The sequence below is a fragment of the Corynebacterium faecium genome, from assembly GCF_027257105.1.
GTDB lineage: Bacteria > Actinomycetota > Actinomycetes > Mycobacteriales > Mycobacteriaceae > Corynebacterium > Corynebacterium lehmanniae.
Genome location: NZ_JAPYJX010000010.1, coordinates 1 through 55,507 on the forward strand (window position 1 = coordinate 1; position 55,507 = coordinate 55,507).

The 55,507-nt window shown below is 66.9% G+C and carries 56 protein-coding genes, 2 tRNA genes and 1 pseudogene (1 of these 59 cut by a window edge); 33 read left to right on the plus strand and 26 right to left on the minus strand.

What is annotated here, in order from left to right:
* Positions 1–283: 283 nt before the first annotated feature.
* A tRNA-Pro gene (locus tag O5O53_RS11140) sits at positions 284–360 on the minus strand.
* Positions 361–444: 84 nt separating this feature from the next.
* Positions 445–1,386: a metallophosphoesterase gene (locus O5O53_RS11145; protein WP_437177861.1), complete on the minus strand. Its 942-nt coding sequence runs from the start codon at positions 1,384–1,386 to the stop codon at positions 445–447.
* On the opposite strand from O5O53_RS11145, the gene O5O53_RS11150 reads away from it, so the two are divergent.
* Positions 1,366–1,815 (plus strand): GatB/YqeY domain-containing protein, encoded by a 450-nt coding sequence (locus O5O53_RS11150; protein ID WP_269512035.1) that lies wholly within the window; start codon positions 1,366–1,368, stop codon positions 1,813–1,815. The genes O5O53_RS11145 and O5O53_RS11150 overlap by 21 nt on opposite strands.
* Here the strand turns inward: O5O53_RS11150 and O5O53_RS11155 are convergent.
* Positions 1,812–4,238, minus strand: coding sequence for a penicillin-binding protein (locus O5O53_RS11155; protein ID WP_269512038.1), 2,427 nt, complete (start codon positions 4,236–4,238; stop codon positions 1,812–1,814). The two genes, O5O53_RS11150 and O5O53_RS11155, sit on opposite strands and share 4 nt — an antisense overlap.
* 180 nt (positions 4,239–4,418) lie before the next feature.
* On the opposite strand from O5O53_RS11155, the gene O5O53_RS11160 reads away from it, so the two are divergent.
* From O5O53_RS11160 to O5O53_RS11175, 4 genes are read left to right on the plus strand one after another with little or no spacing between them, the layout of a single operon-like run.
* The gene (locus tag O5O53_RS11160; protein ID WP_239307013.1) at positions 4,419–4,778 is read left to right on the plus strand and encodes a WhiB family transcriptional regulator; all 360 of its coding nucleotides are present in this window, start codon (positions 4,419–4,421) and stop codon (positions 4,776–4,778) included.
* A gap of 15 nt (positions 4,779–4,793) precedes the next feature.
* On the plus strand, positions 4,794–4,949 hold the full coding sequence (gene sp36, locus O5O53_RS11165) for a Sp36 family protein (RefSeq protein WP_076590059.1): 156 nt from the start codon (positions 4,794–4,796) through the stop codon (positions 4,947–4,949).
* Positions 4,950–5,405, plus strand: a complete 456-nt coding sequence (locus tag O5O53_RS11170) for a RidA family protein (RefSeq protein ID WP_269512041.1) — start codon at positions 4,950–4,952, stop codon at positions 5,403–5,405.
* 40 nt (positions 5,406–5,445) lie between these two features.
* A complete protein-coding gene (locus tag O5O53_RS11175) occupies positions 5,446–6,258 on the plus strand; it encodes an MBL fold metallo-hydrolase (RefSeq protein WP_269512043.1) in 813 nt (270 codons plus the stop codon).
* Between the two features lie 93 nt (positions 6,259–6,351).
* On the opposite strand, the gene glxR is transcribed toward O5O53_RS11175, so the two are convergent.
* Entirely contained in the window at positions 6,352–7,035 is a 684-nt protein-coding gene (glxR, locus tag O5O53_RS11180) for a CRP-like cAMP-activated global transcriptional regulator GlxR (protein WP_034996942.1), read from the minus strand.
* Between the two features lie 264 nt (positions 7,036–7,299).
* Here glxR and nth point away from each other — a divergent pair, with 264 nt between their 5' ends.
* From nth to O5O53_RS11200, 4 genes are read left to right on the plus strand one after another with little or no spacing between them, the layout of a single operon-like run.
* Positions 7,300–8,073, plus strand: coding sequence for an endonuclease III (gene nth / locus O5O53_RS11185; RefSeq protein WP_181890111.1), 774 nt, complete (start codon positions 7,300–7,302; stop codon positions 8,071–8,073).
* The gene (locus O5O53_RS11190) at positions 8,070–8,603 is read left to right on the plus strand and encodes a TlpA family protein disulfide reductase (protein ID WP_269512044.1); all 534 of its coding nucleotides are present in this window, start codon (positions 8,070–8,072) and stop codon (positions 8,601–8,603) included. Before nth ends, O5O53_RS11190 begins: the two co-directional genes overlap by 4 nt.
* A complete protein-coding gene (locus O5O53_RS11195; RefSeq protein ID WP_181890109.1) occupies positions 8,604–9,302 on the plus strand; it encodes an NUDIX hydrolase in 699 nt (232 codons plus the stop codon). It abuts the gene before it with no gap.
* Between the two features lie 10 nt (positions 9,303–9,312).
* Positions 9,313–10,500, plus strand: a complete 1,188-nt coding sequence (locus tag O5O53_RS11200) for a MarP family serine protease (protein ID WP_239356003.1) — start codon at positions 9,313–9,315, stop codon at positions 10,498–10,500.
* On the opposite strand, the gene O5O53_RS11205 is transcribed toward O5O53_RS11200, so the two are convergent.
* Together O5O53_RS11205 and O5O53_RS11210 are read right to left on the minus strand one after the other, a co-directional pair.
* Positions 10,490–11,047 carry a phage holin family protein gene (locus tag O5O53_RS11205; RefSeq protein ID WP_269512046.1) on the minus strand — a complete coding sequence of 186 codons (558 nt, stop codon included), beginning with the start codon at positions 11,045–11,047 and terminating at the stop codon, positions 10,490–10,492. The genes O5O53_RS11200 and O5O53_RS11205 overlap by 11 nt on opposite strands.
* A gap of 122 nt (positions 11,048–11,169) precedes the next feature.
* Positions 11,170–11,985: an HAD family hydrolase gene (locus tag O5O53_RS11210; RefSeq protein ID WP_269512049.1), complete on the minus strand. Its 816-nt coding sequence runs from the start codon at positions 11,983–11,985 to the stop codon at positions 11,170–11,172.
* 179 nt (positions 11,986–12,164) lie between these two features.
* Between O5O53_RS11210 and ssd the strand changes: the two genes are divergently transcribed.
* The 7 genes from ssd to O5O53_RS11245 all read left to right on the plus strand — a co-directional run bounded on the left by ssd (position 12,165) and on the right by O5O53_RS11245 (position 16,408).
* Entirely contained in the window at positions 12,165–13,181 is a 1,017-nt protein-coding gene (gene ssd, locus O5O53_RS11215) for a septum site-determining protein Ssd (protein ID WP_269512052.1), read from the plus strand.
* A complete protein-coding gene (locus O5O53_RS11220) occupies positions 13,182–14,303 on the plus strand; it encodes a TadA family conjugal transfer-associated ATPase (protein ID WP_269512054.1) in 1,122 nt (373 codons plus the stop codon).
* Positions 14,300–15,043: a type II secretion system F family protein gene (locus O5O53_RS11225; protein ID WP_269512057.1), complete on the plus strand. Its 744-nt coding sequence runs from the start codon at positions 14,300–14,302 to the stop codon at positions 15,041–15,043. Before O5O53_RS11220 ends, O5O53_RS11225 begins: the two co-directional genes overlap by 4 nt.
* Complete coding sequence (locus tag O5O53_RS11230) at positions 15,040–15,588, plus strand: type II secretion system F family protein (protein WP_269512061.1); 549 nt, start codon at positions 15,040–15,042, stop codon at positions 15,586–15,588. The genes O5O53_RS11225 and O5O53_RS11230 overlap by 4 nt, the downstream gene beginning before the upstream one ends.
* Positions 15,589–15,666: 78 nt before the next feature.
* Entirely contained in the window at positions 15,667–15,825 is a 159-nt protein-coding gene (locus O5O53_RS11235; protein WP_228496346.1) for a DUF4244 domain-containing protein, read from the plus strand.
* Positions 15,825–16,094, plus strand: a complete 270-nt coding sequence (locus tag O5O53_RS11240; RefSeq protein ID WP_239307004.1) for a hypothetical protein — start codon at positions 15,825–15,827, stop codon at positions 16,092–16,094. The genes O5O53_RS11235 and O5O53_RS11240 overlap by 1 nt, the downstream gene beginning before the upstream one ends.
* Positions 16,094–16,408, plus strand: a complete 315-nt coding sequence (locus O5O53_RS11245; RefSeq protein ID WP_269512063.1) for an Rv3654c family TadE-like protein — start codon at positions 16,094–16,096, stop codon at positions 16,406–16,408. The genes O5O53_RS11240 and O5O53_RS11245 overlap by 1 nt, the downstream gene beginning before the upstream one ends.
* Here the strand turns inward: O5O53_RS11245 and O5O53_RS11250 are convergent.
* Entirely contained in the window at positions 16,405–18,738 is a 2,334-nt protein-coding gene (locus O5O53_RS11250; protein ID WP_269512065.1) for a DEAD/DEAH box helicase, read from the minus strand. The genes O5O53_RS11245 and O5O53_RS11250 overlap by 4 nt on opposite strands.
* A 180-nt stretch (positions 18,739–18,918) precedes the next feature.
* Between O5O53_RS11250 and O5O53_RS11255 the strand changes: the two genes are divergently transcribed.
* On the plus strand, positions 18,919–19,122 hold the full coding sequence (locus O5O53_RS11255; RefSeq protein WP_034996968.1) for a cold-shock protein: 204 nt from the start codon (positions 18,919–18,921) through the stop codon (positions 19,120–19,122).
* 44 nt (positions 19,123–19,166) lie between these two features.
* Here the strand turns inward: O5O53_RS11255 and O5O53_RS11260 are convergent, their stop codons facing one another.
* Entirely contained in the window at positions 19,167–19,793 is a 627-nt protein-coding gene (locus O5O53_RS11260) for a DedA family protein (protein WP_269512068.1), read from the minus strand.
* Positions 19,794–19,929: 136 nt separating this feature from the next.
* Between O5O53_RS11260 and topA the strand changes: the two genes are divergently transcribed.
* The 3 genes from topA to O5O53_RS11275 all read left to right on the plus strand — a co-directional run bounded on the left by topA (position 19,930) and on the right by O5O53_RS11275 (position 23,995).
* The gene (topA, locus tag O5O53_RS11265; RefSeq protein WP_269512071.1) at positions 19,930–22,803 is read left to right on the plus strand and encodes a type I DNA topoisomerase; all 2,874 of its coding nucleotides are present in this window, start codon (positions 19,930–19,932) and stop codon (positions 22,801–22,803) included.
* Positions 22,804–22,958: 155 nt separating this feature from the next.
* Positions 22,959–23,819 carry a hypothetical protein gene (locus O5O53_RS11270; protein WP_269512074.1) on the plus strand — a complete coding sequence of 287 codons (861 nt, stop codon included), beginning with the start codon at positions 22,959–22,961 and terminating at the stop codon, positions 23,817–23,819.
* Positions 23,816–23,995, plus strand: coding sequence for a hypothetical protein (locus O5O53_RS11275; RefSeq protein WP_269512077.1), 180 nt, complete (start codon positions 23,816–23,818; stop codon positions 23,993–23,995). Before O5O53_RS11270 ends, O5O53_RS11275 begins: the two co-directional genes overlap by 4 nt.
* Before the next feature lie 51 nt (positions 23,996–24,046).
* Here the strand turns inward: O5O53_RS11275 and O5O53_RS11280 are convergent.
* A pseudogene (locus tag O5O53_RS11280) lies at positions 24,047–25,123 on the minus strand (adenylate/guanylate cyclase domain-containing protein); the annotation flags it as partial.
* A gap of 484 nt (positions 25,124–25,607) precedes the next feature.
* On the opposite strand from O5O53_RS11280, the gene O5O53_RS11285 reads away from it, so the two are divergent.
* Together O5O53_RS11285 and O5O53_RS11290 are read left to right on the plus strand one after the other, a co-directional pair.
* Positions 25,608–26,807, plus strand: a complete 1,200-nt coding sequence (locus tag O5O53_RS11285) for a DNA polymerase III subunit delta' (RefSeq protein ID WP_269512081.1) — start codon at positions 25,608–25,610, stop codon at positions 26,805–26,807.
* A 66-nt stretch (positions 26,808–26,873) separates the two neighbouring features.
* A tRNA-Thr gene (locus O5O53_RS11290) sits at positions 26,874–26,946 on the plus strand.
* Here the strand turns inward: O5O53_RS11290 and O5O53_RS11295 are convergent.
* A complete protein-coding gene (locus tag O5O53_RS11295; protein ID WP_269512083.1) occupies positions 26,946–28,571 on the minus strand; it encodes an AMP-binding protein in 1,626 nt (541 codons plus the stop codon). The genes O5O53_RS11290 and O5O53_RS11295 overlap by 1 nt on opposite strands.
* Positions 28,572–28,624: 53 nt before the next feature.
* On the opposite strand from O5O53_RS11295, the gene O5O53_RS11300 reads away from it, so the two are divergent.
* From O5O53_RS11300 to O5O53_RS11310, 3 genes are read left to right on the plus strand one after another with little or no spacing between them, the layout of a single operon-like run.
* A complete protein-coding gene (locus tag O5O53_RS11300; RefSeq protein ID WP_269512087.1) occupies positions 28,625–29,449 on the plus strand; it encodes a GDSL-type esterase/lipase family protein in 825 nt (274 codons plus the stop codon).
* Positions 29,450–29,459: 10 nt separating this feature from the next.
* Positions 29,460–30,557, plus strand: coding sequence for an S-(hydroxymethyl)mycothiol dehydrogenase (locus O5O53_RS11305; RefSeq protein WP_269512090.1), 1,098 nt, complete (start codon positions 29,460–29,462; stop codon positions 30,555–30,557).
* Positions 30,557–31,177 (plus strand): MBL fold metallo-hydrolase, encoded by a 621-nt coding sequence (locus tag O5O53_RS11310; RefSeq protein ID WP_269512093.1) that lies wholly within the window; start codon positions 30,557–30,559, stop codon positions 31,175–31,177. Before O5O53_RS11305 ends, O5O53_RS11310 begins: the two co-directional genes overlap by 1 nt.
* Here the strand turns inward: O5O53_RS11310 and O5O53_RS11315 are convergent.
* The 12 genes from O5O53_RS11315 to O5O53_RS11370 all read right to left on the minus strand — a co-directional run bounded on the left by O5O53_RS11315 (position 31,174) and on the right by O5O53_RS11370 (position 44,605).
* Positions 31,174–31,527, minus strand: coding sequence for a DUF2304 domain-containing protein (locus O5O53_RS11315; RefSeq protein ID WP_269512096.1), 354 nt, complete (start codon positions 31,525–31,527; stop codon positions 31,174–31,176). The genes O5O53_RS11310 and O5O53_RS11315 overlap by 4 nt on opposite strands.
* Positions 31,524–32,213 (minus strand): polyprenyl-phospho-N-acetylgalactosaminyl synthase PpgS, encoded by a 690-nt coding sequence (gene ppgS / locus O5O53_RS11320; protein WP_269512099.1) that lies wholly within the window; start codon positions 32,211–32,213, stop codon positions 31,524–31,526. The genes O5O53_RS11315 and ppgS overlap by 4 nt, the downstream gene beginning before the upstream one ends.
* Positions 32,214–32,226: 13 nt before the next feature.
* Positions 32,227–33,024, minus strand: coding sequence for a glycosyltransferase (locus O5O53_RS11325; RefSeq protein ID WP_269512101.1), 798 nt, complete (start codon positions 33,022–33,024; stop codon positions 32,227–32,229).
* 4 nt (positions 33,025–33,028) lie between these two features.
* Positions 33,029–33,892, minus strand: a complete 864-nt coding sequence (gene rfbA, locus O5O53_RS11330) for a glucose-1-phosphate thymidylyltransferase RfbA (RefSeq protein ID WP_269512104.1) — start codon at positions 33,890–33,892, stop codon at positions 33,029–33,031.
* Between the two features lie 91 nt (positions 33,893–33,983).
* The gene (locus tag O5O53_RS11335; protein ID WP_269512107.1) at positions 33,984–34,928 is read right to left on the minus strand and encodes a hypothetical protein; all 945 of its coding nucleotides are present in this window, start codon (positions 34,926–34,928) and stop codon (positions 33,984–33,986) included.
* 86 nt (positions 34,929–35,014) lie between these two features.
* Complete coding sequence (locus tag O5O53_RS11340; RefSeq protein WP_269512110.1) at positions 35,015–36,325, minus strand: sugar nucleotide-binding protein; 1,311 nt, start codon at positions 36,323–36,325, stop codon at positions 35,015–35,017.
* 1 nt (position 36,326) lies between these two features.
* Positions 36,327–37,310 (minus strand): dTDP-glucose 4,6-dehydratase, encoded by a 984-nt coding sequence (rfbB, locus tag O5O53_RS11345; protein WP_269512112.1) that lies wholly within the window; start codon positions 37,308–37,310, stop codon positions 36,327–36,329.
* A gap of 6 nt (positions 37,311–37,316) precedes the next feature.
* On the minus strand, positions 37,317–38,495 hold the full coding sequence (locus O5O53_RS11350) for a hypothetical protein (RefSeq protein WP_269512115.1): 1,179 nt from the start codon (positions 38,493–38,495) through the stop codon (positions 37,317–37,319).
* The gene (locus tag O5O53_RS11355) at positions 38,492–39,739 is read right to left on the minus strand and encodes a M1 family metallopeptidase (protein ID WP_269512118.1); all 1,248 of its coding nucleotides are present in this window, start codon (positions 39,737–39,739) and stop codon (positions 38,492–38,494) included. The genes O5O53_RS11350 and O5O53_RS11355 overlap by 4 nt, the downstream gene beginning before the upstream one ends.
* A gap of 13 nt (positions 39,740–39,752) precedes the next feature.
* Positions 39,753–41,720 carry a prolyl oligopeptidase family serine peptidase gene (locus tag O5O53_RS11360; RefSeq protein WP_269512121.1) on the minus strand — a complete coding sequence of 656 codons (1,968 nt, stop codon included), beginning with the start codon at positions 41,718–41,720 and terminating at the stop codon, positions 39,753–39,755.
* Position 41,721: 1 nt separating this feature from the next.
* The gene (locus O5O53_RS11365) at positions 41,722–42,840 is read right to left on the minus strand and encodes an alpha/beta hydrolase (protein WP_269512123.1); all 1,119 of its coding nucleotides are present in this window, start codon (positions 42,838–42,840) and stop codon (positions 41,722–41,724) included.
* Between the two features lie 334 nt (positions 42,841–43,174).
* Positions 43,175–44,605, minus strand: coding sequence for an alpha/beta hydrolase (locus tag O5O53_RS11370; protein ID WP_269512125.1), 1,431 nt, complete (start codon positions 44,603–44,605; stop codon positions 43,175–43,177).
* Between the two features lie 80 nt (positions 44,606–44,685).
* Between O5O53_RS11370 and lpdA the strand changes: the two genes are divergently transcribed.
* On the plus strand, positions 44,686–46,098 hold the full coding sequence (gene lpdA / locus O5O53_RS11375) for a dihydrolipoyl dehydrogenase (RefSeq protein ID WP_269512128.1): 1,413 nt from the start codon (positions 44,686–44,688) through the stop codon (positions 46,096–46,098).
* A 577-nt stretch (positions 46,099–46,675) separates the two neighbouring features.
* On the opposite strand, the gene O5O53_RS11380 is transcribed toward lpdA, so the two are convergent.
* Positions 46,676–47,140: an SRPBCC family protein gene (locus O5O53_RS11380; RefSeq protein ID WP_269512131.1), complete on the minus strand. Its 465-nt coding sequence runs from the start codon at positions 47,138–47,140 to the stop codon at positions 46,676–46,678.
* A 266-nt stretch (positions 47,141–47,406) separates the two neighbouring features.
* On the opposite strand from O5O53_RS11380, the gene O5O53_RS11385 reads away from it, so the two are divergent.
* From O5O53_RS11385 to O5O53_RS11415, 7 genes are all read left to right on the plus strand, one after another.
* Positions 47,407–48,180, plus strand: coding sequence for a succinate dehydrogenase cytochrome b subunit (locus tag O5O53_RS11385; protein WP_269512134.1), 774 nt, complete (start codon positions 47,407–47,409; stop codon positions 48,178–48,180).
* 21 nt (positions 48,181–48,201) lie between these two features.
* Complete coding sequence (locus O5O53_RS11390) at positions 48,202–50,280, plus strand: fumarate reductase/succinate dehydrogenase flavoprotein subunit (protein ID WP_239307426.1); 2,079 nt, start codon at positions 48,202–48,204, stop codon at positions 50,278–50,280.
* Positions 50,280–51,029 (plus strand): succinate dehydrogenase/fumarate reductase iron-sulfur subunit, encoded by a 750-nt coding sequence (locus tag O5O53_RS11395; protein ID WP_181889685.1) that lies wholly within the window; start codon positions 50,280–50,282, stop codon positions 51,027–51,029. Before O5O53_RS11390 ends, O5O53_RS11395 begins: the two co-directional genes overlap by 1 nt.
* Positions 51,030–51,116: 87 nt before the next feature.
* Positions 51,117–51,485: a hypothetical protein gene (locus O5O53_RS11400; protein ID WP_181889686.1), complete on the plus strand. Its 369-nt coding sequence runs from the start codon at positions 51,117–51,119 to the stop codon at positions 51,483–51,485.
* Between the two features lie 88 nt (positions 51,486–51,573).
* Entirely contained in the window at positions 51,574–52,857 is a 1,284-nt protein-coding gene (locus O5O53_RS11405) for a DUF445 domain-containing protein (RefSeq protein ID WP_269512137.1), read from the plus strand.
* Positions 52,858–52,871: 14 nt separating this feature from the next.
* Positions 52,872–53,417: a CGLAU_01105 family protein gene (locus O5O53_RS11410; RefSeq protein WP_239355964.1), complete on the plus strand. Its 546-nt coding sequence runs from the start codon at positions 52,872–52,874 to the stop codon at positions 53,415–53,417.
* 44 nt (positions 53,418–53,461) lie between these two features.
* A complete protein-coding gene (locus O5O53_RS11415; protein WP_239356010.1) occupies positions 53,462–53,737 on the plus strand; it encodes a DUF2516 family protein in 276 nt (91 codons plus the stop codon).
* Between the two features lie 18 nt (positions 53,738–53,755).
* Here the strand turns inward: O5O53_RS11415 and O5O53_RS11420 are convergent, their stop codons facing one another.
* The 3 genes in view from O5O53_RS11420 to O5O53_RS11430 are tightly spaced (at most 10 nt apart) and all read right to left on the minus strand, a layout consistent with a single transcriptional unit that may run on beyond the window.
* Complete coding sequence (locus O5O53_RS11420; RefSeq protein ID WP_269512140.1) at positions 53,756–54,547, minus strand: LmeA family phospholipid-binding protein; 792 nt, start codon at positions 54,545–54,547, stop codon at positions 53,756–53,758.
* A gap of 10 nt (positions 54,548–54,557) precedes the next feature.
* Positions 54,558–55,367: a class I SAM-dependent methyltransferase gene (locus O5O53_RS11425; protein WP_269512146.1), complete on the minus strand. Its 810-nt coding sequence runs from the start codon at positions 55,365–55,367 to the stop codon at positions 54,558–54,560.
* Positions 55,367–55,507 carry the end of a DUF2505 domain-containing protein gene (locus O5O53_RS11430; RefSeq protein ID WP_034997073.1) on the minus strand. The gene runs 351 nt beyond the window's last position, so only the last 141 of its 492 coding nucleotides appear in the window; its start codon lies off the right edge, out of view; it ends in the stop codon at positions 55,367–55,369. Before O5O53_RS11430 ends, O5O53_RS11425 begins: the two co-directional genes overlap by 1 nt.

Here is a 55,507-nt window from a genome sequence, read left to right on the forward strand (position 1 = left end):
GGACGACCAGCCCTCTACGACAACGCTATCGACACCGACTACACCCACTCAATCGGCATCCAAAAAGGCCAAATCTAACCCCCACGACACGCCGAGCCAGACACACTTTTTGTCGTTTAACCCAAGAATTCCGTGAGCCCGATTCATCGAGAAAAATCGACGACACCGGAACTCGGCCGGGGAGGGAGAAGGTTTTCTTCTTCTTTTGCACAAAGGCAACTCTACTGACCGTGCCGACATGCATAAGAAAAGTGCCTCTCGGAGAAACTCCAAGAGGCACGGCTGGTCGGGATAACAGGATTTGAACCTGCGACCTCTTCGTCCCGAACGAAGCGCGCTACCAAGCTGCGCCATATCCCGGTTGTATCGTTGGGCTCTCGCCCGCGGTACTGGCAACACATTACCCCCGGGCGGCGAATCAGCCAAAACGGCAGGTCACAATACCTATCGTCCGCGCTCCACCACCCGGATCAGGCTCGCGGACGGCGGGCAGAACAGGCGCACCGGCGCGTACTTGGACTGGCCTAAGCCGTTGGAGACTTCCATCCACATCTTGCCGTACTTGTGCAGCCCGGACGCGCGCTCGCGGTCGATGTCCGCGTTGGTCACAATCGCGCGCTCGCCGGGCAGGCAGATCTGCCCGCCGTGGGTGTGGCCGGCCAGCGCGAGCTGGTAGCCGTCGGCCTCGAACGCGTCCAGCACCCGGCGGTACGGCGCGTGCAGCAGGCCGATAGACAGATCGGCGTCCTCATTCGGCGCCCCGGCGATTTCGGCATACCGGTCCAGCTCGTGGTGCGGGTCGTCCACGCCCGCGAGCGCCAGGCGCACGCCGGATGCCTTGAACTCCAGGCGGGCGTGGGTGGCGTCTTGCCAGCCGCGCTCCACAAACGCGGCGCGCATCCCCTCCCACGGCAGGTCCTCGTAGGACGGCTCGCGCTTCGCCCCGGTCAGGTACTTCAGCGGATTGACGGGCCGCGGCGCCCAGTAGTCGTTGGTGCCGAACACGAACGCACCCGGGCGGTTCAACAGCGGGCCCAGCGCGTCCAGCACCCACGGCACCCCGCCGACATCCGACAAGTTGTCGCCGGTGTTGACCACTAGGTCGGGGTCGAGCGCGTCCAGGCTGGAGACGAATTCCACCTTCTGTTTCTGTCCCGGGATCATGTGCAGGTCGGACACGTGCAGCACCCTAAACTCGTCGCGACCTTTCAACACCCCCGGCTCGAGCAGAGGCAGGGTGTACTCGCGCAGCTGGAAATTGTTGCGTTGGGTGTACCCCCACGTCAGCGTGGCGGCGCCCGTCGATAGGCAAAGTGCTCCGATTCCCGTCAACTTCTTCACCCGCACCACTGTAATCTCGCAAGCATGAGTGCACTGAAAGACCAGATCCGCGCAGACCTCAAGGAAGCCATGAAGGCGAAGGAAAAGGAGCGCACCGGCACGATCCGCATGCTGCTGGCCGCGATCCAGACCGCCGAGACCGAAGGATCCAAGCACGAGGTGGACGACGCGGAGATTCAGAAGATCATCGCCCGCGAGATCAAGAAGCGCCGCGAGTCCGCGGACATCTACAAAACCAACGGCCGCGACGACCTCGCCGAGGCCGAGCTCACCGAGGCCTCGATCCTCGAGGTGTACCAGCCGAAGCAGCTGGATGACGACGAGCTTGCCAAGCTTATCGACGAAGCTATCGCCGAAACCGGCGCCGAGTCCATGGCCCAGATGGGACAGGTCATGAAGGCCGCCACGGCGAAGGCCGGGGGCCGCGCCGACGGCAAGCGCCTCTCCGAGGCTGTGAAGGCACGCCTGAGCTAGTTGCCGTTTCCGGGCCCGCCGCCGAAGACGTCGGCGATGGCGTCGCGGGCGTCGTTGAGCGATTGCTCGAGGCCCTCGATGCCCGGCGGGGAAGCGGGGCTTGGTTGCGGCGGCGCGGACGGCGAGGGGGCCGCCGCCGAGCTCGGGGGCGCGGAGGGGCTGGCGCTGGCGGCGCCGGCGCCGTCGGAGACGTTCAGCGTCACCGTGGTGTTCGGGCCATCCTGGACCGCGGAGACCACCGTGCCGGCCGGCGCGCCGGCGCCGTTGACCGTGTTCAGTGTGACCGCGTAGCCCTGCGCCTCAAGCTGAGACTTCGCGGCGGAGGAGTACTGGCCGACCACCGCGTCCAGCGCCCCGCGCTTCGTTCCACGCATGTGCACCGGGCTCGCAGGCGGCAGCCCGCCCGCGGCCGCACCCGGCACCCCGGCCGCCGCCTGGAACCAGGTATCGGCCGCTTCGTTGCCGCCGAACAGCGTGCCGTACTGGCACTGGCGCACCGGCTGGGTGCACAGCGGGGTGGACTGGGTGCCGTCGTTGTAGATGTACGGCGCGGCCGCCATGGTCTGGGTGAAGCCCAAAAACGCGGTGGAGTGGTGGGACTCCGTCGTGCCCGTCTTCGCGGCCGTCGGGGCGGACCAGCCGTTGTTGCGGGCGGAAGCGGACGCGGTGCCGTCGACAATGTCCTTTGACATGCCCTGGGACAGCGCGCCGGCGATGTCCGGTTCGACCGCCTGCTCGCAGGCGGGGCGGTCGATGAAGACCTGCTTGCCGTTTTCGTCCAGCACTTCCTTGATCGGGTTCGGCTCGCACCAACGCCCGCCAGAGGCCAAGGTGGCACCCACGTTGGACAGCTCCAGCGCGTTCACGGCGAGGGGGCCCAAGGTGAAGGCGCCCATGTTCTCTTCCTTCGCGGCCTGTGCGACGGAGCGGCCGTCGCCGAACGAGTTCTCGTCCGCGTACGAGCGCAGCCCCAGGCGCACCGCCAAATCGACGACGGGTGCCACGCCGGTTTTCTGGATCAGCTCCACAAACGTGGTGTTCGGCGACTGCGCCAGCGCGTCCTGCAGCGTCATGCGCGGGGCGTAGGTGCCGGCGTTTTCGACGCAGTACGCGCCCGGCGGGCAGTTGGCCGCGCCGCCGTCGCCCATGCCGTAGAGTACCGAGCGCGCCGGCGTCTCCAGCATCGTGTTCAAGCCGTAGCCCTGCTCCAGCGCCGCGGCGGCGGTGAAGATCTTGAACACCGAACCCGCACCGGCGCCAACCAGGGAGGCCGGCTGCGGCAGGATGGTCTGGCTCTGGTCCAGGTCCAGGCCGTAGAAACGCGAGGACGCCATGGCCAACACGTCGCGGGAATCCGCGCCGGGGCGGATGATGTTCATCACCTCGGCCACACCCGGGGTGTACGGGCTGACGTTGTTGCGCACCGCGTTGTTGGCCGCCTCCTGCACCGCCGGGTCCAGGGTGGTGGTGATGGTGTAGGAGCCGTTGAGGATTTGCTCCATGTCCAGCCCCTTGTCCTCGAGGTAGCGCAGGGCGTAGTCGCACATGAAGCCCTTGTCGCCGGCGGCGATGCAGCCCTGCGGCAGCGTCTTCGGCTGCTCCAGGATGCCCAGCGGGGTGCCGGCCAGGCGGTCCGCTTCCGCCTGGTCCAGGTAGCCCTGGGCTGCCATGTTGTTCAGAACCACGTTGCGGCGCTGGGTGGCGCCTTCCGGGTTGGTGTACGGGTTGAGCGCTTCCACGGACTGCAGGATGCCCACCAGTAGCGCCGCTTGCGCCGGGTTGAGCTCGCGGGCGGGGACGTCGAAGTAGGTCAGCGCCGCCGCCTCGATGCCGAAGGCGTGGTTGCCAAAGGAGACGAGGTTGAGGTACCTGGTCAGCACCTCGTCTTTCTCCAGCGTCTTGTCTAGGTCGGAGGCCATGCGCATCTCGCGCAGCTTGCGCGGGATGGACTGTTCGGTGGCGGCGTTGGCCTCGTCCTCGTTCTCCGCGTCGATGAGCCAGAGGTAGTTCTTCACGTACTGCTGGTTGATCGTGGACGCGCCCTGCTCTACCCCGCCGGCGAGCACGTTGGTTACCATCGCGCGGGCGAAGCCTTGCATGTCCACGCCCTCGTGCTGGTAGAAGCGGCGGTCCTCCGTGGCCACCAGGGCGTCCTTGACGTGCTGGGAGATCCCGTCGCTGGCCACCTCGTAGCGGCGCTGTTTGAAGATCCAGGCCATGGGGGTGCCGTTGGCGTCGTTAATCGTGGTGACGCCGGGGACTTCGCCGTGGGTGAGGTCGGAGAGGTTCGACTGCATCGTCTCGTCGGTGCGGGCGACGGCGGCGCCGCCGAGGCCTGCGAGAGGGGCGAGGCACAGGGCAATGGCCAGCGCCGCCGCGACGAGCGTGGCAAGCAGGCTTCCTAGGGATTTCAGTGCGGACACGCCATTACCTTAAATGACTCGGCCCGCGCGCGGGAATATAAAAGACCCCCCAAAAATGTGACCCATTCGACAGAAGTCTTTCTTGTGTGATTACATTTACATGGGACCGTAGATATACGGTCGGATGTATAAAACTGCGCCGGGGAGACGGTGCAGGTGAACGAGTAGAGGAGCACGGCTATGACCACGGCTTTGGGTAACACCGCGCAGCGAAACGCACAACGGACCACGTCCCGCAAGTGCGACGCATCCGGACATCTCGTTTTTGACCGAGGGGATTGGGTCACCCACGCGCAGTGCCGCGGCAAGGATCCGGACGCCCTGTTCGTCCGCGGCGCGGAGCAGCGCAAGGCTGCCGCAATCTGCCGCGCGTGCCCGGTGCTCACCGAGTGCCGCGCCGACGCACTGGACAACAAGGTCGAGTTCGGCGTCTGGGGCGGGCTCACGGAGCGTCAGCGCCGCGCGGTGCTGCGCAAGAACCCGCACGTGACGGACTGGGCGGAGTACCTCTCTGCCGGCGGCGAAGTTGTCGGCCTGTAGGTAGTCTTGGGCGCCATGACGAAATGGGAGTACGCAACGGTTCCGTTGCTCACGCACGCCACCAAGCAGATTTTGGACACCTGGGGCGAGGACGGCTGGGAGCTCGTCTCCGTTGTCCCGGGCCCGACCCAGGACAACGTTGTCGCTTACATGAAGCGGGAGGTCGAATAGATGTGGACTGATCGTCTCAAGGAGCTTGGCATCGAGCTGCCCGCCGTCGCTGCACCCGTTGCTGCCTACGTGCCCGCCGTCGAGGCCGGAAACCAGGTGTGGACGTCCGGCCAGCTGCCGTTTATCGACGGCAAGCTGCCCGCCACCGGCAAAGTCGGCGCGGAGGTCACCGAGGAGGCCGCTTACGGCTACGCTCGCCAGGCCGCGCTCAACGCGATCGCCGCGGTGGATGACTTGGTCGGCATCGACAACGTCGCCCGCGTGCTCAAGATCGTCGGCTTCGTCGCCTCCGACCCGGCGTTTACCGGCCAGCCCGCCGTGATCAACGGCGCCTCCGAGCTCATGCAGGAGGTCTTCGGTGAAGCCGGTGCGCACGCCCGCTCCGCGGTGGGCGTCGCGTCGCTGCCGATGGACACACCGGTCGAGGTCGAACTCATCGTCGAGCTGAAGAGCTAGAACTCCAATACACGGCTGTTAAGCGGGTACGCTGGGGCATATGCAACATCCCGCTTACAGCCAACTGCGCCCTGTGACCGCCAACGCCGCGGTGGTCCTGGCGCCGAACCCCAGCTACGCGGCGCTCGAGGGGACCAACTCCTGGGTGATCAGGGGTGAGGGGGATCAGCGAAGCATCGTCGTTGATCCGGGCCCGGAGGATGAGGGCCACCTCAACGTCCTCCGCTCCAAGGCGGGGGAGGTGGCGCTCATTTTGCTCACGCACCGCCACCACGACCACGCTGACGGCGCGGAGCGTTTCCGCCAGCTCACCGGTGCTCCTGTTCGCTCGCTGGATCCGCAGTACAGCTCGGGGGCGGATCCACTTATGGACGGCGAAGTGGTCGCCGTCGACGGCATCACCCCACGCCTGGAGGTCGTGGCCACCCCGGGCCACACCAGCGATTCCGTGTGCTTCTTTGTCTACCCGGGAGACCCGGAGACCACCGAGCTGGAGGGCATCATCACCGGCGACACCATCGCCGGCCGCCACACCACCATGATCTCCGAGACGGACGGCGACCTGGGCAAGTACCTGGATTCCCTGGAGCTTCTGGAGGAGCAGGGCAAGGACATCCCGCTGCTGCCGGGCCACGGCCCCGAGGGCGCGGACCTGTCGGCCTACGCCCGCAAGTACATCGACCGCCGCAACCAGCGCCTGGAGCAGATCCGCGAGGCGCTGAAGACCCACGGCGAGAACGCCGACATCAACACCCTGGTCGACGCGATCTACGACGATGTGGACCCGGTGCTGCGCGGCGCCGCCGAGCAGTCCACCCGCGTGGCCCTGCGCTACCTGAAGGCCGCGCCCTAGGGGTTTTGTACGAATCGACAAAACGCCAACGCTCCGGCTTCTCCCACCTGGGGAAATGCCGGAGCGTTGTCGATTTGTGCAAACGGGGGCGCGCTAGCGGGCGCGGCGGGCGAGGTGCTCGGTGTCGACTATGAGCACGCTCTTGCCCTCGAGGCGGATCCAGCCGCGGTGGGCGAAGGTGGCCAGCGCCTTGTTCACCGTCTCGCGGGAGGCGCCGACGAGCTGGGCGATCTCTTCCTGCGTCAGGTCGTGGTTGACGCGCAGGGCGCCGCCTTCGTGGGTGCCGAAGCGGTTGGCCAGCTGCAGCAGCGTCTTGGCCACGCGGCCGGGCACGTCGGTGAAGATGAGGTCTGCAAGCGACGCGTTGGTGCGGCGCAGGCGGCGGGCCAGCACGCGCAGGAGCTGCTGGGAGATCTCCGGGTGGGTGTCGATCCAGGTGCGCAGCATGGTGGAGTCCATGGTGGCGCAGGTGACTTCGGTGACGCACACTGCGGAGGAGGTGCGTGGACCCGGGTCGAAGATAGACAGCTCGCCGAACATGTCCGACGGGCCCATCACGGACAGCAGGTTCTCGCGGCCGTCCGGGGCGTGGCGGGCGAGCTTAATTTTGCCGTCGACGATGATGTAGAGGCGGTCGCCGGGTTCGCCTTCGTCGAAGATGGTGGTGCCTTTGGGGAAGGTCACCGTGTCCATCTCGTTGATTAGCGCGGCTACTGCTTCCGGGTCCACGCCCTGGAAAATGCCGGCGCGGGCGAGTGTGTCCTGTACGCCTTCCATGAATCCTCCTCGGTTGGGACGGCCAGGGGGCAGTGGTTGCAGTCACTTTCGCGTAACTTTTTGGCAGCCGTCACAGTGCGTTTTGCACTTTACCACCCATGCGCGGTCTTGGTCAGGTGGTTGGCCAAGTTGGTGTTAATCCACCACGCGCGCCTCGAGCCGCTCCATCGCCAGCGGGAACGCTCCGAGCACTACCGGGATCAGCAGCACGAGAATCACATTCATAGGTGTCATTTTACGCCACGCATAACTAGCATGTCGGTCATGTCCTCCACCACGCCGAAAAAACACCGCCGCCCCGGATCCCATCCGGCGGCGAAGGGGGCGGAGACGGACATCGGCCGCACGAGGAGGGCCCGCCGGATCAACCGCACGCTGGCGGAGACGTTCCCGGACGCGCACGCTGAGCTGGACTTTTCCAACCCGCTGGAGCTGCTAGTGGCGACGGTGCTTTCGGCGCAGACCACGGACGTGCGCGTCAACATGGTCACCCCGGCGTTGTTTGCCAAGTACCCCACCGCCCACGCGTACGCGGAAGCCGATCAAACCGAGGTGGAGGAGCTTATCCGTTCCACCGGTTTCTACCGCTCGAAGGCGAAAAACCTCATCGGTTTAGGCCAGAAGCTGGTGGCGGATTTCGGCGGGGAAGTGCCCACCAAACTCGAGGATCTGGTGACGCTTCCGGGCGTGGGCCGCAAGACGGCGCACGTGGTGCGCGGCAACGCGTTCGGCATGCCGGGGCTGACGGTGGACACGCACTTTCAGCGGCTGGTCAAGCGCCTCATGCTCACCGAGGAAACGGATCCGGTGAAGATCGAGCACGCCATCGCCGGGCTCATCGAGCGCCGCGAGTGGACCATGTTCTCCCACCGCATCATCTTCCACGGCCGCCGTATCTGCCACGCCCGCAAACCAGCGTGCGGCGTGTGCCCGATCGCGTTCGACTGCCCGAGCTTCGGCGCCGGCCCCACCGATCCGGAAGCGGCCTCGGACCTGGTCACGGGTCCGGAGCGCGACCACATCCTGGGGCTTGCATGAAGCGCGCGATCTGGGTGAGTGTTGCGGTCATCGTCGCGGTGACCCTGCTCGTGGTGGCGGGCGCGCGCAGTTTGCTTGTCGACGATCAACCAACGGGGGACCCTGTGGCCGTCGAGAAGCAGGTGCCTCAACGGCCGGACTGCCCGGCTGGGCTGGACCTGCCGTGCCTGGGCGGGGACGTGGCCGGCGAGGCCAAGGAAATCACCGTGGTCAACGTGTGGGCCTGGTGGTGCCAGCCGTGCCGCGCGGAGCTGCCGGCAGTGGAGGAGTTCGCGCGCACGCACCCGGAATACACGGTGGTGGGCGTGCACGCGGACCAAAACGCGGGCAATGGCGCGGCACTGCTGGAGGAAGTTGGGGTGGATCTGCCCAGCTATCAGGACGACTCGGGCGCCTTCGCCGCGGAGCAGGGCCTGCCGCCGGTTGTGCCGGTGACGGTGGTGCTGCGCGGCGGCGAGCAGGTGGCGGTGTTTGCCAAGGAGTTCACCTCGGCTGAGGAGCTCGCCGCGGCTGTTCAGGGGGCGCTGTAGATGGACGCGCCGCTGCGCCCGGACCGCGCGCCGCGGTGGCTGAAACCCCTGCTAGAGGCCATCGAAGACGGCGGTGCGGGAATCCCGCGCCGGCTGCTGTCGCCGCGCGTGCTGCAACAAGACGGCGCGGACCAGGCCGCCGTGTTGATCCTGTTCGCCGGCGACCCGCGCGCGACCGAGCTGCCGGAGGACGCGCGGGTGCTGATCACCCACCGCACCCCGCGCATGCGCAGCCACTCCGGTCAGATGGCGTTTCCCGGCGGCCACATCGACCCCAGCGACGGCGGGCCCGTGGATGCCGCGCTGCGCGAAGCGTGGGAGGAAACCGGCCTGGACCCGGACCGTGTGATCCCGCTTGCCCTGCTGGACGCTGCCACCACCGGCGGCAGCAACCGGCGCGTGCGCCCCGTGGTGGCGTTCACCCCGGAGCCCGGCGAGGTGTACCCGGCCAGCGAGGAGGAGACGGACGCGGTGTTTTTCGTGCCGGTGCGCGAGCTGGTGGACCCGCGAAACCGGGCGATGCTGGGCATCAAGGAGTGGTCGGGGCCCGCGTTTTGGGCAGGCGAGTTTCTGGTGTGGGGCTTTACCGGCGTGCTGCTCGCCGTGGTGCTGAAGCTGGGCGGCTGGGTGCGGCCCTGGGACGAAAAGCCTGGCGACTTGCGGGCTGCGCTGGCGCGTTCTGCCAACCGTGAGCGGTAACATCACCGGAATGCACCTGGTTATCGACGTCCTGCTCGCGCTCGCCGTCGTCGCCGCCTGCATCAGCGGCTGGCGCCAGGGGGCGCTCTCCGCGGTGCTTTCCGCAATCGGCGTGGTGGCGGGCCTGGTCATCGGGCTTGCGCTGGCACCGTTCGTCCTGGACTTGTCGGAGTCCCAGACGGTGCGCATTGTGCTGCTCATCGCCCTGGTCGTGCTGTTTGTGGGCCTGGGCAACCTGGTCGGCGTCACCGTCGGCGCCAGCCTGCGCGGGCGTGTGCGCTCCCGGGGCCGCCGCGTGCTGGATTCCGCGCTCGGCGCGACGTTCCAATCGGTGGCGGTGGCTGCGGTGCTGTGGTTCATCTCCATCCCGCTGGCGGCCTCGGTGCCGGGCGAGATCGGCGACGGCATCCGCTCCTCCCGCGTCTTCGGCACCATCAACGCCGCCGCGCCCGAGTCCGCCTCGAAGCTGCCGGCGAGGTTCGCCGCGCTTCTCGACGAATCCGGGCTGCCGCCGTTGGTCTCCCCCTTCCATTCGCTGGGCGGGGCGCAGGTAGCGGCGCCGGATGGGTCCGTGGTGGAGCCGGAGGTCGTCGAGAAGCTTCGCCCCAGCGTGGTGCACGTGATGGGGGACGCGGAAACCTGCCGGCGGCGCCTGATGGGCACCGGTTTTGTCATCGAGGACGGCTACGTGCTCACCAACGCGCACGTGGTGGCCGGCACCGAACGGGTGGCCCTGGACACTGTGGTGGGAGTCAAGCCCGCGCAGGTGGTGCTGTTTGACCCGGACACCGACATCGCGGTGCTGCGCGCCGAGGAACTGGGCCTGCCGGAGCTGCGCTGGGCCGAAGACGAGCTGGCGGTCAGCGACAGCGCCGTGGTGATGGGCTACCCCAAGTCCGGCCCGTTCGAGGCGGCGCCGGTGCGCATCCGCGGCAAGCTGGAAATCGCGGGCCCGGACATCTACACCACCGGGCGCGTGGAGCGCGAGGCGTACACCATCCGCGGCAACATCCGCCAAGGCAACTCCGGCGGGCCGCTGCTCACCCCGGGCGGCGAGGTCGCGGGCATGATCTTCGGCGCGTCCCTGGACACCTCAGAAACGGGATACGCGCTGACTGCACACCAAGTGCAGCAGCGCGTAGGGGATGTGCGGAGCTTAACGCGCCCCGCGGATACGCAAGCGTGCGTTAGCGGTTAACGGCGGTGGAGCCGGTGCGCGGCAGCGAGGAGCCCGTGCCGGAGGAGGTGTAGAGGCCAGCCTCGTCCTTGGCCAGGTTCTTCTGCGCCTGGCCCGGCTTGAGGTTCTTCAGCTCGTTGACGGACTCGATGGTCTTCTCCGGCGCCTTGATCTTCTTGATCTTCTTGAAGCCGATGAATGCCAGCAGGCCGGCCAGCGCCAGCATGGCCAGGAAGACGATCAAGAACGCCCAGCCGCGGTGCATCCAGGACGCGAGCATCTCCGCGATGGCGAAGAAGAGGAAGAAGGAGGAGTAGAGGGCGATCACGCCGGCCACGGCGAACAGGCCGCCGCCCATCGCACCCTTCTTCACCTCGCCGACGACCTCGGCCTTGGCCAGCTCGATCTCGCCGCGGACCAGGGTGGATACCTGCTGAGACGCGTTGGAGATCAGGGTGCCGATGGAGTCGTTGCCCGGCTGGGTGGCGTAGGTGTCGCGCAGCGGGATGGAGTCCACCTTGGCGTTCACGGCGGTGGAGCCGCTGGTGTAGAGGCCTTCGTTGCTCACTTGTAGTTCACCTTCCTGGGTGGCTTTTATACGGCACCCGGGAAGGTGCCTGGAATTCTTCACACGATGTTAGCGATGTATGGAGGCATTTGCCCGAATCGGGGTAGAAAAGTCACGCGGTTTTACGCCGAGCGCTTGTCGTCCTTGCCGCCGCCCATAGCGCGGGCGATAAGAACACCGGCGACTGCAAGCGCGGTCACGCCCGCGATCACGCCCGCGCCGATGCCCACCTCGCGCGCGTTCGGCATCTGGAACAGCGGCTCCGGGTTCTTAAACGTCCGGGCCTGCCAGCCGTTGGCTAGCGCGTGCTTCTTCAGCGCCCGGTCCGGGTTCACGGCCACCGGGTTGCCCACCAGCTCCAGCATGGGGATGTCGGTGGCCGAGTCGGAGTAGGCGTAGCTGTGGTCCAGGTCGAAGTCGTGCTCGGCGGCGAACTGTCGCACCGCCTCGGCCTTCGCGTCGCCTTTGAGGTAGCGGGTGATTTCGCCGGTGAGCTTGCCGTTTTCCACGGCCATTTCGGTGGCGACCACGGTGTCCACTCCGAGTTCGTCGGCGATCGGCTCCACCAGGATCGCAGCCGAGGCCGAGATGATGATGACGTGGTGGCCGGCGTTCCTGTGGTCGTCGATAAGCTGGCGCGCCTCGGCGTAAATGGCGGGGGCGACCACCTCGCGCAGGGTGTCGCGGGTGATGCGCTGGATGTCCTCGACGTTCCAGCCGGCGACCATCTGCGCCAGCGCGTCGCGGGTGGAGTCCATCTTCTGGCTGGACTGGCCCACCAGCATGTACTGGGCTTTGGTGAGGTAGAGCTCCCAGGCTTCCTGGCGGGTGATCATCCCATTGTTCAGGAATTCTTTGCCGAAGGCGAACGCGGACGACGTCGCAATGATCGTCTTGTCCAGGTCGAAGAAGGCCGCCACCGGCTTGTTAGCAGACATACTCCTGCAGTGTAGACCCCAAACCCTACGGATGCGTAGCTAAGGCCTGTGAAACCAGTGTGACGCGTGGGGCGACTTATCCACAGCGGAATTGTTGAAGCGTCCGCAATGGGGGTGGGTTATCCACAGAAAAAATTTTGCCCATTGTTTCCGGGTTGCCACGGTTGCACGCTACCGCCATGACACACGCAAACACAGGCCCCATCGTCGTCGCGGTCGCGGACCCGGCGCTGCACTCCGAAGCCATCCACATCGCCGCCGCCACAGGTCGCAAGGTCATCGACGCCGCCGACGACACCCAGCTCGCCCGCCACGCTCCCAAGGCGCATGCCTTGCTTATCGACGACCTCCGGGCCCCCTCCTTAAGCACCCAACCACGGGGACCGAACGTGTTCACCGTGGTCGCGGACACCGCCCCGGCCGCGACGCGCGAGGACGTCTTCGCCCTGCCCGCCCAGGCCGCGGACGTGCTGCGCAGCATCGGCGCGCTGGCGCTGGCCCCGGCCGTGGCGGCCGCGAGCGGAAAGGTGGTCGCCGTGCTCGGCGCGTGCGGCGGGGCGGGCGCATCGGTGCTGGCCGCGGCGCTGTGCCGGGTGGCGGGTAACGCCACGTTGATCGACGCCCACCAGCTCTCCGGCGGCCTGGACCTGTTGCTGGGGCTAGAGAGCACGCCCGGCGCGCGCTGGGGCGAGATCGACTTCGCCGCCGGCGGGGCGGTCTCGCGCGCGGAGTTGCGCGGGGCGCTGCCCGCCGGCGAGGACGGCACCGCGCTGCTGACGTTTCCGCGAACAACCGTGGCGGACCCGTTCCGGCTGACATTGGATGAGCTCAACGCCGTGGTGCACGCCGCCGGCACGGACGGGCTGACGGTGGTGGACGCCCCGCTTGCGCTGCTGCCGGACCGCTGCGACCTCGCCGTGGTCATGCTGCGGCCCGAGCTGCGCGCGGCCGCTGCCGCCGCCCGGATCGTCGCCGAGTGCAACGCCGCCGGGGTGGCCAACGCGCTGGTGCTGCGGCACAGCGAGTGGGCCTCGCTGGAGCCCGCTCAGGTGGAGGACACGGCGAAAGCGCCCGTGATCGCCCAGGTGCAGCAGGTTCGCGGGTTGACCAAGCAGCTGGACCAGGCCGGCCTGCCGGCGAAGCTGCCGCGCACGCTCAACCGCGCCGCCGAGGCCGTGCTGGGGGAGGTGGCCTAAATGGACGACGTGCTCGCACGCGTGAAGCGCCGCCTGGCCGACGAGCCGGCTCAGCCCGACCCGGCGCGCATCGCCGCGATCATCCGCGAGGAGGCGGTGGTGATCAGCGACATCGGGGTGTTAGACATCATGCGCAAGCTTCGCGACGACACCACGGGCGCCGGGCCCCTCGAAGCCATCCTGGCGGACCCTGCCGTGACCGACATCTGCGTCAACGCCCCGGACGAGGTGTACGTGGACACCGGCCAGGGGTTGGAGCGCTCGGAGCTGACGTTCGATTCGGAAGCTTCCGTGAGGCGGCTCGCCACCCGCCTGGCCGTCAGCTGCGGGCGCAGGTTGGACGACGCGCAGCCGTTCTGCGACGGGCACGTCACCCGCGACGACGGCACCCTACTGCGCTTCCATGCCGTACTCGCCCCGACCGCCCAGGCAGGCACCTGCATCTCCCTGCGCGTGCTGCGCACCGCCTCGGCCACGCTCGACGATCTTGTGGCGCGCGGCGCGCTTGACGAGGAGAGGGCGGCGCTGGTGCGGGGGATCGTCGCCAAGCGAAAGGCGTTTGTGGTCGTCGGAGGCACCGGCTCCGGCAAGACCACGTTGCTGTCCGCGCTGCTCGCGGAGGTGGACCCGTCCGAGCGAATCGTGGCCATTGAGGACACCCTCGAGCTGACCCCGGACCACCCGCACGTGGTGAACCTGACCAGCCGCGGTGCCAACGCCGAGGGTGCCGGCGCGATCACGATCGCGGACCTGGTTCGCCAATCGCTGCGGATGCGCCCGGACCGCATCGTCGTCGGCGAGATCCGCGGCGGGGAAGTGGTCGACCTGCTCGCCGCGCTCAACACCGGCCACGACGGCGGGGCTGGCACCCTGCACGCCAACTCCATCGAGGAGGTGCCCGCCCGCTTCGAGGCGCTCGCGGCACTCGGCGGGATGGACCGCGCCGGGCTGCACGCCCAGCTCGCGGCCGCTATCGACGTGGTGCTGGTGGTCAAACGACGCACCGACGGCACCCGCTACCTGCAGCAGATCGGCGTGCTCGAGGGCGAGCCGGTGCGCGCGAGAGTGGTCTGGGACGCCGATCGCGGCGAGCTGGATGGCTACGAGGAGCTCGCCCGATGATCACCGTGATTCTGCTCGCCTGCGCTGTCGCCGTCGCCGCGCCGTCGCCCGCGTACCGGGTGGTCGAGCGCACCCTAAGCCCCGCGCCCAGGCTTATCCCGGCCACCATGGCGGTTGCGGGCGTCGGCGCGGTGGTGTTCGGCCGCGTCAGCCTCGTGGTCGCCGCGGCCATGGCCGGCGCGACGCTGGTGCACGTGCTGCGCGCCCGCCGCGACGACAGGGCCGCCCGGCGGCGCAGCGCGGCGGCCGCGACGTACCTCGGGGCAGTGTCCACCAACCTGCAGGCAGGCGCCGCCATGCCGGACGCGCTGGCGCGTGCCGCCGAGCAGGCGCCGGCCCCGCTGCAACCGGAAGCGGCCCGCCTGACGCAACTTGCCCGCTCCGGCGCGCCGCTGGAGACCCACGTGCCGGAGCTTGAACGCCTCGGCACGCTCTGGGCGCTGTCGGCCTCGCGTGGGGTGCCGCTGGCGAAGCTGGTCGCCGCGCTTCGCGACGACATCGACCACGCCAACCGCCACCGCGACGCCACCCGCGCCGCCTTGGCCGGCCCGCAAACCACCGCCGCAGTCCTCGCGCTGCTGCCGGTAGCGGGTGTGCTCATGGGCACCGCGATGGGCGCGAACCCGCTGGCGTTTCTCACCGGCGGCGGGCTCGGCGGGGCGCTGTTGGTGGCGGGCACCGCGCTGGTGTGCGCGGGCGTGGCAGTCTCGCGCCGCATCATCGAGGGGGCCAGCGCATGATCGGCCTCGTTCCCGCACTCCTCGTCGCCGCAGCGCTGTTTGTCGCTCCGGCTGGCCCGGGCGGCCGCGTCACCGCAGCCTCCCCGAAGGCGCCCCGCGACGGCCCCGAGAAGGCCGACCCGGAGCGCTGTGCTAGCGACATCGAACTGTTCGCTGCATGCGTCTCAGCGGGCCTGCCCGCCGCCACCGCGGCGGCTGCGGTCGCCGACACCCACGGGACACGCAGCCCGTGGCACACCGTGGCCTCGCTGACGGCGCTGGGGGTTGAACCCCAGCGCGCCTGGGCCGAGATCCGCCACCTGCCGGGCGGCGAGGATCTCGCCGGGCTTGTTGCCCTATCCGCCACCTCCGGAACCTCGCTGGCCGCGGGCTGCGGGCGCATCGCCGCCCAGCTGCGCGCGGGCGCGGGGGACCGGGCCAAAGCCAAAGCGGAATGCGCGGGCGTGCTCATCGCCATCCCGCTCACCGCGTTTTTCCTGCCGGCGTTTTTCGTCCTCGGGCTCGCGCCCGCGGTGATCAGCCTCGGCACCTCACTGATCAACTAGAAGGAGTTTTTTCCCATGCGCTACCTCAATTCCGCACTCACCACCGCCTATCTGTACGCTGCCTCCAGGGCCCAGAAAATGCGCTCTGACCAGGGGATGTCCACCATCGAATACGCCTTTGGCAGCCTCGCGGCCGCGGCGCTTGCCGGTGTGCTCTACCTCGTGGTCAACGGCGACGCCGTCACCAACGCCATCGAAAGCGTCATCACCGACGCGCTGAGCAACACGCCGGGCTGATGAGCACCATCGAAACCGCGCTGTCGCTGTCGGCCCTCGTGGTGGTCACAGCCGCGATCGTGGGCGGGATCGCCACCGTCGCCGCCTACATCACGGCCGTGGACATCGCGGGTGCCGCCGCCCGCGCCCACGCGTTGGGGGTGGAGTACGCCGCGCCCCGCGGCGAGGTCTCCGTCACCGAAAACGCGGGCCTGGCCACCGCGGCCGCTTCGGTCCCGGCGCCGATCGGCACCATGCGCGCAACAGCCGTGTTCCCCGTGGAGTTCTGATGCGTCTGCTTTCCGACGAAGGCTCCGCCACCATCACCGCCACCGGCATCATCACGTCAGTAGTTTCGCTGGCACTGGCGGTGGTGGCGCTCGGGGTGCACACCTCTGACACGCACCGGGCCCGGGTCGCGGCGGACCTAGCCGCCGTGGCCGGCGCGACCGCGATGTACCAGGGCGCCGACGCCTGCACCACGGCGAGGCGCACCGCGGAGCTCAACGGCGCGCGCGTGGTCTCCTGCGAGGTCACCGCGGGTGACCTCGTGGTGGCAGCCACCCGCCGCCGGGCGGAGGCCGCTGCCCGCGCGGGGCCCTAGCCCGCCGTCATGGTCACTAGCGCGCCAAGCAGCTTCAGCGCGGCGCGCTTGTCCAGCGGTTGGTTGCCGTTGCCGCACTTCGGCGACTGCACGCACGACGGGCAGCCGTCCTCGCAGCCGCAGGAACGCACGGTCTCCCAGGTCGCCTCGATCCACTCGTGGAAGCGGGCGAAGCCCTCGTCGGCGAAGCCCGCGCCGCCGGGGTGGCCGTCGTAGACGAACACCGTGGGCAGCATCGTGTCCGGGTGCAGCGCGGTGGACACGCCGCCGATGTCCCAGCGGTCGCACGTGGCCAAAAGCGGCAGCAGCCCGATCGCGGCGTGCTCGGCGGCGTGCAGCGCGCCGGGGATCTCGCCGGCGGTAATGCCCAGCTCGTCCAACACCATCGGGTCGATGGTGTACGCCACCGCGCGGGTGACCAAACGCTGCTCGGGCAGGTCGAGCGGGATGTGTTCGCTGACGGTGCCGTCGGAAAGCCGCACCACGTAGCCGGTGACGCGGTCGATGACCTCCACGTCGACGCTTGCCACCCACAGCCCCGGCGAGGGGTTGACCAGCTGGTGAGCCTCGCCCAGGATCGTGATGTCCGTGGTCGAGCGCGCCTGCGTGGAGTAGTCCGGCCTCTCCGGCGCCACGAGTGCCACGTAGTCGTCCAGATCCAGCGCCTGGACCACGAAGTACTCGCCCTGGTGGATGTAGACCGCCCCGTCGTGCACCTGGCTCATCGCGCGCGCCGCGTCCACGGTGCCGAGCAGCCGACCGTCGGCGACGTCCACGATCATCACCTGCTCGCCCACACCGCCGCGCAGCGACACCGAAGCGTGCGCCGACTCCGGCGTGATCTCGCCGTCCAACTGCGGCACCGCGAACCAGCCCGCCGGCCGGCGGCGCAACAAGCCCGCAGCAGTCAGGTCGTCCACCACGTCGCGGGCGCCGAAGGCCTCCACGTCCGCCTCGCTCAGCGGCCGTTCCACCGCGGCGCAGTACACGTGGCCGCGCAGAATGAACGGGTTGGTTGGGTCGAACACGGAATTTTCCACCGGCTTGCCCAGAAGCGCCTCCGGATGGTGGACCAGGTAGGTGTCCATCGGCTCGTCGCGCGCCACCAGCACCGCCACCGAGCTCTGCCCGCGCCGGCCCGCGCGCCCGGCCTGCTGGCGAAACGACGCCACCGTGCCTGGAAACCCCGCCATCACCACCGCGTCCAGCCCGCCGACGTCGATGCCGAGCTCCAGCGCGTTCGTGGATGCCACCCCCAGCAGCTCACCATCGTCCAGGCGGCGCTCCAGCTCGCGGCGGTCCTCCGCCAGATACCCCGCCCGGTACGGCGCGACGCGCTCGGCCATATCCGCGCGGCCCGCCGCCGACAGGTGCTCCTGGGTGCGCATCGCCACCGTCTCCGCGGCGCGCCGGGACCGCACGAACGTCAACGTCCGCGCGCCCTGCAGCAACAGCTCCGCGGACACTGAAGCGGCCTCAGCGGTGGCGGGGTAGCGCACCGGCGCGCCGCCCTCGCCCTCGGCGCCCTCGATGAAGCCGGGTTCCCACAGCACGATGGTGCGCTCGCCGGAAGGGGCGGCGTCCTCGGTCACGGCCACAGCCTCGCGCCCGCTCAGCCGGCGGGCCTGCCCCGCCGGGTCCGCCGCGGTGGCCGACGCGTAGATCAGCGTCGGGGAAGACCCGTACGCGGCAGCGATGCGCAGCAGCCGCCGCAGCACCAAGGCCACGTTCGCGCCGAACACGCCCCGGTAGGTGTGGCACTCGTCCACCACCACGTACTTCAAGTGCCGCAAGACCCGCGCCCACCGCGCGTGCGAGCCCAACACGGACGCGTGCAGCATGTCCGGGTTGGTGAACACGTAGCGCGCGTGCTCCCGAATGCCCGCGCGCGATTCCGTCGGCGTGTCCCCGTCGTACGGCGCCGGGTGGATGCCCTCCAGACCCGCGCCTTGCACCATCCGCAGCGTGGCCTGCAGCTGGTCCGAGCCCAGCGCCTTCGTCGGCGTCAGATACACCGCGCACGCCGTCGGATCCTGCACAAGCGCGGTCAGCACCGGCAGCTGGTAGCCCAACGACTTGCCGGAGGACGTCCCCGTCGCCACCACCACGTCCTCACCGCGCCACGCATGCTCTGCGCACAGGGCTTGGTGGAGGTAGGGGGAAGCGAAGCCTTCGTCGATAAGCAATTGCTTCAACCGCGGCTCCACCCACCCAGGCCACTCGCTATAGCGGGCCTGACGTGCGGGGACATGCTCGACATGCGTAATCGTCGCCGCGGGGTGGCGGCGTTTCAGCGCGCCGAGCAGCTCGGTACCGAACGGGGAAACCATAATCACAGGGAAGTATGCCAGTTCCCAGTGCTAAGGCTCGCACTTCATGGCACACTGGGTGGCGGTCACAGATTTTGTGTGCGCCCGAAGCGGTGCTCGCGAGGATTGTGCACGCGGGCACCAGGACCCGTTAGGCCCTGGTGGACGACATCTCTACGCAAATTTTTGAAAGGTTTCACCATGGCAACCGGTACCGTGAAGTGGTTCAACGCCGAAAAGGGCTTCGGCTTCATCGCCCCGGACGACGGCTCCTCCGACGTCTTCGTCCACTACTCCGAAATCCAGGGCTCCGGCTTCCGCACCCTGGAAGAAAACCAGCAGGTCGAATTCGAGGTCGGCGAGGGCGCCAAGGGCCCGCAGGCACAGCAGGTGCGCGCGCTCTAAGCACTCTTTGCTTATCGACGGGGCTTCCGCTCGGAGCCCCGTTTTTATACGTTGCTCACGCCTTGGCGCACATCACGCCACTCGGCGAACTTGTTCTGCCCCTTTTGGATGAGGTAGCCGACAGACGAGCCGAGCACCACGCCCAACAGCATCGCCAGCAGCGGGTAGTCCTGCAGGATGCGCCCGCCCAAGTAACCGACGCCGACGCTCAAAAACGCCCAGAGGATCACGCCGACGGTGTCGAAGAAGACGAACTTGAACCAGTTGTAGCGCACCGACGCCAGCACAATCGTGGCCACCCAGCGCGCCCAGGGGATGAAACGCGCGACGATAATCGTTGCGCCGGCGCCGCGGTTCATGTTCCGGCGCACCCAGCGGATCGCCTGGCCCGCCTTCGACTCCGGGTCCAACGTCTCCACCCGGTGAATGAGCTTGCCGCCGAGGGCGAAGCAGATGTTGTCGCCGATGATCCCGCCGATGGACGCCGCGGCGATCACGCCCCACACACTCGGCACTCCGCGGGATGCCGAAAACGCGCCCGCCAAGTTCAGCACCGTCTCCGACGGCACCACGGGCGCCAGCGCATCCGCGACAATAAGAACAGTCACCAGCGGGTAAAACACCGGCATCGCCATGAGCGTGTGCAGGAAATCGATGAGGGAATCGACCACGAATACGCATCCTTTCCGCCCCCGCGGTTCACGGCTCCGGGGCACCCGAGCAGTGTAGTCCTATTACCCGGGTGCACAATCGTGTGCTAGTTGTCTGTTAGGCAATAACTCTGTGCAAAGCGAGGTGTCAGTCAACGTGGCTGAAGGCGGCAAGACCCTAGTCATTGTGGAGTCCGCGACGAAGGCGAAGAAGATCCAGAAGTATCTGGGCGACGACTTTATTGTGGAAGCCTCCGTCGGCCACATCCGCGACCTGCCCGGCCGAGCCGCCGACATCCCCGCCAAGTACAAGAAGGAACCGTGGGCCAAACTCGGCGTCAACCCCGAGGACGGCTTCACACCCATCTACGTCGTCGACGCGGACAAGAAAAAGAAGGTCACCGACCTCAAATCCAAGCTCAAGCAGGCCGACAAGCTCCTGCTCGCGACAGACCCGGACCGCGAAGGCGAAGCGATCGCTTGGCACCTTTTGGAAACCCTGAAGCCGAAGGTGCCGGTGGAGCGCATGGTGTTCAACGAGATCACCGAATCCGCCATCCGCGAAGCCGCCGAAAACACCCGCGAGCTGGACATGGACCTCGTCGACGCGCAGGAAACCCGCCGCATCCTCGACCGCCTCTACGGCTACGAAGTCTCGCCGGTGCTGTGGAAGAAGGTCATGCCGCGCCTGTCCGCCGGCCGCGTCCAATCCGTGGCCACCCGCGTGATTGTCGAGCGCGAACGCGAGCGCATGGCGTTCATCCCGGCGGAGTACTGGGACCTGGTCGCGGAGTTGGAAAAGGGCGAAACCTTCGACGCGAAGCTCGTCGCGCTCGACGGCAAGCGCATCGCCCAGGGCCGCGACTTCGATGACCGGGGGCGGCTGAAGGGCGAGGCGGTGATCGTCGATAAGCAAAAGGCGCACTCGCTTGCCGACGCGCTGGGCACCGCGCCCATGTACGTCACCGCAGTGGAGGAGAAGCCGTACTCGCGCAAACCGTACGCGCCGTTTATGACCTCCACGCTGCAGCAGGAGGCCGGACGCAAGCTGCACTTCACCTCCGCGCGCACCATGCGCATTGCACAACGGCTGTACGAAAACGGCCACATCACCTACATGCGTACAGACTCCACGTCGCTGTCCAAGCAGGGCCTCGACGCCGCGCGCTCTGCCGCCCGCGAGCTGTACGGCGCCAATTACGTCACGGACGCGCCGCGCACCTACGACCGCAAGGTGAAAAACTCGCAGGAAGCCCACGAAGCCATCCGCCCCGCCGGCGAACGCTTCGCCACCCCCGGGCAGCTGGCGGGCGCTTTGGACGCCGAGGAGTTCAAACTCTACGAACTCATCTGGGCGCGCACCGTCGCCTCCCAGATGCAAGACGCCCGCGGCACCTCGATGAAGGTCACCGTTCAGGGTGACGCTTCCGGCGAGGCGTGCGAGTTCGCCGCCACCGGCCGCACCGTCACCTTCCCCGGCTGGCTGCGCGCCTACTCCGACCGCCAAGCCAACGAAACCCGCCTGCCGCAACTGACCAAGGGCGACGAATTGGCCACCAATAAGGTCACGGCAGACGGCCACTCCACCAACCCGCCGGCGCGCTACACCGAAGCCTCGCTGGTGAAGAAGATGGAAGACCTCGGCATCGGCCGCCCGTCCACCTACGCGTCGATTATCAAGACCATCCAGGACCGCGGCTACGTCTTCGTCCGCGGCAACGCCCTGGTGCCCTCCTGGGTTGCGTTCTCCGTGGTGGGCCTTTTGGAAAACAACTTCGACGCGCTCGTGGACTACGACTTCACCTCGTCCATGGAAGACGAGCTCGACGAAATCGCCCACGGCAACCAGGACCGCACCAAGTGGCTGTCCGGCTTCTACTTCGGCGACGCCGACGCTCGCGAATCCATGGCGCAAGCGCTCGCGCGCCGCGGCGGGCTGAAGCACATGATCGAGAACAACCTCGAATCCATCGACGCGCGTGCCGCGAACTCGCTGAAGCTTTTCGACGATGCCGAAGGCCGCCCCGTCGTCGTCCGCGTCGGCCGCTACGGGCCCTACATCGAGCGCATGATCGGCGAAAAGGACGGCGAGCCCGAGTACCAGCGCGCCAACCTGCCCGAATCCGCCACCCCGGACGAGATCACCCTGGAGATGGCGGAGAAGCTCTTCGCCACCCCGCAGTCCGGCCGCGAACTCGGCGTCAACCCCGCCAACGGCCGCACCGTGGTGGCGAAGGAGGGCCGTTTCGGCCCGTACGTCACGGAGCTCGTGCGTGACGACGAGCGCGCCACCGCCGAAGCCCGCGCCGAAGAAGTCATCGCCGCGGAGCGCGCCGAAGAGGATAAGCAGCGCGCCGAAGAAGGCAAGCGGGCGAAGAACTGGGAGACCAAGACGGCGGCGGCGCAGAAGGAAAAGCGCATGGCGCAGCTTGTCGACGAGCAGCTCAAGCCCGCCACCGCCTCCCTGTTCTCCTCGATGGAGCCGTCGAGCGTCACCTTCGACGAGGCGATGCAGCTGCTGTCCCTGCCACGTGAAGTCGGCGAGGACCCGGCGGACGGCGAGATGATCACCGCCCAGAACGGCCGCTACGGCCCGTACCTGAAGAAGGGCTCCGACTCGCGCTCGTTGGCTTCGGAGGACCAGATCTTCTCCATCACCCTGGAGGAAGCCCGCCGCATCTACGCCGAGCCGAAGCGACGCGGCCGCGCCGCCGCGAAGCCGCCGCTGAAAATGCTCGGTGACAACGATGTCTCCGGCAAACCCATGACCATCAAGGACGGCCGCTTCGGCCCGTACGTCACCGACGGCGAGACCAACGCGTCCCTGCAGCGCGGCGACACCCCGGAAACCATGACGGACCAGCGCGCCAACGAGCTGCTCTCCGCCCGCCGCGCCCGCGAGGCCGAGGGCGGAGGCAAGAAGGCCACGAAGAAGAAGGCTGCGAAGAAGAAGGCGACCAAGAAGGCTGCCAAAAAGGCCACGAAGCCGAAGCAGACCACCAAGCGGGTGGTCAAGGCCCGCAAGCGCTAAAACTGGGCAGCGTATACCGCGGTGGCGTGCGTGCGCCACCGCGTTTTGCGTTCCTGTGGACAACGGTGTTGCGGCGTCAACAATCGGCGGGGGTTATCCACAGATTTTTATTTGGCCCTTGTTCGGGGTTGCGGTGCCGCCATAGCTTCTGGGCCATGAACTTCACCGACTTTGTTTCCGCAGGCGTCTCGACGCTCGCCGACTTCGACCGCGACGTAGCCATGGCCGCCGGCCTGTCCACCGGCCGGGTGCGTGATTTGGCGCGGGTGCACCACACCTACTTCGGGCCGACCCAGTTCACCCGCAAACAACGTGACGCCCTCGCCGCCGCCGAGGGTTTACCTATCGACCAGCTCGTGCACATCGAGAAGAAACTCCTCGCCGTCGAAGGGGCAGCCGAACGCTGGCGCATTAGGTTGGATTTGGTGCGCCACCGCGGCTCCTACCGGGCCCTGACCAAGCGCATCAAACGGTTGATCAAACAACCCGTCAAACCAGCCCCACCCTCGTGCAGGTTCAGCAGCTCGAAAGCGGGCATGCGCACCATGATCCTGACCTACAACGAGCGCGACCTCGCGGACCTGGAGCACCTGCTGCGCAAACTCATCGACGCAGACGACCCCGCCGCCGCCCAAATGGCCCACACACTCATCAGCATCCTGCACGACGGCAAAGGCGTGCCGAAGGCGAATTTCCGGCCGATCATCCTGGTGCCGATCGCCGACTGGGCCCGCATCCAATCCGGCCACGCAGACGAAGTCACGCTGATCTGCACCGACGGCACCACCATGACCGGGGCCGAGTACATGGAGCACGAATTCGGCGACATACTCGAAGTCGCGGCGTTCCACCCCAGGAAGGCCCAGTCAACCTCTACTACGGTCAGCGCTGCGCCAATGCGAAGCAGAAGGTCATGTCGAAGCTGCTCTGCCCGTCGTGTGCGTTTCCCGACTGCAAACACTCCGCCGAGACCACCCAAACCCACCACATCAACGCGTGGCGCTACGGGGGAATGACCAACATGGACAACCTCGCCGAACTCTGCCCCTTCCACAACGGGGTCAACGCCGACAACCGCAACGGCCCGTTCGGCTACATCGACAACCCCAACGCCCGCATCCACTGGGTCGCGCCCAACGGCACACGCGTCCCCATGACCACCCCAGGCGCCATGGAGCTGCTCTTCGACTAACCACACACCGAAAACCCGCCCCACCGGGCGGGCACATCGGCATGCCCGAAACTAGGCGCGGTCGGCCATGGTGGAGCGCACCGGGCGCGCCAGCTGCGTCATCTTGCCGCGGCCGCGCAGCTCCACGGACTTCATCAGCGTCCAGCGCTGCTGCTCCACCTCGTTCGCCGCGCGCAGGGTTCCGGCGTTGGTCAGCACCAGGCCCGGGGTGTCCTTCGCCATGTCGGTCAGGCGCGCCGCGGCGTTGACGGCGTCGCCGATCACGGTGTACTCGAAGCGGTCCGAGCCGCCGATGTGGCCCGCTACCACGTGCCCGGACGCCACACCGATGCCGGCGCGCAGCTCTTGGCCGGCCAAATCCCGCTGGAGTTCGCGGGCGGCTTGGAGGGCGTGCGAGGCGGCGTCGTGAAGCGAAACGGGCGCCCCAAACACCGCCAAGGCCGCATCGCCCTGGAACTTGTTAATCACGCCCTTGTTGCGGTGCACCACCTCGACAACGACGTCGAAGAAGTCGTTCAGCGCAGCGACAACCTCCTCCGGCGTGTGGTCCACGGCGTAGGTGGTGGAGCCGACGACGTCGATGAACAGCACCGCCACCTTGCGCTCCTCGCCGCCGAGCTCCGGGATCTCCTCCAGCGCCTTCTGCGCCACCTCCGCGCCGACGTACTGGCCGAAGATGTCGCGCACGCGCTGGCGGTCGCGCAGCCCCTTCATCATCTCGTTGAACCCGGCCTGCAACACGCCGATCTCGGAGCCGTCGTAAATGTCCACCTGCGTGTTCTGCTCGCCTCGGCGCACGCGGTTGATCGCGCCCTGCAGTTCCTTGATCGGGTCGGCCACACTCATGATCACCAGCGCGGTGCCCACGAAACCGGTGACCATGCCGGCGGTGATCAGCGCGACGATCGCGGAGGTGAGTTCGCCGACGTTGCCGGAGAAGTAGCCATAGCGCTGCGCCACCGTCAAAAGCAGCACGCCCACCATCGGCACGGCGGAGGTGGTGAACCACGTCAGGTAGAGCTGCCACTTGATCGGCGGCTGCAGCGTGGAGTCCTCGAAGCGGCGCGCCAGCGCGGACGCGGCGATGGGGCGCACGAGGCGCTCGGCCTGCAGGTAGGTCAGCACGGCGGTGACGAAGGTGGTCAGCGCGGCGGTGGCGAGGACGACGGTGGCCAGGCGGGCGTCGACACGCCACGCCCCCACGGTGACAATCGCGGTGCCGATACTCCACACCGCCACCACAATGATGGTTTGCAGCACCGGCAGCCGCATGACCAGGTGGCGCACCATGTTCGGGTCGTGCCCGTCGGGGTGGCGCTGCCATTCCAACACGGGTCGGAACAGGTACAGCGTGACCACCACACCCAGCACGACGGCAACGGCCGCGTAGATCACGCCGATGGCGCCGAGTTGCCCGCTAAGGCCGAGCTCACGCACTTCCGGCATAGGGATGAGGTAGCGCACGAACAGCATGCAGCCGATCGCGGCGATGACGTTGGTTCCCAGCACGGTCGCGGCGTACAGGGGCCATGACGTGCCCCAGAGCCACCGCAGCTCGCGCCAGAATCGTTTCATGGTGTATCACCTTAGCGCGCGGGTACTGTGATCATCCGTGACTACCCGTAGCGTCAGTGAGCGGCTTGCCGGAACTCCGGCGGTGCGCGAGACAATCATGTCCGCGGCGAAGGCCGCAAGGCTTGGCGACGGCTACGCCATGACCCATGCCTGGCTTTTCACCGGCCCTCCGGGGGCGGGCCGCTCGCAGGCCGCGTTGGCGTTCGCGGCAGCGTTGATGTGCACGGACCCGGTGGAGATCGGGTGCGGGCGTTGCGAGGCGTGCCGGTTAGCGCTGGCGGGCTCGCACACGGATTTGCTGCACGTGGTGCCGCAGCGGGTGAACATCCCGGTGGATTACGTGCGCCGCACGATCGTGCCGCAAGCGGCCCGCCTGCCGACGGTCGCCGCCTGGCGCGTCATCGTCATCGAAAACGCCGACCGGTTGAACACGGACGCCGCCGACGCGCTGCTGAAGACCGTGGAGGAGCCGCCGGAGCACACCGTGATCATCATGTGCGCCCCGTCGGCGGACCCGCAGGACTTCTCGCAGACGCTGCGGTCGCGCTGCCGCCACCTGTACGTGCCGGCGCCAACGGAGGACGAGGTTGTGCGCATCCTGGTCGAGGAGGAGGGCGCGACCGAGCACGACGCGCGGCTTGCCGCGGCGGCGACGATGCGGCACGTGGGCCGGGCGCGGCTGCTGGTGCGCTCCGACCAGGTGCAGAAGCGCCGCTCCATGGCGATCAATTTGGCGGAGCTGGTGTTCCACGGCGCGCAGGCGTTCCAGGCCGTCGGTGCGCTGGTCACGGCGGCGGAGAAAGAGGCCGTGGAGGCCCACAAGGCCGAGGACGAAGCCGAGCGCGCGAAGCTGGAAAACGCGCTCGGCATGGGCGCGAAGGGCAAAGGTGCGGGCAAGGCGTTGGGGGGCGTTGCGTCGTCGATAAAAGCGCTCGAAGAGGAGCAGAAGAAGCGCGGCACCCGCCGCAAGCGCGACATGTTCGACCTGGTCCTGGTGGATTTGGCGGGGGTGTACCGCGACGCCATGATCGTCCAGTCCGGCGCGGGTCTGGACCTGATCCACCCGGACTACGAGGGTCTGGCGCGCGAGATCGCGGAGCGCACCACGCCCGAGGGCCTGGTGGAATGCCAGGAGGCGATCGCGCAGTGCCGCGAGCGGCTGGCGCAGCAGGTGCAGCCGGCGGTGGCGTTTAACGGCATGCTGGGCCGGATCCGGCTCGCCTGCAAAGTGTCCTGAGCTGCCGGTTTCTTAGTTTTCCCCGGCTGCACTACACTTTCGCGGTGGTGCATCTTTGTATGCCCGGCCACCTTAGCTCAGTCGGTAGAGCATCTCACTCGTAATGAGAAGGTCGCGAGTTCGATTCTCGCAGGTGGCTCAATTTTTTTGCCCTAAACCGGGCAAAAACCGCGGCACAACCTTGCCGACGGCGTTGCGCGGCAGCTCGTCGACGAAGTGCACGTCGCGGGGGATGGAGTGGTCGGCCAGGTGGGCGCGCACCCAGTCGCGCACCGCGTCGGCGGTGATGTCGGCGCTGCGAACCACCCACACGGCGATGCGTTTGAACATCTGCTCGTCGTCGACGCCGTGCGCGTACACCTCGCCGACACCCGGCATGTCCTCGAGCACTTCCACCACGGACTGCGGGTGGACGTTTTCGCCGCCGACGATGATCATGTCGTCGTTGCGGGACTGCACGTGCAGGTACCCGTCGTCGTCGAGGTAGCCCAGGTCGCCCATCTCCACCAACCCGTCGATCTCCACCATCTCGGTCGCGGGGTTGGTGTAGCCGCGCAGCGCGGTTTCGTTGTACAGGAAGATGCGTCCGGTTTCGCCGGGCCGGACTTCTTTCCCTTGGTCGTCGTAAAGCTTGAGCACCGTGCCGGGCGGGACTTTGCCCACGGTGGTGGGGTCGGCCTGCATCTGCTCGGGCGAGGCTGCCGCGGCGAGGGCGAGTTCGGTGGAGCCGTAGATGTTGGCCAGGATCGGGCCGAAGCGCTCCGTGGTGCGGCGCAGCAGCGCGGGGCTGACGGCGTTGCCGGCGGAGGCGAGGTAGCGCAGCGAGGACGTGTCGTAGTTTTCCTGCAGGTCCAGCATCTGTTTGAAGAAGATGGGCGAGGAGATCAGCCCGTCGCAGCGGTAGCGCTGGATGTCGTGGAAGCAGGCCTCCGGGTCGAAGATGCGGCGGGTGACGATGGTGGAGCGCGTCGCCAGCGCAACCTGCAGGGCGGACCAACCCCAGGTGTGGAAGATCGACGCGGTCAGTTGCACGGTGTCGCCCGCGCGCCACGGGATGGCTTCGAGGTAGCCGGCGATCACGAACGGCATGCGCGGTTCGGGCCGCACGATGCCTTTGGGGATGCCGGTGGTGCCGGAGCTCATCAGGACGAGGTTGCCGTGTTTCGGCCAGCGGGGCAGTTGCCTATCGACGTCCCTCCGGACCACCTGCCCAATCGAAAGCCCCTCGCCGCCGTCTTCGTGGGCGCGGACGATGGTGATGCCGTCGGTGTTGGCGGGGAGGCGGTCGGCGAATTCGTCATCGATGAACAGGACGTTGATGTCGTTTTCGGCGAAGATGCCGGCGAGCTGCTCCGGCGAGGAGCCGATGTTGAGCAGGAAGATATGCGCACCTGCGTAGCCTTTGGCGGCCAGCGGCAGGATGATGCCGCGGCCGTTGCGTGCCATCACGCCGATGCGAAGCTCGTCTAGGCCGCGTTCGTCTTGCAGCGCGAGGAGCCATTTGGCCAGCGAGCGTGAGTCGTCGCGGAGTTGGCGGTAGGTGAGGACGCCGGTGTCGTCGATAAGTGCGATGCGGTCCGGTGCGGCGGCGGCACCTTGTTCGACCTCGCGGGCGGTGGTGAACCAGTAGCGCGCGAGGTTGGGTGCGAGCGCGAGGGCCGCGCGGGGGCCGCCTTCGGCGCTGACGAAGCCGGCGCGTGTAACGGCGGGCACGAAGCGGGCGAAAGACTTGAGTAAGAACAGCGGACGGTGGGTGGGTCGCATGTGGATAATGTAGCCTACTGTTACGCAAGTTCCCCCTGTGAAAGGATTTCGCCGTGTCATTTTCCCGCCGCATCGCCGCCGCCTTCGTTGCGGCGGCCACGCTTCTCGCCCCGCTCGCCCCGGCGGCGCAAGCGCAGGACCGCAACATGGTCATCTTCGGCGACTCTGTCATCTCCGACCCGAACATGGGCCAGTGGGCCGCCGGCAAGCTGGGGCTCGACCCGCGCGGGCGCTCCGACAACGGCACCTGGTGCCCGACCTCGCCGACGAACTGGGGCAAGCGTTCCGCCGCCAAGCTCGGCCTGGCCGCCCGCGACTACTCCTGCACCGGCGTGGTCACGATTTCGAAGGGCCCGGGCCTGTTCCAGCAGGTGGACCGCGCGATCGCGGACCGCGGGCTGTCCCCGGCGACCGCGCGCGTGATCATCTCCGTCGGCTTCAACGACACGTACAACAACACCTCGCGCCCGGACGCCGACATCCGCCGCGACTTCACCCGCTACATGGTCCCGCAGATCAACCGCATCCGCGCCGCGGCGCCGAACGCGCGCATCCAGATCGTGGGCTACCCGAAGATCACCGCCGGCGACCGCGTGTGCCTGTTCCACATCGCCCCGAACGTCTCCGATTGGACCCGCTTCCAAGACGTGCAGCGCTGGGAGAACCTCGCGCAGTGGATGCAGGTCGACGCCGCCCGCGCCGCCGGCGTGGAATTTCTGGACCTGAAGCCGTCCACGTGGCACAACAACATGTGCGCCCCCGACAACAAGCGCATGTGGGCTGGACTGGTGGACTTCTACGGCGGCCCGGGCAACCTGCCCATCCACGTGAACCAGCGCGGCCACGAGCACGTGGCAAACGTCATCGCCCGCTCCTAGTCTTGGGGACATGACACAGACTGTTCAAGGAGTAATCGCCCGCGAAAAGGGCACCCCGGTCGAGGTCGTGGACATTGTGATCCCCGAACCCGGCCCCAACGACGTCGTGGTCAAGGTCCAGGCCACCGGCGTGTGCCACACGGACCTGGCCTACCGCGACGGCGACATCGAGGACGCGTTCCCGTTCCTGCTCGGCCATGAGACGGCCGGCGTCGTGGAAACGGTCGGCGAGGACGTCACCCACGTCCAAGAAGGCGACTTCGTGGTGCTGAACTGGCGCGCGGTGTGCGGCGAGTGCCGCGCCTGCCGCAAGGGCGACACGAAGAACTGCTTCAACACCCACAACGCCTCGCAGAGCATGACGCTTGACGACGGCACTCCGCTCACCCCCGCGCTCGGCATCGGCTCGTTTGCAGAGAAGACCCTCGTGCACGAAAAGCAGTGCACGAAGGTCGACCCGGAGGCGGACCCGGCAGCGGCCGGCCTGCTCGGCTGCGGCATCATGGCCGGCCTCGGCGCCGCCGTGAACACCGGTGACGTGCAGCGCGGCGAGTCCGTGGTCGTCTTCGGCCTCGGCGGTGTGGGACTTGCGGCTGTGGCCGGTGCGGCGTTGGCGGGGGCGACGACGGTGGTGGCTGTAGACGTCGATAAGCGAAAGTGCGACATTGCCACCGAGAAGTTCGGCGCCACCCACGCCATCTGCGCCAAGGACATGGGCGAGGACGAGGTGATCGAAGCCGTGCGGGAGCTCACCGACGGCTTCGGCGCCGACGTGGCCATCGACGCGGTGGGTATCCAGCCCACCTGGCGCCAGGCGTTCTACTCCCGCGATTTCGCCGGCCGCATGGTCATGGTCGGCGTGCCCAACCAGACGGACCACGTGGACATCCCCGCGATCGACCTGTACGCCCGCGGCGGCTCCATCAAGCCGGCCTGGTACGGCGACTGCCTGCCGGAGCGCGACTTTCCCACGTACGTGGAGCTGTACAAGCAGGGCCGCTTCCCGCTGGGCGAGTTCGTCTCCGAGCGCATCGGCGTGGGCGACATCGAGGAATCCTTCGCCAAGATGAAGCGCGGCGACGTGCTGCGAAGCGTGGTGGAGTTCTAATGCGCATCGACAACGTCGTCACCTCCGGCCTGTTCAAGCTCGACGGCGGCGAGTGGGAGGTGGACAACAACGTCTGGATCGTCGGCGACGACTCCGAGGTCTACATCATCGACGCCGCCCACAACGCCGAAGCCATCGCCAAGGCGGTGGGCAACCGCCGCGTGAAGGGCATCCTGGCCACCCACGGCCACTCCGACCACATCGACGCCGCGCCCGAGCTGTCGCGGCTTGTGGACGCCCCGGTGTACCTGCACCCCACCGACGGCTTTTTGTGGCAGCGCCAGAACCCGGGCGCGCACTACCGCCAGCTTCTCGACGGCGCCACGTTCACCATCGCCGGCACCGACCTGCGCGTCATGTCCACCCCGGGCCACTCGCCAGGGTCTGTGGTCATCTACGCCGAGGAAGCCGGCGAACTGTTCTCCGGCGACACCCTGTTCCAGGGCGGGCCGGGCGCGACCGGACGGTCGTTCTCCTCGTTCGACACCATCATCCGCTCCCTGCAGAAATCCGTTTTGGACCTGCCGGCGGAGACGGTGGTGCGCACCGGCCACGGCGACCACACCACCATCGGCGCGGAAGCCCCGCACCTGGAGGAGTGGATCCGGCGCGGCTTCTAGCGCTGCTGGCCCGCGTCTCCCGTATCCGGCGCCTGCGCGTTCTGCAGCGCGACGGCGCGGGCCAGGCGGGCGTAGCGCAACTCCTGCTCGCGGAAACGCGTCCACGTGGAGACGGTGACGAAGAAGAACGCCACCACCAGCACGTACAGCATCAGGTCGGTGCCGCGGGCCACGCCCAGCCAGTTCGCCACGACGGTCACATCGTCGGGGCGGGCAATCGCCCACACGGCCGCCACCATCATGAGGGCGAAGCCGATTTTTACCCAGGCTTTGGCGTTAGCTTTGCGTCGATTAGCAAAGAAGTACCAGGCCAATGCGACAACCGCGAGCAGCAACAACGCCTGAATCATGGCAACCTCCTTGCAACGAGCCCGTCGGCGAGAATGTTCACGCCGTTGATCAGCGACTGGCCCTTCGACATCGAGTACTCCGTGTAGAGGATGTCCACCGGCTCCTCGTCCACGCGCCAGCCGTGCTTCTCGATCATGGAGACGATCTCCGAGGCATGCGACATCCCGTTCATGCGGATGTTCATCTCCTCAGCCACCTTGCGGTTGAACGCGCGCAGCCCGTTATGGGCGTCCGTGAGCCCCAGCTTTTTCGTGCGCGGCGAGAGCATCACCACCGTCTTCAGCACCGCCCGCTTGATCCACGGCACCTGCGAATTGTCCTGGCCGGCGAAACGCGTGCCGACGATGATGTCCAACGGCTCAGTGCGCAGCCGCTCAATCATCCGCACGACGTCTTTGACCTGGTGCTGGCCGTCCGCGTCGAAGGTGACGAAGTATTGCGCGCCCGGCTGTTTGCGGGCGTACTCCACGCCTGTCTGGATCGCCGCGCCCTGGCCCAGGTTGACCGGGTGATCCACCAAATGGGCGCCGGCGGCGCGGATCTGCGCCGCCGAGTCGTCGGCGGAGCCATCGTTGACGCCCACGATGTTGGGGAACGTCTCGCGCGCGTGCGTGACCACGTCGAAGATGACCGTGCCCTCGTTGTAGCAAGGCACGATCAGCCAAGTGTCTGAAAATCCGCTCATGTCGGAAGTTAGGTTACCTCCCGCGGTGGAACAAAGCGGCGTACACGCGCCGGAGCAAACCTGTGGGTAGCGCGCGGTACGCGGTGCGCGCCGCCAGGTTGAACGCGGCCCGCGGGCGCGAAATCAGCCCGTAGGAGACCAGGTTGCGCTGCATTTTTGCCTCCGCGGCGAGCATCTCGCGGCCGGTGCGGCGGGCGAACTGCGCGTCGGTGACCTGGAAGTCCGTCAGCGCCTCGGGCAGGTTGCGCACCTGCCAGCCGCCGGCGATCAGGCGCGCGTAGAGGTCGTAGTCCTCCATGAAGTGCACGTCCCTGTACCCGCCGACCTCCTTGACGGCGCGGGTACGCAGCATCACCGAGGGGTTGTTCACCGGCGAGTTCATCTTCGCGTAGGCGTGCGGGTTCTCCGGCAGCGCGCGCACCTTGCCGGTATCTCCCGGGGTGTGCGCGAACTCTTCAACGGCGCTGCCCAGCGCGGCCACCTCCGGGTGCGCCTCCAAATACTCGAGCTGCCGGGCGAAACGTGTCGGTTTCGCGGCGTCGTCGGAGTCCAGGCGGGCGGTGTATTCGGAATCGATCGTGGCCAGCCCGGCTTGCGACGCCGGGCCCGCGCCCACATTCTCAGGCAGCCAGATCACCCGGGCATCTTGCTTTGCGACGACCTCCCGCACCCCCTCACCCACCGGCCCGTCAGCCACAATGACCAGCTCATCCGCGGGCCGCGTCTGTGCCCGCAGGGAGTCGAGGGCGCGCTGCAGATCGTGCGCGTCGGTGCCGTGGTAGACGGTCACCAGTGCCGTAATCCTCGCCATTGTTTTAGTCCCTTGCTGCGTCGATGAGGTAGCGGCCGTAGCCGGATTTCAACACCTGCTCGCCCAAGGCTTCCAGCTGCGCGGCGTCGATGAAGCCCTCGCGGTAAGCCGCCACCTCCGGCGAGCCGATGACGGTGCCGGTGCGCTTCTGCAGCACCTCGACGTAGGCGCTGGCCTCGCTCATCGAGTCGATGGTGCCGGTGTCCAGCCACACGTCGCCGCGGTGCAGGCGGTGCACCTTCAGGTCGCCGCGGCGCAGGTACGCCTCGTTGACGGAGGTAATCTCCAGCTCCCCGCGCGCCGACGGTGCGATGGATTTGGCGATCTCTACGACGTCGTTGTCGTAGAAGTACAGCCCCACCACAGCGAAGTTGGACTTCGGCGCCTCCGGTTTCTCCTCGATGGACAGCGCGGTGCCGGAGGTGTCGAACTCGACCACGCCGTAGCGCTGCGGGTCCGAAACCTCGTAGGCGAAGATCGCCCCGCCGTCGATGTCGCGCACCTGGCCGAGCACCTGAGCGATGCCGCTGCCGTCGAAGATGTTGTCGCCGAGCACCAGCGCCACCGAGTCGTCGCCGATGAACTCCTCGCCGATCAAAAACGCCTGCGCCAACCCCTCCGGGCGGGGTTGTTCGGCGTAGTGGAGCATGATGCCGAGACGTGAGCCGTCGCCAAGCAGACGCTCAAAGTTCGGCCGGTCCTCCGGCGTGGTGATGATCAAAATCTCCCTGATGCCCGCGCTGATCAGCGTGGATAGTGGGTAGTAGATCATCGGCTTGTCGTAGATGGGCATGAGTTGTTTCGAGATGCCCTGGGTGATCGGGTACAGGCGCGTGCCCGAGCCGCCGGCGAGAATGATGCCCTTCATGACAGGGAAGTCTAGTTGGCCAGTATGCGGGCCTTCACATGCAAAACACCCGACGTCGCTCGGTGCGGCATCGGGTGTTGCGGCGGGAGGGTTAGCCCAGGCCTGAGATCTGGATACCCAGCTGCGGGGCTGCAATCGCTGCGATGCCGATGACCGCGAGCACAGCTGCGATGACACCGATGACGATGCCGGCGGTGGAGGAGCCCTTCTCGTCCTTGGCCTCACCGGCGTTGTTGTCGGCGTTCTGGTCGGATGGCTTGGAGTCCTGCTTCGGCTTGCTCGGTGCTGGCTTAGGCGTCGGCTTCGTAACATTACCGGTGGGGTACTTCACAGTGCTGTTACCGCCGCCGAGGCAAGTGTTCGACGCGGCATTCTCAGCGCGGAGGTATGGATTCAGCGCAGTGAAGTGACGGCCGGTCTGGGTCTTATCAAAAGAGTTGTAGAACTTTGCCCCCTGGTTCTCATCTTGGATAACGCCACCGAGTCCAAGGAAAATAAACAGGATTACGGCACCGATGTTTCCGTCTTCGAAGTCTTCGCTGAGTTTTGCGTCAACGTAGTAGTCTGAGTAGTTACTCGGCACAACTTCATCTGGGCTTACGCGCATGTCGTTGAAGTACTCGGCGCGAGCACGAGTATCTAAATACGTTTCCGCTCCGATGTCATTCAGACCGGCGTAGCTCAAGCGGCTGAGGTATGGCTGAAGATCGATCTCGTTGAACGCATCCTCAAATGCGCTCTCGACACGGTGGTTAGTCAATTGGTGTTGGTAGGCGGCAACAAAATCATCGCCTACGCTGCGAATTCCCGGAAACGTATTCTCGAGGGCGAGGTTGAAATCGCGGTAGAACGTTTCACCGACTTTCGCACTGATCTCCCTGTCGAGATTTTCCAGATATGCCTTCTCCGCAGCGGTGAAAGTCACCTTGCAACGGTTTTGCTCCAGCGGACCGACCTGCGCGGCCTGGGCAGGAACGACGGGGGACAGGGCGACTGCAGAGGCTGTCGCAAGGGCGACGAGGCGCGACTTCTTCATGGGAATCTCCTGGGAGTGTGTTGGGGACTCCCTAAGTTTAAGCCGTGAGCTGCGTCCTGTCCGGGTTTAATTCGGGTGCGGTTTAGCTACCGCAGCGCGACGTAGAGCGCCAGCGCCGCGCGCCAGTTCGTCGGGCTGAAACCCGCGGCTGTGATCTTGTCCAGCGCCAGGGTGGATTCGCGCGGGCGGGGCGCTTCCACGCCGAATTCGGCGCCGTACTGCTCGGTGGTCACGGGGTGGACGTCCGCTGGGTCGCCGCCGACGGCGACAAACACGGCCATGGCGATCTCGTCGCGTGTGACGGGGTCGCCGTCGGAGGTGATGTTGTACACCCCGTACTCCGCGCCGGTGGAAAGCAGGTGCGCGATGCCTTTGGCCAGGTCCTCGGCCCAGGTGGGGCGCCCGCGCTGGTCGCACACGACCTTCGGCGCGGCGCCGCGATCAGCCAGGTCGGCCATGACGGACATGAAGTTGCGGCCGTCGCCGAACACCCAGCTCGTGCGCACCACGTAATGCTTCCGCGCCACCTGCGCCGCCGTGTCGCCCGCGGCCTTCGACGCGCCGTACGCGCTCAGCGGCGACGGCACCTCCGCCTCGTCGTGCACTTCGACGCTGCCGTCGAAGATGTAGTCGCTGGAAACATGCACCAACGTCAGGTCGTGGGCATTGCTTATCGACGCAAGCTCCGCCGGCGCCGCCGCATTCACCGCCCATGCCCCGGCCCGGTCGTCCTCCGCGCCGTTGACGTCGTTGTAGGCGGCGCAGTTCACGATGGCCCAGTAGTCCGCCCAGTCGATGCTGGGCGGGTTCGTTATGTCGAACTCGTCGTGGCTCACGAAGTGGGCCTGATCCTCGGGCCAAATCTGGCGCAGCGCGCGCCCTAACTGGCCGTTGGCGCCGGTGACGAGGATGCGGCGTGGGGGGAGCGGAGTGGCGTCGATAAGCATGGGGTGCTCGAGGTCCTTGGCGGACAGCTCGGTGGGCTCGAGCGGCCAGGCGATTTCCTTGTAGGAGCAGAACGCGCCGCCGGGGGAGTAGCGCTGGTTGACCAGGTAGATGTAGGTGGTGTTGTCCTCGAGCGCCTGGAAGCCGTTGGCCACGCCGCGCGGGACGTATACGGCGGTGTCCGGGCCGATCTCGCAGGTGAACTTCTCGCCAAACGTGGCGGAGCCTTCGCGCATGTCCACCCACGCGCCGAACACGCGGCCGGTGGCCACGGAGACCCACTTGTCCCACGGTTCGGCGTGCATGCCGCGGGTCGCGCCGCGCCGGGCGTTGAAGCTGACGTTGTGCTGCTTCGGGGTGAGTTTTTGGCCGGACCAGTTCTCTTTGAACCAGCCGCGGTTGTCCTCGTGGACAGTGAGCCGGTGGACCTCGAGGCCGTCGATGGTGGTCATTTTACTGTCCCCTTTCCGCGTACCCGCGTTCGATGCCTGCCTTGTCGTCTTCCCACCACCTGCGGTTGTCGGTGTACCAGGCGATGGTCTGCTCCAGCCCGCTGCGCAGGTCCGTGTGCTTCGGTGCCCAGCCGAGCTCGCGGCGCAGCTTGGTGGCGTCCATGGTGTAGCGCTGGTCGTGGCCGGGGCGGTCGGCGACGTGGACGTATTCGCCGCCCATGAGCTCGCAGATGGTCTCGATGACCTGCTTATTCGTGACGTGCGCGGAACCGGGAGAGCTCGCGCCGATGTTGTAGGTCTCGCCGATGCGCCCGCGCTCGAGGATCGCCAGGACGGCGTCGTTGTGGTCGTCCACGTGGATCCAGTCGCGCACCTGCGCGCCGGTGCCGTAGAGCTTGGCGGGCTGGCCGGTGAGGATGTTGGTGATCTGGCGGGGGATGAACTTCTCTATGTGCTGGTAGGGGCCGTAGTTGTTGGAGCAGTTCGAGATCGTCGCGCGTACCCCGAACGAGCGCACCCAGGCGCGCACGAGGTGGTCGGAGCCGGCCTTCGTCGCTGAGTAGGGCGAGGAGGGGTTGTACGGCGTGGTCTCGGTGAACGCGTCAGTGCCGCCGAGCTGAAGGTCGCCGAACACTTCGTCGGTGGAGATGTGGTGCAGGCGCTTGTCAAACTTTCGCACCGCCTCCAGCAGCGCAAATGTGCCGACAAGGTTGCTGTGCACGAACGCGGACGGGTCGCGCAGTGAGTTGTCGTTGTGCGATTCGGCGGCGAAGTGGACGACGGTGTCGTTGGCGGCCACGAGCTCGTCGATAAGCGATTGCTCGCAGATGTCCCCCTCGACGAACTCGATGCCCTCGGGCAGGTTCGCGCGGTTGCCTGCGTAGGTGAGCTTGTCCACGACGGTGACGCGAAAGCTTTGCGACGCCTGCCGGACAAAATTCGCCCCAATGAACCCCGCACCGCCAGTGACCAGCAAACGTTCCATAGCCAGCTACCTTACAAGGCCCGCCAGGTGCACGAGCGCGCCGACGATCGGCCCGGCGAATAGCGCCACCACCACGGTTGTGGCAACGCCCCACGGCGCGAGGAAGAGCACGGCGAACGCGGTGGCGGTGGCGGCGAGCCAGCCGGCGACGTAGAACCCGTGGCGTTCCAAGGCAAGCACGGCCACGCCGGTGATCATGAGCATGCCCATGAACGCGGAGGCGAAGGTGAGCAGGCCCAGCGTGAGGCCGCCCACGAACAGCTCCGGCTTGTACGCCACCCGCAGGATCCACGGGCCGATCAGCCAGGCCGCCGCGAAGCCGATGAGGCCGACGCCCAAGATCGCGCCGACGGGCGCGGCGAGCGCCCTGTAGATGCTGCCGCGGCGCTCGACGAAGCGCACCACCAGCGCCGATTGGAAGCGCTGCAGCGGCACCAGCACAGGGGCGCGGGTGAGCATGACGGCGTTGTTGATCGCGGCGACCGTCGCACCCGCGGTTGCAGCGGGGAAGGCGGCGGAGGCGGCGGTGGGAAAGCCCGTGATCAGCGCGGCCGACGCCCCGGAGGCCACCATGGCGGAGCCGACGCGGCGCAGAAACGCCCCGCGGTCCACGTCCAGGTGTACCCGCACCGGCGCGAAGGCGAGGATCACCGCCCAGCTCAGCGCGCCAATGACGGTGATGGCCAAAAACTCCACCAGCCCGCCGCCGAGCGCCCACACCACCACGGCCAGCACGAGGCGCACCCCGGAGTCCAGGGCGACCAGCGCGGCGTAGCGGTTCCACAGCCCGGAGCCGCTCAAGACGCCGGACAGCACCGCCTGGAAGGCGTAGCTGATCAGGCCCAACGCCAACAAGCCCGTGGCCGTGCCGGGGTGGGTGGGCACGATGCGGCTCATAGCGAAAAGCCCCGCCAGCAGCACCACCGCCGCGACAACCGTGCCGACCGCAGCGCCGAGCTTCCACGGGTTGGCGCTGCCGCGCACGTCCATTTCGCGGGAGGCTGCCACGGCGCGGGTGGTCTCCTGTGTGATGCCGTCGATGAGCCCGGTGCAGGCGAAAAACAGGCCCCAGTAGGCCAAAAAGGAGTTGTAGCCGTGCTCCGCGTCCAGCGCCCAGCTGGCGATCCACATGACCACAAACCCGCTGGCCGCGGCGAAAATGGTGGCCAGGGAGAGGTTTCTCACGGGCACTCCGGAAGCTCGGGGTGGTTGATCCACGCGTCGATCACGTCACCGACAGCGACGCCCTGGCGCGCGAACGCGTTGACCAGGTCGAAGGGCTCCACCACACCGTGGGCGCCGCGGGCCACGTAGTCGCGCACGGCGGCGAAAAACGCCGGGTCGCCGGCTTTGCGGCGCAGCGCGTGCAGCGTGATAGCGCCGCGCTTATACACGCGGTCGTCGAACATGTCGCGCGCGCCCGGGTCGGCCAGGGTAAACCGCATGGGCGTGATGTTGTCGTAGTGGGTGCGCACGGAGGCGTCGATAGGCATGTGCCCCGTAAAATCCGCCCACAGCCACTCGGCGTAGCAGGCGAAACCTTCGTTGAGCCAGATGTCCTCCCACTGCGCGATGCCCAGCGAGTTGCCGAACCACTGGTGCGCCAACTCGTGCGCGATGAGGCGCTCGTTGCCTCGCAGGTGGTTCACGCCGAAGATGGACAGCCCCTGGGCCTCGAGCGGGATCTCCAGCTCTTCTTCGTGCACAACCACCTGGTAGTTCTCAAACGGGTAGGGCCCGAAGACGGTTTCGAAGTAGTCCAGCATGGCCTGCTGCTTGTCCAAATCGCCCACCTGAGTCGCCGCCGGCAGCCACGCCACCGTGTTGCGCCCTAAATCAACGCGGTGGAACTGGCCCACCTGCACCGTCGCCAGGTAGGTCGCCATCGGGCGGGCGGTGGTGTTGGTCACCGCGACGTACCCGCGGTCCGCGCGCACGTTGAAAGTGTAGGTGGCTTTCTCGTCCGGGGTGTCGTCGCAGGGGAACCAGGACGGCGCGCCGTTGGGCTGGTTGGCGGTCAGTGCGCCGTTGTCCAGCTCCTCCCAGCCCAGCATGCCCCAGGCGGTGCGGCGCGGGCGCGGGGAGCCGGCGTAGCGGATGGTCAGCTGCAGCTCAGTGTCCACCGGGATGAACTGGTCGAAGGTGATGCGCAGCTTGCCGCCGTGGTGGCGGTAGCGCTTGACGACGAAGCCGTTAGACGCCTCCACGCGGCGCACCGACAGGCCCTGGGTGAGGTCGAGGGTGAGGTGGTTCAGCTCGCGCCAGGTGTTCAGCGTCAGGGTCGCAGTTGCTTCGAGACGGTTCGGCGCAACCTTGTAGTCGAAATCCAGGTTGTAGTGCGTGACGTGGAAGCCCAGGTTGAACTCCACGCCGGTGTAGCGGTCGCGGGTGCCGGGGATGGGGGTGGAGCGAAGCCTCAGGTTACTCATATCGCCGGGAAGTCTACGCCAGCGGTTGGCCGATCTTGTCGTCGATCCACTGGTAGATCAACGCCTCCACCCGCGACACCTGTGCATTATCCGCGGCGCCGGCGTGCCCGCCTGCGGTGTTCTCGAAATAGTCCACCGGCTGGCCCGCCCGCCACAGGGCGAGCGCGAAGGTGCGGGCGTGGGCGGGGTGGACGCGGTCGTCGCGCGTGGAGGTGGTCACCAGCGCCGGGGGATACGCCACGTCCTCGCGCGGGCGGACGTTGTGCAGCGGCGACCAGGTTGCAATCGCTGCGCGCTCATCGACGTTGTCCGGGTCGCCGTACTCCGCCATCCACGACGCGCCGGCGGACAGGGTGTGGTAGCGCAGCATGTCCGTCAGCGGCACCTGGATCACGGCCGCGCCGAAGCACTCCGGGTACTGCACCAGCGCGCCGGAGGTGAGCAGCCCGCCGTTGGAGCCGCCGCGGATGGCAATCTGCGCAGGTTCGGCGTAGCCGCGGGCGACGACGTCCTCGAGCACCGCCTTGTGGTCCTCCCACACCTTGTGCCGGTTGGTTTTGACCACCTGCGAGTGCCACTCGGGGCCGAACTCGCCGCCGCCGCGCAGGTTGGGCTGGACGTAGAAGTTGCCCTGTTCCAACCATGCGATGCCGCGCACGTTGGAAAACGCGGGCGTGAGCGAGACCTCGAAGCCGCCGTAGCCGCCCACCAGCGTGGGACGTGCACCAAGGGAGAAGTCGCCGGTGATGAAGTACGGCAGCCGGGTGCCATCGGCGGAGGTCACCCAGTGCTGGCGGGTTTCCAGCCCTGCCGTGTCGAAGTGGGCAGGCGCGCGCTTGGCCTCGGTGAGTGCGCCGGAGGCGTCGCCGCGCAGAAGCGTTGTCGGCGTGGTGAAGGAGGACGCGGCGACCCAGAACTCGTCGCCGGCCAGCGGGCTGGAGGCAACGACGTGCGCGCTCGCGGCCTCCGGCAGCGCGAGCTCGGTGCGCTCCCAGGTGCCCAGCGCGATGCGGGAGATGCTGGTGGCCACGTCCACCAGGCAGGTCAAAAGCAGCGCGTTTTCAGTGAACGCGATCGCTTCCACGGTCGCGTCCTGCTCCAGCACGGCGAACTCTCGGCCGCCCTGCTGGAACGCTTCGAGCTCGATCACGCCGAGCGCGCCCGCGGGCACGCCCGCGAACTCGGTGCGCGGCTGGATGAACAGCCACTTGCGGTGGGGGATGGCGTCGCAATCGTCGGGCACGTCCACAAACTCGCCGTCGACCCACGTTCGCGAGGTGTAGAAATCGAGCGCCCGCGTGACGACGGTCCTCCGGTCCACCACGTCGTAGCCCGACCATACGCCGACGTCGTTAGGCTCGCCGGTGAAGATGACGGTCTTGCCGCCGTCGCGGGTCCAGCGCGCCACCTGCATGGGGTAGCCGGAGTTGGTCACCGTGCCCGGGCCTTCGTCGGTGCCCACCAGGATGGTGTCGCGGTCCACCCAGTCGACGGAGGTTTTAGCCTCGTCGATGGTGAAACCGCCGTCGGCCGCGTCGACGAAGGCACGGTGTTCAAGGTCGAATTCGCGCACTACCACCGCGTCCGCGCCGCCTCGCGACAGGCGGATCAGCGCCCGGTCCCAGCTCACAGGCAGCACGGTGGCGCCCTTGTACACCCAGTCCTCGCCTTCTTCCTCGGCGAGCGTGTCGACGTCGAGGAGGACCTCCCAGTCGGGTTGCTCCTCCCCGAGGAACGAGGGGAGGGTCGTGCGGCGCCAGAGTCCGCGCTGGTGCTCGCCGTCGCGCCAGAAGTTGTACAGGTACTCGCCGCGCCGGGTGACAAACGGGATCCGGTCGTCCGAATCCAAGGCGGCGCGGATCCGCTCGCGCAGCGCGGACGAATCGAGCCGCGCTTCTGTTGCGTCGGACCACTCCCGGGCCCATTCCAGGGCGGGGGCGCCCGTGAGGTCGTCGAGAAGCTTGGGCTCGATGTCGCGCACGCTAGACCCCCAGGGCAGGCTTGATGGTGGTGTTCCAGGCGCGGTCCATGTCCTCGGTCCAGTACGGCCAGGAGTGGGTGCCCACGTTGCGCAGCTCGTAGTGGGCCGGGATGCCCAGGCCGTCCAGCTTGGCCTTCAGGTCGTGGGTGCACTTGTTCACCGCGGCCTCAATCACGCCGCCTTCGACCTGCAGCACGGCTGCACCGGCTTGCGCCGCCGGCATCGGTGCGCCCTTGCCCAGCAGGTAGCTGACCTGGTCCGGGTGCCCCGCAAGGCCCGAGCCGGAGGAGATGTACAGGTGGGTGCCGCGCAACTTCTCCGCGCCCAGAAGCGCGTCGTTGTAGCGGTTGTACGGCCCGTTCATCGGACCCCACATCATCTCCGGGGTGACCGTCTGGAAGTTCGGGGTGCCCGCGCGGTTGACGGTCAAGCGCGCGAAGTTGTAGCCGTGCGGCGAGGACGTGGACGCGCAGCCGGAAAACGCCGCCGCGGCCTGGTACATCCCCGGGTTGTGCTGCGCGAACAGCAGGGCAGAGGTGGCGGACATGGACACGCCGGTCACGGCGCGGCGGCCGTTGGCGCCCACCACGCGCTCGATCGGGCCGGGCAGCTCCTTGGTCAAAAACGTCTCCCACTTCTGTGGGCCGTTGACGTAGTCGGAGGCGACGTCGTCTTTCACCCAGTCCGTGTAGTAGGAAAACGCGCCAGCCTGCGGCACCACCACGTTCACACCCTTGCCGGCGAAGTAGTCCTTCACCGGGTAGAGCTTCAGCCAGTCCTGGTTCTGCTCCGCGCCGCCGGCGCCGTTGAGCAGGTACAACGTCGGCGCGTTGCGCACGCGGTTGCCTGCGGCGTCGGTGGCCGGGACGACCGCGACCGGGATGTCGCGGCGCATGGAGGGGGAATACACGTTGTAGGACAGCACCGTCTTGTGGTCCACCTGATTGACCCACTCCTGCGCCTGGCCGGTGCGGGTGATCAGCGGCGGGTTCGTTCGCGCGTCCCACGCCTTTACAATGCCCTCCTGGCCGGCCGGCTGGGCGGACACCGCCGGAGCGCCGGTGCATGCGAGGGAGACTGCGGTGAGGGCGGCAAGCGCCGCCGCCTTGATCTTCTTCATCTGTGTATCCAGTCCTGGGGGAGGGGGGTAAACTGACAGGCAATTATTGCGCCATTCTATGGGACATTCGTTACTGTAGTGGCCAGCGTTACGCGTGTGGCGTGTTGCGCCCCCGCCCTGAAACCCCGAAAGGACCCCAACATGAACCCCATCGAAACCTTCCAGGTGCAGATCAACCAGATTCTCGGCGAGCTCGTCCACGCAGGATCTTCCATGTCCTCCACCATCGCCTACGGCATGGGCATGTTCTAAAACGCGCCTTCTCGCACAAACCAAAAACGGCGCCTCCCGGCTCGAAGCGGGGAGGCGCCGTTAGGCGTCGTAAAGCAAGTGCCTACTGCTCCAGACCGAGCGCCTTCTTGAACACCTTGTCAAAGGAAAGCTTGACGTCATCGCGCCAGGACGCCCAGCTGTGGGTGCCCACATTGCGCAGCTCAGCGTGGGTGACCTCCACGTCGTTGGCGCGCATCTTCACCATCAGATCGTGGGTGCAGGCGTTCATCGCCGCCTCGATCACGCCGCCTTCAACCTGCAGCGTCATCGCGTTCGACAACGCGCGGGCCGAAGCCGAATTCGGGTCCACGCCGTACTGATTGATCAAGCGGTCCTTCAGGTAGCCCGGCGTGTCGCTCTCGCCCGCCAGCCCCGTGCCTGTGGACAGGTATACCGCGGTGCCCTTGAGATCCGCCGCGTTGACCAGTGCGTCGTAGTGGCGGTTGTAGTCCGAGCCGCGCTCGCCGAAGATGTACTCCGGCGCCATCACATTCGGCGCGCCGCGGCTGACTGTCAGGTTCACAAACTCCCAGGGGATCGGCGTGGACGTCGCCGCGCAGCCGGAGAAGGAGCCGACAGCGTCGTAGAAGCCCGGGTTGTGCTCCGCCAGCAGCAGCACGGAGGTCGCGGCCATGGACAGGCCGGCCGCCGCGCGGTGCTCCTCGTCGGCGTTCATGTACGGCTCAACCGCCTGCGGCAGCTCGTCCGCCAGGAAGGTCGACCACATCTGCTTGCCGTGGAAGAACGGGTTCGTGTCCGTGTCCACCGGCGGCTCGGCGGCCCAGTCCACGTAGTAGGAGAACGCGCCTTCCATCGGGATGACAACGTTCGCGCCGGAGTCCTTGTACGTCTTCTCCAGCTCGTCGTAGGCCTGCGCGACCCAGTCGGTGTCCTGCTCGGAGCCGCCGGCGCCGTTGAGCAGGTAGACCGTCGGGGCGTTCTCCTTGCGCTCGCCCTCTTCGTCGGTGGCGTAGAAGATCGCCACCGGGATGTCGCGGTCCATGGCCTCGGAGTGGACGCGGATCGCCTCGTTGTCCCAGGCGTCGCGGTGGCGCGCGAGGATGCGCACCCACGCCTGGTCCTTGCCGTTGTAGGTCTTCGGGGCCTCACCCAGCGGGCTAATGTTCGGGTGATCTTCCGGCTCGTCTTCTTCGGCGGTGGTCTCCACGACCGTTGCGGTCGGGCTCGTGCTTGTGCTTGTCGACGGCGCATCCGTCTCCGCCGTCGTCGGCGACGTCGTCTCAGTAGAGGGCTTCGGTACGACCTTCGGCTTCTCCGACGTGGTTGTGCTGGTGGTTGTGCCCGTGGTCGGGGTGGTGGTTTCGCTGGAGGTCGGGGTCTCAAGCGAGGTCTGCACCGTCGTCGCCGCCGGGGACAGGGTGGTGACCGGCTTGTCGGCGTCGCCCTCCGCGAAGTGCTGGACGGCGGGAACGGAGCCTGCGGCGATAAGGGCGGCGGCGCCTAGGGCCACCGCCGTGCGAGTGAACTTCACAGTGAATCGCTCACTTTCATTCAAGGAAGAAACAAAATGCTTTGCAACATTTTGCCAGACGGGCACGTACGATATGCAGCGTGAGTAAAGAACATTTTGACGTTGTTGTCCTCGGCGCTGGCCCCGGTGGCTATGTCGCCGCCATCCGTGCAGCTCAGCTGGGTAAGAAAGTTGCCGTCATTGAGAAGCAGTACTGGGGCGGCGTCTGCCTCAACGTGGGCTGCATCCCCTCCAAGTCACTGATTAAGAACGCTGAAGTTGCATCTATCTTCAACCACGATGCGAAAACCTTCGGCATCAAGGGCGATGTGGAGTTCGACTACACGGACGCCCAAAAGCGCTCCCGCAAGGTCTCCGAGAAGATCGTCGGTGGCGTGCACTACTTGATGAAGAAGAACAAGATCCAGGAGATCAACGGCCTGGGCACCTTCAAGGACGCCAAGACCATCGAGATCACCGACGGCGACGACAAGGGTATGACCGTCACCTTCGACGACTGCATCATCGCCACCGGTGCCGTTGTGCGCACCCTGCCGGGCATTGAGCTGTCCGAGAACGTGGTCTCCTACGAGGAGCAGATCCTCAACCCGGAGGCTCCGGAAAAGATGGTCATCGTCGGCGGCGGCGCCATCGGCATGGAGTTCGCCTACGTGCTGTCCAACTACGGCGTGGACGTCACCGTCATCGAGTACATGGACCGCGTCCTGCCCAACGAGGACAAGGACGTTTCAAAGGAGATCGCCAAGGCCTACAAGAAGCTCGGGGTGAAGCTGCTCACCGGCCACGCCACCACCGAGGTTCGCGACAACGGCGATTCCGTCGAGGTCGACGTGAAGAAGAACGGTTCCGACGACGTTCAGACCCTCACCGCGGACCGCGTCATGATCTCCGTGGGCTTCGCCCCGCGCACCGAGGGCTACGGCCTGGAGAACACAGGCGTGGAGCTCACCGACCGCGGCGCCATCGCTATCGACGAGCGCATGCGCACCAACGTCGACCACATCTACGCCATCGGCGACGTCACCGCGAAGCTCCAGCTCGCCCACCTGGCTGAGGCCCAGGGCATCATCGCCGCCGAGACCATCGCGGACGCGGAGACCCTCGAAATCGAGGACTACATGATGACCCCGCGCGCCACCTTCTGCAACCCGCAGGTCGCCTCCATGGGCTACACCGAGGAGCAGGCCAAGGAGAAGTGGCCGGACCGCGACATCAAGGTCGCCACCTTCCCGTTCTCCGCAAACGGCAAGGCAGTGGGCTTGGCGGAGACCGCTGGCTTTGGCAAGCTCGTCGCGGACGCCGAGTTCGGCGAGATCTTGGGCTGCCACCTCGTCGGCGCAAACGTCTCCGAGCTCATACCGGAGGTCGTCCTCGCGCAGCGCTTCGACCTCACCGCAGGCGAGATCGCGCGCTCCATCCACATCCACCCGACTCTGCCGGAGGTGATCAAGGAGATCGCGCACGGCATCGAAGGCCACATGATCAACCTGTAAGCCTTCGCTTTACGACGCACCAAAGGCGGGCCCCGCTTCCCGGCAGGGCCCGCCTTTTTGCGTGCCGTGGCAGCCGCCCGCGCCTGCCCGTGCCCGAACTCGCGGATCGTCTAGCAGCGCGGGCGACCCTGCTAGACGATCAGCAATCCCCGATTGTATTTCCCCAGTTCGTAATGAAGCTGATGTTCATTACCAGCGTGACCGTCTAGCAGCGCTCCGACACTGCTAGACGATCAGTATCGGGGCGGTGTGGGGGGCAGCCCGGACGGTGAAAATGACGCGGCTGGGCCGTTTCAGTGGCAGATCTGCTAGTTCCCCGCCCCGTCTTCCTCCGGGCAACTAGCAGATCAGGCTCATAGTGAAAGTCGTTGCCGATATCAACTGCGGAAACGAAAAGTTGGACAGTTGATCTGCTAGTTCGCAAATTTGGGGAACTAGCAGATCAGGAGAGCGGGCGGGGCTGGTGTGGGGACGGGGTCGGTGCGGGGACGGTTGGCGAAGCGGCGGGCATGGGAAAGGCGGCCGGCCGGGCGCTGGGTCCGGCGGGCCGCCTTTGGTGACGTCGAGAAGCGAAGGCTTATGCGCCTGCTACTGCCTCGGCGAGGGAGTCGAGGGACTTGGCCAGGAAGTCGTCGTCGAACTTCTCGGTCATCGCGAGGAGGTTCTCCTCCAGCTCATCGCGCTGGTAGGTGAGGGTGACGTTGGTGTTGTCCGCGTCGATCGGCTCGAGCTCGTAGAGCCACTTCGCGCCGACCTTCACCTTTGCGGTGGTGTTCTCCACGTTCTTCCAGCCGATGATGCGGTCGTCCTGGATGGCGAAGACCTCGTTGACGGTCTGGTAGTCGCCGTCTTCCTTGGTCATGTTCATGGTGAAGGTGTCGCCGACGTTCTTCAGGCGCTCGCCCTGGTCGGCGGAGACAACCATGCCGGAGTTGTCCGTCTCGGCGTGGCGCTTGGGGTTGGAGAGGATGTCGAAAATCTCGGCTGCGGGAGCGTCGATCTGGCGGGTTGCTTTGTTTTCAGTGTTCTTGTCGATAGCCATGGCAGCCAGGGTACAGATTTTCGGCGAACGGAGTTGGCGTTGACGTTAGGTGGGGCTAACCAACCAAAGATTGACACTGAACGGGGTGGAGAATGTGGGATCTGAGGTGGATGCGCAATGTGGTGACAAAGGTCACAAACAATGTGGAGTGCTGGATGAAGGGCTCAAGTGGCGGTTGAGGTTAGGGGGTGTGTGGGGTGAGCCTGGCAATCCGGTGTGTGTGAGCGGGGGCCATCTCTTAGAGTATTAGCGACACTGGAGGTGCCATGACTGTACAAAACGCAGACCGTGAAGCCATTCGTCACGGAAAAATTACTGAGAAGCCGCTGCGCGAGCGGCCGTCCTACCCCACGTGGGCCGTCAAGCTGACCATGGCGATCACTGGCCTGATCTTCGGCCTGTTCGTCCTCGGCCACATGGTGGGCAACCTGAAGATCTTCATGCCGCTGAACGCCGACGGCTCCGCGCCGATCGACGATTACGGCGAGTTCCTGCGCACGATCGGCGAGCCGCTGTTCCCACGCGAGGGCTTCCTGTGGATTCTCCGCATCATCCTGCTGGCCTGCCTGGTGCTGCACGTGTGGGGCGCATTCACCCTGCGCGCCCGCTCCAACGCGTCCCGCGGCCGCTTCAAGCGCACCAACCTGATGGGCGGGTGGCAGTCCACCGCCACGAAGTCGATGATCTGGACCGGCATCATCCTGCTGCTGTTCATCCTCTTCCACCTGCTGGACCTGACGATCGGCCAGGCGGTCGCCTCCGACGAGTTCGTCCACGGCGCGGTGCGCAACAACCTGCTCGCCACTTTCGCCCCGGGCCGCTGGTGGGTCACCCTGGTGTACGTGGTTGCCAACCTGGCGCTGCTGCTGCACCTGACGCACGGTATCTACCTTGCGGTGTCCGACCTCGGTTGGCTGGGCAAGCGCGGCGAGGGCCTGATGGTCATCCTCGCGTACATCCTCCCGTTCATCGTTGTCGCAGGCAACGTTGTCATGCCGCTCGCCATCGCGTTCGGCTGGGTCCCGGATTTTTCCAGGTAACGGCTTTTTAGGAGAACAAATATGACTACCTCTATTTCCGGTCTTTCCGGGGCCCAGGGTTCCAACGGCGGGGAGCAGACCTCCGCTGAGGCACAGGGCCAGCAGAGCACCGGCGGCTTCCGCCAGCCCGAGTCTGCAGCTGCAGGCGTGACCCCGGGCAACGTCCTCGAGTCCAACGAGCCGAACCGCGACGAGGTTCGCATGAAGGACATGTGGCAGCACCAGAAGGACCACATGAACCTGGTCTCGCCGCTGAACCGCCGCAAGTTCACCGTCCTGGTGGTCGGCACCGGCCTCTCCGGCGGCGCCGCGGCCGCGGCACTGGGCGAGCTCGGCTACAACGTCAAGGCCTTCACCTACCACGACGCCCCGCGCCGTGCGCACTCGATTGCGGCCCAGGGCGGCGTGAACTCCGCCCGCGGCAAGAAGGTGGACAACGACGGCGCATACCGCCACACCAAGGACACCGTCAAGGGCGGCGACTACCGCTGCCGCGAGTCCGACTGCTGGCGCCTGGCCGTCGAGTCCGTCCGCGTGATCGACCACATGAACGCCATCGGCGCTCCGTTCGCCCGCGAGTACGGCGGCACCCTGGCCACCCGCTCCTTCGGCGGCGTGCAGGTCTCCCGCACCTACTACACCCGCGGCCAAACAGGCCAGCAGCTGCAGCTGTCCACCGCGTCTTCGCTGCAGCGTCAGATCCACCTGGGCAACGTGGAGATCTTCACCCACCACGACCTGATGGACCTGATCATCACCGAGAAGGACGGCAAGAAGCACTGCGCGGGCATTGTCACCCGCAACCTGATCAACGGTGAGATCGCGCCGTTCACCGGCCACGCTGTCATCCTCGCCACCGGCGGTTACGGCAACGTGTACCACAAGACCACGCTGGCGAAGAACTCCAACTCTTCCGCCATGATGCGCGCGTACGAGCGCGGCGCGTACCTCGCGTCCCCGTGCTTCGTGCAGTTCCACCCGACCGGCCTGCCGGTCAACGCGAAGTGGCAGGCGAAGACGACGCTGATGTCGGAGTCCCTGCGCAACGACGGCCGCATCTGGACCCCGAAGGAAAAGGGCGACGACCGCGACCCGAACACCATCCCGGAGGAGGAGCGCGACTACTTCCTGGAGCGCCGCTACCCGGCCTTCGGCAACCTCGTGCCTCGCGACGTGGCTTCGCGCGCGATCTCCCAGCAGCTCAACGCCGGTTTCGGCGTGGGCCCGCTGCACAACTCCGCGTACCTGGACTTCTCCGACGCCATCGAGCGCCTCGGTGAAGACACCATCCGCGAGCGCTACTCCAACCTGTTCGAGATGTACGAGGACTCCACTGGCGAGGACCCGTACAAGTCCCCGATGCGTATCGCCCCGACCGTCCACTTCACCATGGGCGGCCTGTGGACGGACTTCAACGAGATGACCTCCATCGACGGCCTGTTCGCCGCCGGCGAGTGCTCCTGGACCTACCACGGCGCGAACCGCCTGGGCGCGAACTCGCTGCTGTCCGCTTCTGTGGACGGCTGGTTTACCCTGCCGTTCACGGTGCCGAACTACCTGGCCGACCACCTCGGCGAGGAGAAGCTGGCCGAGGATTCCCGCGAAGCCCAGGACGTGGTGGCTGACGTCACCGAGCGCATCGAGCGCATCATGTCCATCCGCGGCCCGGAGCCGCACGGCCCGGAGCACTTCCACGAGCAGCTCGGCGACATCCTCTACGAGCACTGTGGCGTGTCCCGCACGGTGGAGGGCCTGGAGGAGGGCATCCGCAAGATCCGCGCCCTGCGCGAGGACTTCTGGACCAACATCTCAATCCCGGGTTCCCCGAACGACATGAACCAGACGCTGGAGGCTGCACTGCGCCTCGTCGACTACATCAACCTCGGCGAGCTCATGTGCATCGACGCCCTGGACCGCGACGAGTCCTGCGGTGCGCACTACCGTATGGACCACCTCACCGATGACGGCGAGGCAGAGCGTGACGACGACAACTGGTGCTTCGTGTCGGCCTGGGAGCCGGCCGGAGAAGGCCAGTTCATCCGCCACGCAGAACCCCTGCACTTTGATTCGATCCCGCTGATGGCAAGGAACTACAAGTAATGAAACTGACACTTGAAATCTGGCGCCAGGCTGGTCCTGACACCGAGGGCAGCTTCGAGACCGTCCAGGTCGATGACGCTGTGGAGCAGATGTCCATCCTGGAGCTGCTCGACCACGTGAACGAGACCTACGTCGAGCAGGGCAAGGAGCCGTTCGTCTTCGCCTCCGACTGCCGCGAGGGCATCTGCGGCACCTGCGGCCTGCTGGTCAACGGCCGCCCGCACGGCGCAGGCCAGAACACCACTGCCTGCCTGCAGCGCCTGTTCAACTACAAGGACGGCGACACCCTGAAGATCGAGCCGTTCCGCTCCGGCGCGTTCCCGGTGATCAAGGACCTCGCCGTGGACCGCTCCGCGCTGGACCGCGTGATGGAGCAGGGCGGCTACGTCTCCGTCAACGCCGGCACTGCACCGGACGCTGACACCCTGCTGGTCAACCACCACGACGCGGAGACCGCGCTCGACTACGCGGCCTGCATCGGCTGCGGCGCGTGCGTGGCTGCGTGCCCGAACGGCGCTGCGCACCTGTTCACCGGCGCGAAGCTGAAGCACCTGAAGCTGCTGCCGCTGGGTAAGCAGGAGCGTTCCCGCCGCGCCCGCAAGATGGTCGACGAGCTGGAGACCAACTTCGGCCACTGCTCGCTGTACGGCGAGTGCGCCGACGTGTGCCCGGCTGGTATCCCGCTGGATGCGGTCGGCGCGATCAACGCCGAGCGCGCCCGCGCCGCCTTCAAGGGCGGCGACGACTAGGGACGACCACGCATCCTGTCGTATACTCGAACCATCGCAGCAGCTCACGCTGAAGCCACACCGAAGCTGAAGAAGGAAACAAGAACAATGGGTTCCACCGCAGTTGCAGATATCCGCAACGAGTCCTACCCGGAGTACGTCGGCCGCATCGATGACACCTACATCGACGGCTACGACCCGGTGTCGCTGAGTGCTCCGCACTCTTCCCTGACCCGGAACTCCACCTGGGTTGCAATGGGCCTGATCCTGTCCACCCTCTTCGGCATCGGTCTGGCCGTGTGGGGCGCCGGCGCGATGGTCTACGGTTTCGGCTCCCAGACCCACGACCTGGCCCAGCGCCTGCTGATCCTCGGCATCGTCGAGGCAGTGGTCACCGCCATCCTCGGCGCCATCCTGATCGTCGTGGGCCGCAAGGACTACAAGGCCTACCGCAAGCGCACCGGCCGCGTGAACTAGCCGCGTAGCGCTTCCCGCAAATGCCCTCTCCACCTGCGGAGGGGGCATTTTTCGTGCCCGTGTCGGTGTGCCTGCTTTAATCATGGGCATGAGCGAGCAGCTTTCCATGATGCCCACCCCCACAAACGAGGACGAGCGCCGCCGCGTGCTGCGCCAACACAAGATCGCGGTGACCAGTCTTCTGGGCCTGATGGCGGTGGTGTTCCTGTCGTGCTCGTGGGCGCAGTCCCAGGGCAACGGCGCGGCCTGGATCGGCTACGTCCGCGCCGCCGCGGAGGCGGGCATGGTCGGCGGTTTGGCGGACTGGTTCGCCGTCACCGCGCTGTTCAAGTACCCGATGGGCATCCCTATCCCGCACACCGCGATCATCCCGCGGAAGAAGGACCAGGTCGCTGGGGTGCTCAGCGACTTTGTGTCCGAGAACTTCCTCAACGCCCGCACGATTACCGACAAGGTCATGGCTGCCGGCATCCCGGAGCGGGTGGGGCGCTGGCTTGCCAAGCCGGAGAACGCGGAGCGTGTCAGCGAGGAGGCCGGCAAGTTCACCGTCCGCATGGTCGAGGGCATCGATCCGAAGGAGGCGGAGGCGTTCATCAACACCCAGCTCATCGACCGCTTGGCCGAGCCGATCTGGGGCCCGCCGTTGGGCCGCACCCTGGAGGGGCTGATCGCGGACGGCAAGGTGGATCCGGTGGTGGACGACATTGTCGCCTGGGGGCGCCGCAAGGTCGACGGTATGGAAGACACCGTGGTCACCATGATCGACGAGCGGATGCCGCGCTGGGCCCCGCGTTTTGCCAAGGAGCTGGTGGGCCAGCGCGTCTACGACGAGATGGTCGCGTTCATGGAGGACGTGGACACGAACCCGCACCACGAGGCGCGCCGGGCGATCCGCCGCCAGATCAACCAGTTCGCCCAGGACCTCCAGTTCGACGGGGAGATGATCTCGCGGGTGGAGGCGCTCAAGGCCGACATCATGGGCTCCGGCGCGGTCACGTCCGCGGCGGGCAGCATCTGGGAGCAAATCTCGGCGTCGATTGTGGCGCAAGCGTCGGATGGGCGAAGCGGGCTTCGTCGTAAAGCTGCTGCTTCGGCGCGCGAGTGGGGGCGAAAGCTTGTCGACGACCCTGCGGTGCGCGCCGACGCAGAGCGGGCCCTGGAGAAGGCCACGCACTTCGCCGCGGACAACGGCGCCGACCAGATCGTGGGCATCATTGCGGAGACCATCGAGCGCTGGGACGGCGAGGAAGCGGCGGAGAAAATTGAGCTCATGGTGGGCAAAGACCTGCAGTTCATCCGCCTCAACGGCACAATCGTCGGTGCACTGGCCGGGCTAGCTATTTACACTGGTTCGCAACTGATCTTCTACTAGCGAAGGAGCGAATGATGACCGAGAACACCAACCTCAACAACAACACCGAAAACAACACAGGCGACGAGGTGCGCAACAACCTCCGCGAGGCCGGCGACGCGCTGCTGTCCGCTGGCTCCGCTATCGGTGCGGCGCTGACGAGGGCCACCGGCGAGCTGTCGGACCGCTTTAAGACCGCCACGGAGGACGCGCGCCAGAACCTGAGCAACGCGAATACCGAGGGCGAGGTGCGCGGCGCCGCCACCAACTTCACGGACGAGGCGGAGAAGCTCTTCAACAGCCTGCGCGAGCGCGACCTGCAGTTCACCGACGACGTGAAGGCGAAGCTGCGCAGCACTATCGACGATGCGCGCGCCGCGTTCAACGAGCGCCTCGACAGCACCCAGACCGAGGGCATTGAGGGCACCGTGGACGACCTGCGCGCCCGCTTCGAGGGCCTGGTGCAGCGCGTCCAGGACCAGTTCGCTGGCGAGAAGACCGGCGGCGATATCATCGACGGCGAAGTTGTGGACAACACCAAGAACGACACCACCGTCAACGTCGAGGACCTGAAGAAGTAAACACCATGGATACCGCCGCTGTCAGCCAAATTCACCAGATCATGATGCTGCCGTCCCGCGTCGGGATGGCGCTGATGGTGGTGGTGGGTATCGCCGGCATCGTCGGGGCTGTCATGGCGGCCACCACGCGCGCCGACGCCTTCGAGGCGGCGAACCGGCAGTCCAAGGGCGCCTGGGTGGGCATCCTGGTGCTGGCGGCGTTGGCGTGCCTGCTGCGCTTCCCGTTCATCGCGTGGTTCGGCGCAGTGGCCATCGGCATCTACTTCTTCGACGTGCGCCCGCAGATCCAACGCATCGTAAACGGCGACTACGGCTGGTGAGGCGCGCCGCAGCGGCGGTTACGCCGACTGGGACTCGGGCTGCTCGGGCTGCTGGGGTGCCTGCTCCGGCTGGCCCGGCAGCTGCTGGGACTGCTGCATATCCTGCAGCTCCTTGAAGTTCACGTCGTTGCCAGAAACCGTGACCCGGAGGCCACCGGGGATGACCGTGAAGTCTTCCACGCTCATCCCGCCGGTGGCCTCTTGTGCGACGCCCTGGGACATGGCGGAGCTGATGGCGTCGGCGACGTCGTCAGGCAAGGCGAAGCCGAACAGCTCGGTGCTGCGGGCCTTGAACGTCAGCTGGCCGTCCTGCATCTCCGGCTGCAGCTCAATCCCCGCGGCACCGGAGGTGAACACGATGGAGAACGTGCCGGCGTCTTCGTTGGACACCACGTCGGAAACGGTGATCACGTTGGCGAGGAAGTTGTCGCCGATCTGATCCTGAATCTGCTGGTTCAGCATGGCGCGCACGAAGTCGTTGGGCAGCTCCGTGGTCAGGCGCACGGACTCAGCCACCGGCTCGCCGTTGTTCAGGCGGACGTTGTCCATGTCCACCACGGATGCCGGGTTGCCGGTGATCTGGTCGCCGTTGATCTGGAGGTCGGACTGCTGGTCCACGGTCATGTGGGGGAACTTGCCGCCGAGCAGGCCGATGGTCACGGGGCTGGCGCCGAAGGACACGGACGTGCCTTCCGGGGCCTGGGAGGTGACCTGGTGGGCGATGAACGCCCGGATGCCTGCCTCCGCCACGATGAACAGCAGCAGCACCGCCACGATGATCGACAGGACAACTTTCCACGCAGTTTTCATGCGGGCCAGTTTACGAAGCAGGAGCGACTGCCAGCCAATCCACAGTGACAAAGTTGTCGGCCAGGCGGCGCCGCTGGGGGTGCACCGGCCAGTCCCGGGCCAGGTCTTCCAGGGCGTGGCGCCACCGCACGCGCGGGCCGTGCGGGTCCCAGCCGCTGGCGCGCTCCCAGGCCGCGTCCGCATCAACCAGGAACTGGTGGATCGGCTCGCCTGGCACGTTGCGGTGGATCAGCGCCTTGGGCAGCCGTTCCGCCACGTCCGAGGGTTTCGAGGTGTGGAAGGGGTCCCAGGACAAGGTCAGCGTGCGGGGACCGGAGGCGTCGAGAAACAGCCATGCGCAACGCCGCCCCAGCTCGTCGCAGGTGCCTTCGATGAAGAGGCCGCCGGGGGCGAGCCCCGCGCACACCGTGCGCCACACGTCCGGCACCTGGTCCACGTCGTACTGCCGCAGCACGTTGAACGCGCGTACGAGGTGGGGCCGGTAGCCGGCGAGTTCGAAGCCGCCGAGTTCGAAGCGGACGCCGTCGCGAGGCGGCAGGACGCGCTCGGGGTTGATCTCCAGGCCCACGACCTCGATGTCGGGGCGGATCTGGCGCAGCCACCCGGCCCACTCCACGGTGGTGGTGTGCGACGCGCCGTAACCCACGTCCACCGCCAGCGGCGCGGCGGCGGAGCGCAAAAGGGACTGGACCCGCGGGTTGAAGCGGGTCCAGCGGTCTGACCTGCGCAAACGATTCACCCCGGTGGTGCCGCGGGTGATCACCCCGTAGGGCTTGCCGGCGGCACCCGGGGTGGCGCGCAGGTTGTGGTAGTGGGGAATTAGAGGTTCTCGCTAATCCACTGCTCGGTCAGCTTCGCCTCGTTTTCCACGATCTCCTCGAGCGCGTCGGCCACCTTCGGCTCCAGCGCGGCACCCATGAACGGGATGTTCACCTTCGCCTCGAGCTCGTAGTCCAGCTT

Excerpts from the sequence above, each read along its gene's own strand:
- O5O53_RS11325 (WP_269512101.1), bottom strand. The coding sequence starts at position 33,024 with ATGGCGAGGATTACGGCACTGGTGACCGTCTACCACGGCACCGACGCG.
- O5O53_RS11150 (WP_269512035.1), top strand. The coding sequence starts at position 1,366 with ATGAGTGCACTGAAAGACCAGATCCGCGCAGACCTCAAGGAAGCCATG.
- O5O53_RS11310 (WP_269512093.1), top strand. The coding sequence starts at position 30,557 with ATGCGCATCGACAACGTCGTCACCTCCGGCCTGTTCAAGCTCGACGGC.
- O5O53_RS11235 (WP_228496346.1), top strand. The coding sequence starts at position 15,667 with ATGCGCTCTGACCAGGGGATGTCCACCATCGAATACGCCTTTGGCAGC.
- O5O53_RS11160 (WP_239307013.1), top strand. The coding sequence starts at position 4,419 with ATGACCACGGCTTTGGGTAACACCGCGCAGCGAAACGCACAACGGACC.
- O5O53_RS11365 (WP_269512123.1), bottom strand. The coding sequence starts at position 42,840 with ATGAAGAAGATCAAGGCGGCGGCGCTTGCCGCCCTCACCGCAGTCTCC.
- O5O53_RS11355 (WP_269512118.1), bottom strand. The coding sequence starts at position 39,739 with ATGAGTAACCTGAGGCTTCGCTCCACCCCCATCCCCGGCACCCGCGAC.
- O5O53_RS11240 (WP_239307004.1), top strand. The coding sequence starts at position 15,825 with ATGAGCACCATCGAAACCGCGCTGTCGCTGTCGGCCCTCGTGGTGGTC.
- O5O53_RS11400 (WP_181889686.1), top strand. The coding sequence starts at position 51,117 with ATGGGTTCCACCGCAGTTGCAGATATCCGCAACGAGTCCTACCCGGAG.
- O5O53_RS11335 (WP_269512107.1), bottom strand. The coding sequence starts at position 34,928 with ATGAAGAAGTCGCGCCTCGTCGCCCTTGCGACAGCCTCTGCAGTCGCC.
- O5O53_RS11340 (WP_269512110.1), bottom strand. The coding sequence starts at position 36,325 with ATGACCACCATCGACGGCCTCGAGGTCCACCGGCTCACTGTCCACGAG.
- O5O53_RS11395 (WP_181889685.1), top strand. The coding sequence starts at position 50,280 with ATGAAACTGACACTTGAAATCTGGCGCCAGGCTGGTCCTGACACCGAG.
- O5O53_RS11295 (WP_269512083.1), bottom strand. The coding sequence starts at position 28,571 with ATGCGACCCACCCACCGTCCGCTGTTCTTACTCAAGTCTTTCGCCCGC.
- O5O53_RS11305 (WP_269512090.1), top strand. The coding sequence starts at position 29,460 with ATGACACAGACTGTTCAAGGAGTAATCGCCCGCGAAAAGGGCACCCCG.
- O5O53_RS11230 (WP_269512061.1), top strand. The coding sequence starts at position 15,040 with ATGATCGGCCTCGTTCCCGCACTCCTCGTCGCCGCAGCGCTGTTTGTC.
- O5O53_RS11175 (WP_269512043.1), top strand. The coding sequence starts at position 5,446 with ATGCAACATCCCGCTTACAGCCAACTGCGCCCTGTGACCGCCAACGCC.
- O5O53_RS11190 (WP_269512044.1), top strand. The coding sequence starts at position 8,070 with ATGAAGCGCGCGATCTGGGTGAGTGTTGCGGTCATCGTCGCGGTGACC.
- O5O53_RS11225 (WP_269512057.1), top strand. The coding sequence starts at position 14,300 with ATGATCACCGTGATTCTGCTCGCCTGCGCTGTCGCCGTCGCCGCGCCG.
- O5O53_RS11275 (WP_269512077.1), top strand. The coding sequence starts at position 23,816 with ATGACCAACATGGACAACCTCGCCGAACTCTGCCCCTTCCACAACGGG.
- O5O53_RS11420 (WP_269512140.1), bottom strand. The coding sequence starts at position 54,547 with ATGAAAACTGCGTGGAAAGTTGTCCTGTCGATCATCGTGGCGGTGCTG.
- O5O53_RS11270 (WP_269512074.1), top strand. The coding sequence starts at position 22,959 with ATGAACTTCACCGACTTTGTTTCCGCAGGCGTCTCGACGCTCGCCGAC.
- O5O53_RS11195 (WP_181890109.1), top strand. The coding sequence starts at position 8,604 with ATGGACGCGCCGCTGCGCCCGGACCGCGCGCCGCGGTGGCTGAAACCC.
- O5O53_RS11250 (WP_269512065.1), bottom strand. The coding sequence starts at position 18,738 with ATGGTTTCCCCGTTCGGTACCGAGCTGCTCGGCGCGCTGAAACGCCGC.
- ppgS (WP_269512099.1), bottom strand. The coding sequence starts at position 32,213 with ATGAGCGGATTTTCAGACACTTGGCTGATCGTGCCTTGCTACAACGAG.
- ssd (WP_269512052.1), top strand. The coding sequence starts at position 12,165 with ATGACACACGCAAACACAGGCCCCATCGTCGTCGCGGTCGCGGACCCG.
- O5O53_RS11315 (WP_269512096.1), bottom strand. The coding sequence starts at position 31,527 with ATGATTCAGGCGTTGTTGCTGCTCGCGGTTGTCGCATTGGCCTGGTAC.
- rfbA (WP_269512104.1), bottom strand. The coding sequence starts at position 33,892 with ATGAAGGGCATCATTCTCGCCGGCGGCTCGGGCACGCGCCTGTACCCG.
- nth (WP_181890111.1), top strand. The coding sequence starts at position 7,300 with ATGTCCTCCACCACGCCGAAAAAACACCGCCGCCCCGGATCCCATCCG.
- O5O53_RS11390 (WP_239307426.1), top strand. The coding sequence starts at position 48,202 with ATGACTACCTCTATTTCCGGTCTTTCCGGGGCCCAGGGTTCCAACGGC.
- O5O53_RS11380 (WP_269512131.1), bottom strand. The coding sequence starts at position 47,140 with ATGGCTATCGACAAGAACACTGAAAACAAAGCAACCCGCCAGATCGAC.
- O5O53_RS11220 (WP_269512054.1), top strand. The coding sequence starts at position 13,182 with ATGGACGACGTGCTCGCACGCGTGAAGCGCCGCCTGGCCGACGAGCCG.
- glxR (WP_034996942.1), bottom strand. The coding sequence starts at position 7,035 with ATGGAAGGCGTACAGGACACACTCGCCCGCGCCGGCATTTTCCAGGGC.
- sp36 (WP_076590059.1), top strand. The coding sequence starts at position 4,794 with ATGACGAAATGGGAGTACGCAACGGTTCCGTTGCTCACGCACGCCACC.
- O5O53_RS11405 (WP_269512137.1), top strand. The coding sequence starts at position 51,574 with ATGAGCGAGCAGCTTTCCATGATGCCCACCCCCACAAACGAGGACGAG.
- O5O53_RS11245 (WP_269512063.1), top strand. The coding sequence starts at position 16,094 with ATGCGTCTGCTTTCCGACGAAGGCTCCGCCACCATCACCGCCACCGGC.
- O5O53_RS11410 (WP_239355964.1), top strand. The coding sequence starts at position 52,872 with ATGACCGAGAACACCAACCTCAACAACAACACCGAAAACAACACAGGC.
- O5O53_RS11415 (WP_239356010.1), top strand. The coding sequence starts at position 53,462 with ATGCTGCCGTCCCGCGTCGGGATGGCGCTGATGGTGGTGGTGGGTATC.
- O5O53_RS11210 (WP_269512049.1), bottom strand. The coding sequence starts at position 11,985 with ATGTCTGCTAACAAGCCGGTGGCGGCCTTCTTCGACCTGGACAAGACG.
- O5O53_RS11255 (WP_034996968.1), top strand. The coding sequence starts at position 18,919 with ATGGCAACCGGTACCGTGAAGTGGTTCAACGCCGAAAAGGGCTTCGGC.
- O5O53_RS11200 (WP_239356003.1), top strand. The coding sequence starts at position 9,313 with ATGCACCTGGTTATCGACGTCCTGCTCGCGCTCGCCGTCGTCGCCGCC.
- O5O53_RS11170 (WP_269512041.1), top strand. The coding sequence starts at position 4,950 with ATGTGGACTGATCGTCTCAAGGAGCTTGGCATCGAGCTGCCCGCCGTC.
- O5O53_RS11385 (WP_269512134.1), top strand. The coding sequence starts at position 47,407 with ATGACTGTACAAAACGCAGACCGTGAAGCCATTCGTCACGGAAAAATT.
- rfbB (WP_269512112.1), bottom strand. The coding sequence starts at position 37,310 with ATGGAACGTTTGCTGGTCACTGGCGGTGCGGGGTTCATTGGGGCGAAT.